General features: G+C 66.3%; 55 protein-coding genes and 2 pseudogenes (2 of these 57 only partly in view). 34 read left to right on the top strand and 23 right to left on the bottom strand.

Annotated features, from left to right (window positions below; all coding sequences use genetic code 11):
• Both ACQP2D_RS13920 and ACQP2D_RS13915 read left to right on the top strand, forming a co-directional pair.
• A protein-coding gene (locus ACQP2D_RS13920) for a hypothetical protein (protein WP_433684117.1) crosses the window boundary here: on the top strand, positions 1 to 1,157 show its 3' portion. The gene continues 43 nt to the left of window position 1, outside the view; only the last 1,157 of its 1,200 coding nucleotides appear in the window; its start codon lies off the left edge, out of view; it ends in the stop codon at positions 1,155 to 1,157.
• A 522-nt stretch (positions 1,158 to 1,679) separates the two neighbouring features.
• Positions 1,680 to 2,354, top strand: a complete 675-nt coding sequence (locus tag ACQP2D_RS13915) for a PhzF family phenazine biosynthesis protein (protein ID WP_433685642.1) — start codon at positions 1,680 to 1,682, stop codon at positions 2,352 to 2,354.
• Positions 2,355 to 2,434: 80 nt separating this feature from the next.
• On the opposite strand, the gene ACQP2D_RS13910 is transcribed toward ACQP2D_RS13915, so the two are convergent.
• The gene (locus ACQP2D_RS13910; RefSeq protein ID WP_433684116.1) at positions 2,435 to 3,178 is read right to left on the bottom strand and encodes a DUF5134 domain-containing protein; all 744 of its coding nucleotides are present in this window, start codon (positions 3,176 to 3,178) and stop codon (positions 2,435 to 2,437) included.
• A gap of 329 nt (positions 3,179 to 3,507) precedes the next feature.
• Positions 3,508 to 4,545 carry an AraC family transcriptional regulator ligand-binding domain-containing protein gene (locus tag ACQP2D_RS13905; RefSeq protein WP_433684115.1) on the bottom strand — a complete coding sequence of 346 codons (1,038 nt, stop codon included), beginning with the start codon at positions 4,543 to 4,545 and terminating at the stop codon, positions 3,508 to 3,510.
• Between the two features lie 188 nt (positions 4,546 to 4,733).
• Between ACQP2D_RS13905 and ACQP2D_RS13900 the strand changes: the two genes are divergently transcribed.
• Positions 4,734 to 5,462 (top strand): SDR family NAD(P)-dependent oxidoreductase, encoded by a 729-nt coding sequence (locus ACQP2D_RS13900; protein ID WP_433684114.1) that lies wholly within the window; start codon positions 4,734 to 4,736, stop codon positions 5,460 to 5,462.
• A gap of 10 nt (positions 5,463 to 5,472) precedes the next feature.
• On the opposite strand, the gene ACQP2D_RS13895 is transcribed toward ACQP2D_RS13900, so the two are convergent.
• On the bottom strand, positions 5,473 to 7,116 hold the full coding sequence (locus ACQP2D_RS13895) for an acyl-CoA synthetase (protein ID WP_433684113.1): 1,644 nt from the start codon (positions 7,114 to 7,116) through the stop codon (positions 5,473 to 5,475).
• Positions 7,113 to 8,129: an SDR family NAD(P)-dependent oxidoreductase gene (locus ACQP2D_RS13890; RefSeq protein WP_433684112.1), complete on the bottom strand. Its 1,017-nt coding sequence runs from the start codon at positions 8,127 to 8,129 to the stop codon at positions 7,113 to 7,115. The genes ACQP2D_RS13895 and ACQP2D_RS13890 overlap by 4 nt, the downstream gene beginning before the upstream one ends.
• 111 nt (positions 8,130 to 8,240) lie before the next feature.
• Between ACQP2D_RS13890 and ACQP2D_RS13885 the strand changes: the two genes are divergently transcribed.
• Entirely contained in the window at positions 8,241 to 8,741 is a 501-nt protein-coding gene (locus tag ACQP2D_RS13885; RefSeq protein ID WP_433684111.1) for a GNAT family N-acetyltransferase, read from the top strand.
• A 282-nt stretch (positions 8,742 to 9,023) separates the two neighbouring features.
• Here ACQP2D_RS13885 and ACQP2D_RS13880 read toward each other — a convergent pair whose 3' ends face one another.
• From ACQP2D_RS13880 to ACQP2D_RS13870, 3 genes are read right to left on the bottom strand one after another with little or no spacing between them, the layout of a single operon-like run.
• The gene (locus ACQP2D_RS13880; protein ID WP_433684110.1) at positions 9,024 to 10,010 is read right to left on the bottom strand and encodes a hypothetical protein; all 987 of its coding nucleotides are present in this window, start codon (positions 10,008 to 10,010) and stop codon (positions 9,024 to 9,026) included.
• Positions 9,997 to 11,283, bottom strand: a complete 1,287-nt coding sequence (locus ACQP2D_RS13875; protein ID WP_433684109.1) for a hypothetical protein — start codon at positions 11,281 to 11,283, stop codon at positions 9,997 to 9,999. The genes ACQP2D_RS13880 and ACQP2D_RS13875 overlap by 14 nt, the downstream gene beginning before the upstream one ends.
• Positions 11,280 to 11,603: a hypothetical protein gene (locus ACQP2D_RS13870; RefSeq protein ID WP_433684108.1), complete on the bottom strand. Its 324-nt coding sequence runs from the start codon at positions 11,601 to 11,603 to the stop codon at positions 11,280 to 11,282. The genes ACQP2D_RS13875 and ACQP2D_RS13870 overlap by 4 nt, the downstream gene beginning before the upstream one ends.
• A gap of 265 nt (positions 11,604 to 11,868) precedes the next feature.
• Here ACQP2D_RS13870 and ACQP2D_RS13865 point away from each other — a divergent pair, with 265 nt between their 5' ends.
• Positions 11,869 to 12,405 (top strand): L,D-transpeptidase, encoded by a 537-nt coding sequence (locus ACQP2D_RS13865; protein WP_433684107.1) that lies wholly within the window; start codon positions 11,869 to 11,871, stop codon positions 12,403 to 12,405.
• Positions 12,406 to 12,521: 116 nt separating this feature from the next.
• On the opposite strand, the gene ACQP2D_RS13860 is transcribed toward ACQP2D_RS13865, so the two are convergent.
• Complete coding sequence (locus ACQP2D_RS13860) at positions 12,522 to 13,883, bottom strand: PucR family transcriptional regulator (protein ID WP_433684106.1); 1,362 nt, start codon at positions 13,881 to 13,883, stop codon at positions 12,522 to 12,524.
• Between the two features lie 169 nt (positions 13,884 to 14,052).
• On the opposite strand from ACQP2D_RS13860, the gene ACQP2D_RS13855 reads away from it, so the two are divergent.
• The 7 genes and pseudogenes from ACQP2D_RS13855 (at position 14,053) to ACQP2D_RS13825 (ending at position 22,787) form a co-directional block, all read left to right on the top strand.
• The gene (locus ACQP2D_RS13855) at positions 14,053 to 15,513 is read left to right on the top strand and encodes a class I adenylate-forming enzyme family protein (RefSeq protein WP_433684105.1); all 1,461 of its coding nucleotides are present in this window, start codon (positions 14,053 to 14,055) and stop codon (positions 15,511 to 15,513) included.
• A gap of 27 nt (positions 15,514 to 15,540) precedes the next feature.
• Positions 15,541 to 17,355, top strand: a pseudogene (locus ACQP2D_RS13850) (DUF3556 domain-containing protein).
• Positions 17,352 to 18,773 (top strand): phytoene desaturase family protein, encoded by a 1,422-nt coding sequence (locus tag ACQP2D_RS13845; protein WP_433684104.1) that lies wholly within the window; start codon positions 17,352 to 17,354, stop codon positions 18,771 to 18,773. The pseudogene ACQP2D_RS13850 and the gene ACQP2D_RS13845 overlap by 4 nt, the downstream one beginning before the upstream one ends.
• A gap of 213 nt (positions 18,774 to 18,986) precedes the next feature.
• Entirely contained in the window at positions 18,987 to 19,820 is an 834-nt protein-coding gene (locus ACQP2D_RS13840) for a 3-oxoacyl-ACP reductase family protein (protein WP_433684103.1), read from the top strand.
• A 39-nt stretch (positions 19,821 to 19,859) separates the two neighbouring features.
• Positions 19,860 to 21,584 (top strand): PHA/PHB synthase family protein, encoded by a 1,725-nt coding sequence (locus tag ACQP2D_RS13835; RefSeq protein WP_433684102.1) that lies wholly within the window; start codon positions 19,860 to 19,862, stop codon positions 21,582 to 21,584.
• Between the two features lie 18 nt (positions 21,585 to 21,602).
• Complete coding sequence (phaZ, locus tag ACQP2D_RS13830; RefSeq protein ID WP_433684101.1) at positions 21,603 to 22,487, top strand: poly(3-hydroxyalkanoate) depolymerase; 885 nt, start codon at positions 21,603 to 21,605, stop codon at positions 22,485 to 22,487.
• 78 nt (positions 22,488 to 22,565) lie between these two features.
• Positions 22,566 to 22,787 (top strand): hypothetical protein, encoded by a 222-nt coding sequence (locus tag ACQP2D_RS13825; RefSeq protein ID WP_433684100.1) that lies wholly within the window; start codon positions 22,566 to 22,568, stop codon positions 22,785 to 22,787.
• A gap of 49 nt (positions 22,788 to 22,836) precedes the next feature.
• Here ACQP2D_RS13825 and ACQP2D_RS13820 read toward each other — a convergent pair whose 3' ends face one another.
• Together ACQP2D_RS13820 and ACQP2D_RS13815 are read right to left on the bottom strand one after the other, a co-directional pair.
• A complete protein-coding gene (locus ACQP2D_RS13820; protein WP_433685641.1) occupies positions 22,837 to 24,408 on the bottom strand; it encodes an MDR family MFS transporter in 1,572 nt (523 codons plus the stop codon).
• An 80-nt stretch (positions 24,409 to 24,488) separates the two neighbouring features.
• The gene (locus tag ACQP2D_RS13815; protein ID WP_433684099.1) at positions 24,489 to 25,130 is read right to left on the bottom strand and encodes a TetR/AcrR family transcriptional regulator; all 642 of its coding nucleotides are present in this window, start codon (positions 25,128 to 25,130) and stop codon (positions 24,489 to 24,491) included.
• Positions 25,131 to 25,539: 409 nt separating this feature from the next.
• On the opposite strand from ACQP2D_RS13815, the gene ACQP2D_RS13810 reads away from it, so the two are divergent.
• Complete coding sequence (locus tag ACQP2D_RS13810) at positions 25,540 to 26,373, top strand: AfsR/SARP family transcriptional regulator (RefSeq protein ID WP_433684098.1); 834 nt, start codon at positions 25,540 to 25,542, stop codon at positions 26,371 to 26,373.
• Here ACQP2D_RS13810 and accC read toward each other — a convergent pair.
• Both accC and accA read right to left on the bottom strand, forming a co-directional pair.
• On the bottom strand, positions 26,370 to 27,719 hold the full coding sequence (gene accC / locus ACQP2D_RS13805) for an acetyl-CoA carboxylase biotin carboxylase subunit (RefSeq protein ID WP_433684097.1): 1,350 nt from the start codon (positions 27,717 to 27,719) through the stop codon (positions 26,370 to 26,372). The two genes, ACQP2D_RS13810 and accC, sit on opposite strands and share 4 nt — an antisense overlap.
• Positions 27,720 to 27,735: 16 nt before the next feature.
• Entirely contained in the window at positions 27,736 to 29,427 is a 1,692-nt protein-coding gene (accA, locus tag ACQP2D_RS13800) for an acetyl-CoA carboxylase carboxyl transferase subunit alpha (protein ID WP_433684096.1), read from the bottom strand.
• A gap of 169 nt (positions 29,428 to 29,596) precedes the next feature.
• Between accA and ACQP2D_RS13795 the strand changes: the two genes are divergently transcribed.
• From ACQP2D_RS13795 to ACQP2D_RS13765, 7 genes are read left to right on the top strand one after another with little or no spacing between them, the layout of a single operon-like run.
• On the top strand, positions 29,597 to 30,865 hold the full coding sequence (locus ACQP2D_RS13795) for a beta-ketoacyl-[acyl-carrier-protein] synthase family protein (RefSeq protein WP_433684095.1): 1,269 nt from the start codon (positions 29,597 to 29,599) through the stop codon (positions 30,863 to 30,865).
• Positions 30,862 to 32,076, top strand: coding sequence for a ketosynthase chain-length factor (locus ACQP2D_RS13790; protein WP_433684094.1), 1,215 nt, complete (start codon positions 30,862 to 30,864; stop codon positions 32,074 to 32,076). The genes ACQP2D_RS13795 and ACQP2D_RS13790 overlap by 4 nt, the downstream gene beginning before the upstream one ends.
• 25 nt (positions 32,077 to 32,101) lie before the next feature.
• A complete protein-coding gene (locus ACQP2D_RS13785; RefSeq protein WP_433684093.1) occupies positions 32,102 to 32,356 on the top strand; it encodes an acyl carrier protein in 255 nt (84 codons plus the stop codon).
• An 11-nt stretch (positions 32,357 to 32,367) separates the two neighbouring features.
• Positions 32,368 to 33,291 carry an aromatase/cyclase gene (locus tag ACQP2D_RS13780; RefSeq protein ID WP_433684092.1) on the top strand — a complete coding sequence of 308 codons (924 nt, stop codon included), beginning with the start codon at positions 32,368 to 32,370 and terminating at the stop codon, positions 33,289 to 33,291.
• A complete protein-coding gene (locus tag ACQP2D_RS13775) occupies positions 33,288 to 34,223 on the top strand; it encodes an MBL fold metallo-hydrolase (RefSeq protein WP_433684091.1) in 936 nt (311 codons plus the stop codon). Before ACQP2D_RS13780 ends, ACQP2D_RS13775 begins: the two co-directional genes overlap by 4 nt.
• Positions 34,211 to 35,464 carry an FAD-dependent oxidoreductase gene (locus ACQP2D_RS13770; protein ID WP_433684090.1) on the top strand — a complete coding sequence of 418 codons (1,254 nt, stop codon included), beginning with the start codon at positions 34,211 to 34,213 and terminating at the stop codon, positions 35,462 to 35,464. Before ACQP2D_RS13775 ends, ACQP2D_RS13770 begins: the two co-directional genes overlap by 13 nt.
• Positions 35,465 to 35,466: 2 nt before the next feature.
• Complete coding sequence (locus tag ACQP2D_RS13765) at positions 35,467 to 36,234, top strand: alpha/beta fold hydrolase (RefSeq protein ID WP_433684089.1); 768 nt, start codon at positions 35,467 to 35,469, stop codon at positions 36,232 to 36,234.
• 33 nt (positions 36,235 to 36,267) lie between these two features.
• On the opposite strand, the gene ACQP2D_RS13760 is transcribed toward ACQP2D_RS13765, so the two are convergent.
• The gene (locus tag ACQP2D_RS13760; RefSeq protein ID WP_433684088.1) at positions 36,268 to 36,678 is read right to left on the bottom strand and encodes a winged helix-turn-helix transcriptional regulator; all 411 of its coding nucleotides are present in this window, start codon (positions 36,676 to 36,678) and stop codon (positions 36,268 to 36,270) included.
• 116 nt (positions 36,679 to 36,794) lie between these two features.
• Here ACQP2D_RS13760 and ACQP2D_RS13755 point away from each other — a divergent pair, with 116 nt between their 5' ends.
• Positions 36,795 to 37,289 (top strand): luciferase family protein, encoded by a 495-nt coding sequence (locus ACQP2D_RS13755; RefSeq protein WP_433684087.1) that lies wholly within the window; start codon positions 36,795 to 36,797, stop codon positions 37,287 to 37,289.
• A 29-nt stretch (positions 37,290 to 37,318) separates the two neighbouring features.
• Positions 37,319 to 37,708, top strand: a complete 390-nt coding sequence (locus ACQP2D_RS13750; protein WP_433684086.1) for a lipocalin-like domain-containing protein — start codon at positions 37,319 to 37,321, stop codon at positions 37,706 to 37,708.
• A 9-nt stretch (positions 37,709 to 37,717) separates the two neighbouring features.
• Here ACQP2D_RS13750 and ACQP2D_RS13745 read toward each other — a convergent pair whose 3' ends face one another.
• Together ACQP2D_RS13745 and ACQP2D_RS13740 are read right to left on the bottom strand one after the other, a co-directional pair.
• Positions 37,718 to 38,239, bottom strand: a complete 522-nt coding sequence (locus ACQP2D_RS13745) for an acetyl-CoA carboxylase biotin carboxyl carrier protein (protein WP_433684085.1) — start codon at positions 38,237 to 38,239, stop codon at positions 37,718 to 37,720.
• Between the two features lie 12 nt (positions 38,240 to 38,251).
• Positions 38,252 to 39,034, bottom strand: coding sequence for an SDR family NAD(P)-dependent oxidoreductase (locus tag ACQP2D_RS13740; protein WP_433684084.1), 783 nt, complete (start codon positions 39,032 to 39,034; stop codon positions 38,252 to 38,254).
• Positions 39,035 to 39,185: 151 nt separating this feature from the next.
• Here ACQP2D_RS13740 and ACQP2D_RS13735 point away from each other — a divergent pair, with 151 nt between their 5' ends.
• Together ACQP2D_RS13735 and ACQP2D_RS13730 are read left to right on the top strand one after the other, a co-directional pair.
• A complete protein-coding gene (locus tag ACQP2D_RS13735) occupies positions 39,186 to 39,605 on the top strand; it encodes a nuclear transport factor 2 family protein (protein WP_433684083.1) in 420 nt (139 codons plus the stop codon).
• Positions 39,606 to 39,642: 37 nt separating this feature from the next.
• On the top strand, positions 39,643 to 40,254 hold the full coding sequence (locus tag ACQP2D_RS13730; RefSeq protein WP_433684082.1) for a malonic semialdehyde reductase: 612 nt from the start codon (positions 39,643 to 39,645) through the stop codon (positions 40,252 to 40,254).
• 96 nt (positions 40,255 to 40,350) lie between these two features.
• On the opposite strand, the gene ACQP2D_RS13725 is transcribed toward ACQP2D_RS13730, so the two are convergent.
• The gene (locus ACQP2D_RS13725) at positions 40,351 to 40,668 is read right to left on the bottom strand and encodes a protealysin inhibitor emfourin (protein ID WP_433684081.1); all 318 of its coding nucleotides are present in this window, start codon (positions 40,666 to 40,668) and stop codon (positions 40,351 to 40,353) included.
• A gap of 29 nt (positions 40,669 to 40,697) precedes the next feature.
• The gene (locus ACQP2D_RS13720) at positions 40,698 to 41,744 is read right to left on the bottom strand and encodes a M4 family metallopeptidase (RefSeq protein ID WP_433684080.1); all 1,047 of its coding nucleotides are present in this window, start codon (positions 41,742 to 41,744) and stop codon (positions 40,698 to 40,700) included.
• Positions 41,745 to 42,433: 689 nt separating this feature from the next.
• On the opposite strand from ACQP2D_RS13720, the gene ACQP2D_RS13715 reads away from it, so the two are divergent.
• The gene (locus ACQP2D_RS13715) at positions 42,434 to 43,141 is read left to right on the top strand and encodes a 2'-5' RNA ligase family protein (protein ID WP_433684079.1); all 708 of its coding nucleotides are present in this window, start codon (positions 42,434 to 42,436) and stop codon (positions 43,139 to 43,141) included.
• On the opposite strand, the gene ACQP2D_RS13710 is transcribed toward ACQP2D_RS13715, so the two are convergent.
• Positions 43,138 to 44,379 (bottom strand): hypothetical protein, encoded by a 1,242-nt coding sequence (locus ACQP2D_RS13710; RefSeq protein WP_433684078.1) that lies wholly within the window; start codon positions 44,377 to 44,379, stop codon positions 43,138 to 43,140. The two genes, ACQP2D_RS13715 and ACQP2D_RS13710, sit on opposite strands and share 4 nt — an antisense overlap.
• 262 nt (positions 44,380 to 44,641) lie before the next feature.
• On the opposite strand from ACQP2D_RS13710, the gene ACQP2D_RS13705 reads away from it, so the two are divergent.
• From ACQP2D_RS13705 to ACQP2D_RS13690, 4 genes are all read left to right on the top strand, one after another.
• On the top strand, positions 44,642 to 44,839 hold the full coding sequence (locus ACQP2D_RS13705; protein WP_433684077.1) for a hypothetical protein: 198 nt from the start codon (positions 44,642 to 44,644) through the stop codon (positions 44,837 to 44,839).
• Positions 44,839 to 45,150 (top strand): hypothetical protein, encoded by a 312-nt coding sequence (locus ACQP2D_RS13700; protein WP_433684076.1) that lies wholly within the window; start codon positions 44,839 to 44,841, stop codon positions 45,148 to 45,150. The genes ACQP2D_RS13705 and ACQP2D_RS13700 overlap by 1 nt, the downstream gene beginning before the upstream one ends.
• Before the next feature lie 5 nt (positions 45,151 to 45,155).
• Entirely contained in the window at positions 45,156 to 45,407 is a 252-nt protein-coding gene (locus ACQP2D_RS13695) for a hypothetical protein (RefSeq protein ID WP_433684075.1), read from the top strand.
• Positions 45,408 to 45,685: 278 nt separating this feature from the next.
• Complete coding sequence (locus tag ACQP2D_RS13690) at positions 45,686 to 47,158, top strand: multicopper oxidase family protein (RefSeq protein WP_433684074.1); 1,473 nt, start codon at positions 45,686 to 45,688, stop codon at positions 47,156 to 47,158.
• 12 nt (positions 47,159 to 47,170) lie between these two features.
• Here ACQP2D_RS13690 and ACQP2D_RS13685 read toward each other — a convergent pair whose 3' ends face one another.
• The 3 genes and pseudogenes from ACQP2D_RS13685 to ACQP2D_RS13675 all read right to left on the bottom strand — a co-directional run.
• Positions 47,171 to 47,641 carry a VOC family protein gene (locus ACQP2D_RS13685; RefSeq protein ID WP_433684073.1) on the bottom strand — a complete coding sequence of 157 codons (471 nt, stop codon included), beginning with the start codon at positions 47,639 to 47,641 and terminating at the stop codon, positions 47,171 to 47,173.
• Positions 47,638 to 48,618 carry a DUF5996 family protein gene (locus ACQP2D_RS13680; RefSeq protein ID WP_433684072.1) on the bottom strand — a complete coding sequence of 327 codons (981 nt, stop codon included), beginning with the start codon at positions 48,616 to 48,618 and terminating at the stop codon, positions 47,638 to 47,640. Before ACQP2D_RS13680 ends, ACQP2D_RS13685 begins: the two co-directional genes overlap by 4 nt.
• A 90-nt stretch (positions 48,619 to 48,708) precedes the next feature.
• Positions 48,709 to 48,932, bottom strand: a pseudogene (locus tag ACQP2D_RS13675) (alpha/beta hydrolase); the annotation flags it as partial.
• Between the two features lie 279 nt (positions 48,933 to 49,211).
• Between ACQP2D_RS13675 and ACQP2D_RS13670 the strand changes: the two are divergent.
• Entirely contained in the window at positions 49,212 to 51,398 is a 2,187-nt protein-coding gene (locus ACQP2D_RS13670; RefSeq protein WP_433684071.1) for an acyltransferase family protein, read from the top strand.
• A 30-nt stretch (positions 51,399 to 51,428) separates the two neighbouring features.
• On the opposite strand, the gene ACQP2D_RS13665 is transcribed toward ACQP2D_RS13670, so the two are convergent.
• Positions 51,429 to 52,652 carry an aspartate aminotransferase family protein gene (locus ACQP2D_RS13665; protein WP_433684070.1) on the bottom strand — a complete coding sequence of 408 codons (1,224 nt, stop codon included), beginning with the start codon at positions 52,650 to 52,652 and terminating at the stop codon, positions 51,429 to 51,431.
• A gap of 11 nt (positions 52,653 to 52,663) precedes the next feature.
• Entirely contained in the window at positions 52,664 to 53,020 is a 357-nt protein-coding gene (locus ACQP2D_RS13660) for a Pr6Pr family membrane protein (protein ID WP_433684069.1), read from the bottom strand.
• Between the two features lie 65 nt (positions 53,021 to 53,085).
• On the opposite strand from ACQP2D_RS13660, the gene ACQP2D_RS13655 reads away from it, so the two are divergent.
• The 4 genes from ACQP2D_RS13655 to hrpA form a co-directional block, all read left to right on the top strand.
• Complete coding sequence (locus tag ACQP2D_RS13655) at positions 53,086 to 53,931, top strand: patatin-like phospholipase family protein (protein ID WP_433684068.1); 846 nt, start codon at positions 53,086 to 53,088, stop codon at positions 53,929 to 53,931.
• 41 nt (positions 53,932 to 53,972) lie between these two features.
• Entirely contained in the window at positions 53,973 to 55,022 is a 1,050-nt protein-coding gene (locus ACQP2D_RS13650; protein WP_433685640.1) for an MFS transporter, read from the top strand.
• Positions 55,019 to 55,210 (top strand): hypothetical protein, encoded by a 192-nt coding sequence (locus ACQP2D_RS13645; RefSeq protein WP_433684067.1) that lies wholly within the window; start codon positions 55,019 to 55,021, stop codon positions 55,208 to 55,210. The genes ACQP2D_RS13650 and ACQP2D_RS13645 overlap by 4 nt, the downstream gene beginning before the upstream one ends.
• Before the next feature lie 243 nt (positions 55,211 to 55,453).
• A protein-coding gene (gene hrpA, locus ACQP2D_RS13640; RefSeq protein ID WP_433684066.1) for an ATP-dependent RNA helicase HrpA crosses the window boundary here: on the top strand, positions 55,454 to 56,096 show its 5' end (the start). Its footprint extends 3,719 nt past the window's final position; only the first 643 of its 4,362 coding nucleotides appear in the window; the start codon lies at positions 55,454 to 55,456; the stop codon falls past the right edge of the window.

Here is a 56,096-nt window from a genome sequence, read left to right as displayed (position 1 = left end):
TACCCACCCCCTGGTGGCCGAAAACCGATCCATTTCGGGGACGCTGCCCCACGGCTGGTGTCGCCCTGAATATGACTGCGGCACAGTCGATCTCCGATAGTCTGGCGCGTTCCGTAGAGCGTATCCGCGCCATCCTGAGCCACTCGGGCTCACATCGGGTGCTCGCCCAGCGGGGCGCACAGTACTTGTCCCTGCCGGGCACTGATCCGCTCGGCGCGGCCGTCTGTGCCGCGATCGGCATGGACGCGAAGCTGTTTGATGCCGCCGACCTCGGCCGCTACTACGACAACCACGCGGATCTGGCCGACTATCTCGTCGCCACCCACGGCCTCGGATTCGCCGTCTCGACCGTGGCCGCGCTCACCGGCGTCTACGCGGAGTCGCAGTCGTCGAACATGTGGAGCGGACCCTCGGGTCCAGCCGCCTATCGGGTGACGGCTCGGCCCTGCGACCCGCCCGCCACCCTGGTCCGGCGGCTGCGCACGCTACTGGCCGCGTCCGGCGAGATGGACTATGCCGATGCCCTCGACCAGGCGCGGCAGTTGCGGCGCGGGACGCTATCGATCCGGCTGCTGACCTCCTACCTGTTCCCAACCGAACAGCACTGGGTAGCAACCGATCTCGCCGATCCGCAACTCACCGATAGTTTCGGCTCGACCTTCCTGCTCGCCTCGGTGACCGATCCGGCGCACGCGCACCGCATCATCGATCTGCTCAGCTGGCAATGGCACCAGCTGCGCGACAACAAGTCGCTGATCTACAGTCTCGCGGCCCATCTGGGCCCCGACGCGGTTCCCGTGCTCATCCGGCTCTATGAGCAAGGTCGAGGCAACAGCTCCGCGCCGGGCCTGGACGCCGTATCTCGCCTGCTCGCCCGTCTTCCCAGTGACACCGCGCTGGACTTCCTGGCCGAGCACGCGTGGCGCATCTCCACCGCGGCGACGCTGCTCGCGTCCACCAAACGGTTTCCGGTTCGTGCCATGCGCGTGCTCGCTGCACGGACCACACGTCACCAGAGCGTCGACGATTTCCGCCAGCACGTCCGACGCCATCCGGAACTCGCCGCCGCCATGCGCGAGGAACTGCCCGAATCCGCGCGACAGCTGGTCGTCGAATGCCTGCCCGGCGTGACGGTCGATACCACCCCGCTGAGGTGATACCGGCGATCGTGTGACCCGCCGTGGGATCGACCGCGCCGCAAGCAGACTCCCGCCATCACCCTCGAAACACCGACAGCCGCGCGGGTTTCGTGGCGCGATGGCCAGTGGGAGCACTGTCCGCATGGTGCGCTTGCGCGCATTCGCGAGCATTGCGACACTTCGACTCTCGCCGCCGCAACCGGTGCGATCTTCGAGCAGTGGACCACTGCGAGCGCCCGCCGGAAGGACACCTGGGTCTGGGAGGCATTGGCGGCCTTCGGAAATCACGACACCGTCGCCGAGTTGCTGCCGAAGAGCACCTGAGACACCGGTAAGGACAACGCGCTGGACGTCCTCGTCGCCATGGGCTCGGATATGCCCTGTCGGCACTGATCCAAGGGGACGATTGGAATATAACCGGCAAATCGGCACATCGAAGGCGTATTTGTCCCAGACGCACATCGGCCGATGAGGTCATGGGATCACTGGTGCAGAGCCGGTAGGCTCGCGATCATGGGCACACAAGGTGAACCGGAGGCCATGGGTACACGGGTCGAGGTCGTGCGCGTTTTCACGGACCCGGCCGGGCGGGGTGGTAACGAACTCGGCATCGCCCGGGCAAGCGATGTCGCCGAGGCGGACCACCAGGCGCTGGCGGCGAAGGCGGGCTTCAGCGAGACCGTCGTCGTCGAGGAGCCGGTCGATGAGATCGCCAAGGTACGGATCTACACCCCCGCGGTGGAGCTGCCCTTCGCCGGGCACCCGTCCGTGGGTACCGCGTGGTGGTTCGCCGAGCAGGGCCGCCCGGTGCGGATCCTGCAGGTGCCCGCGGGTCCGGTCGCCGTCGAAATCACCGACAGCCTCACCTGGATCAGGGCGCGCGGCGAATGGGCGCCGGAATTCACCTTCCACCAGCTCGACGACGTCGACACACTGACGCACCTGCGGCCCGACGACTTCGACGAGGGCAAGCACTACCTGTGGACCTGGACCGACGAGCACCGCGGCGCACTGCGCTCCCGGATGTTCGCCCCGTCCATGGGCATCTCCGAGGACGAAGCCACCGGCGCCGCCGCCGTAGCCCTCACCGCCCTACTCCGCCGCAGCCTCATCATCACCCAGGGCAAAGGCTCCCAACTCTTCACCGAATGGGACTCCGACGGCTGGGTCCGCCTAGGCGGCCGAGTCTCCCCCGACGCCACAATCACCCTATAACTCGAGAATGCGTTGGTGCAGGTGCGCTCTCGGCGTTGACTCTGCATGAGCGCATAGTGATCGCTTGTCCAACGCCGGGGTCAGGTGGAGATGGCGGCGATCAGCATGTAGGTGGTGCCCAGGTCCATGGCGAGGTGGGGGATCATCGCTGATGACAGTGTGCGGGTGATGAAGGAACCGGGCTGAGGCGAGTCGGTCGGCGGGCCGATCGGATGGCCGAGCCAGCGTTGGCGACGTCCGGTGCTCGCCGCGATGATCAGCGCGATCGCATCCGCGGCGAATAACGTGGCGAGCGCCAGGGCGGGAACCGGCACCGGCCCCCCGGCGTGACCGCGGGCACCGTGGCCGGACATCGCATACAGCATCGCGACCGCGACGACGAGGTGGTATCCCAGCGCGACCATTCGATCGCCGGGCACCAACCGAGTTGCACTGCGCCACTCCACGATTCGATCCACCAGCAGTGCCGCGAAGACGACGATCATGGCGATGAGCACCCCGCGCAACGCGACCGGATCCGCGCCCGCGGGGAAGACCAGCATCGCGAGCATGACCAGACACATGATCAGATGCGCGGCATCGGATTCGTGACATGCCGCCACACTCTGACCAGTCGAATGTGCTTGCGGCCGAAGAGAATCAGCCGCTCTTCCGACACCAACGAGCGGAACGGCGACCGTCCCGGGGTCACCACACTGCCCCGGCATCCGCCGCATCGCACGAGCCGGTGCCGTCAACCGGCCGAGCACCACCGCCGCCGCGAAGAGGAACGCCACAACCACCGACCACCGCAGGGCGGCATACTCGTGTGCGAACTCCACCACACCCATCACCTCCCGACACCGCGCTACTATCCATGCTCGCATCCGACACGCCCCTCGGCCGCCCTTTCCACAGCAACCCCTTCAGCCGCACCATTCGTCGGAGCCTGCATTCCCGCAGCGAGCACGTCATCGACCACGTTGCGTGCCACACCGAGTGCGGATCCCGACAAAAGGTGCGACTCATCGCCTCGCAACACTTCGCAGAGTTGGCCACCAGCGGGGCAGATCCCATCACCGAACACCGGTCCAGCTTCCCGGAATTGCATCGTATTCGAACGCTGTTGTCAGACCGGGATCGTCTGGCCCCCAAGCCATTCGGCTCGCGGCGGCTACTGCGCGACGCTCGGGCGGAGGCGGTCGGCGGCGGCTCGGGCGAAGCGGCCGGGTGAGATCCCGCGCCATTGTTTGAATGCGTTGGAGAAGCTGGGTGCGCCGGAATAGCCCATGCGGTAGGCGACATCCTCGACGGTGAGCCCGGTGGCCAGCAGTTCTTCGGCGAGCGTTCGGTAGGTCTCCACACATAGTCGCCGGTAGGAGGTGCCCTCATCGGCCAGGCGTCGCCGCATTGTGCGCAGGCTCATGTGCAGCTGCTCCGCCACGGCTTCCTGGGTGATGCGGCCGTTCATCCGATGTAGCAGCATCTCGCGCACCGATCCGGCAAGGCCCTGTTTCAAGCCGCGCCGTTGCAGCAGGTCGACGCATTGTTCCTCGAACAGCAGCGCGGTGAGCGGGCTGGCGTTGGGCATCGGCCGATCGATATCGGTGGCATCGAAGACCGCGAGCTGGAGCTCCGCGGATTCGATGCTGGGAATCTCGAACTGGTCCAATATCGGCCGCAGTCGAGGCAGGAGCCCACCGGCGACCTCGGCGCGCACCACCGGCGGCGGCACCCCGAACACCAGATACCAGTTGTACAGCAGCGCAGCCACATCCCGCTCGGCGAGGAACGCACGTACGTCCCCCGGCAGATCACGATCGTCGCCATAGAGCCAGATCTCGTCGTCGTGGTAGACGTGCCAGGCGCGCGCGAACGAGGTCAGCATGCTGAAGTAGCGCATCGCGACCTCGATGGCCGAACGCATCGTCGGACTGCTCAGCACCGCCATCCCGAGCACGCCGTGGGTGGTGACCCGCGTGCGCATGCCCGCCTCGAAGCCCACGCCCGGTTGGTCGTCGAGCAGGGTGACGATATTGCGGACGAGTTGGAGTTCTTGTGCCGCGGCGATCTCCGCGCCCGGCGTCTTCAACACCACCGGATCGATACCGGTACCGCACAGGATGTCCTCGCGTGTCAGATCGTGGTCATCGGCGACCTCGGCAAGGATCGCCGCATGTGCCACCGACCGCCGCCACTCCCATGAGGCCACCGATCCATCGTGATCGCATCTGGCCGATACTCGCAGGGTTTTGGCCGAACATCGGATATATCAATCGAATTCGACTCGAGCTGACCGGTATGCGCAATGTCATGACCCGATATCGCATGGCTACCGCGCCGCCGCGAATCTACCGTCGTGGCTATCGTCGAGCGAAGAGCAAGGTAGGCGAGCACAACATGCCCAGAAGAACCCTTGTCGGAACGCGCGTCGCGATTACGGGCGGCACCTACGGCATCGGCAAGGAGGCCGCGTTGGCCTTCCTCGCCGCGGGGGCCGATGTGGCGATCGGCGACGCGGATGCGGGCAAAGTGCGTGCTATCACCGCCCATTTCAACCGGATTCATGGCGCCGACACGGTCGGTCTGCCGCTGGAGGTCACCGACGACGTGCGGTTCGCCGAATTCCTGTCGACCGCCGAACGCAGACTGGGCGGTCTTGATGTGGTGGTGAATGCCGCCGATATCGAACCGACTGGTTCGTTTCTCATGGAGTCCTGGCAGGAATCCGACCGGCAGATCGACACCAACCTGCGCGCGGTGATCATCGGATCCCGGCTCGCCGGACTGCGTTTCGCCGAACAGGGGCACGGCCACATCGTCAATATCGGTTCGGCCATCGGCGTGACGGCCGCTCTGGGCGCCGCGGTGTACTGCGCGACCAAACACGCGGTGGTCGGGCTCGGTACCGCACTGCATCGCGGACTCGCCGAACAGGGCGTCCTGGTCAGCACCATCACGCCCGGTTACGCGCCCGATCCGGAGGCGGTCGCGGATGCCATCGTCGACTGTGTCGAGTATCGGCGCGGCGGACTGGTGGTGGTGCCGCCGACCGGGTGGTTCCGCACGGCGATGCCGGATCCGGCGCAGTTGCGGCATACGATGCGGCGCATGCTGGGCATCATGTGAGAGCGCTGGCTCAGGCCGACAGTTCCCGCAGTACACGCTTGAGCACCTTGCCGGTGGGGTTGCGCGGTAGTTCGTCGATGAACAACACATCACGCGGCACCTTGAACCGAGCCAGCCGCGTCTTGACGTGTTCGCGCACCTCATCGGCGGTGAGCGAATACCCCTCTCGCACAACGACTACCGCGCGCAGTCGCTGACCGTACCGGTCATCGGGCACGCCGAACGCGCTGACCTCCGCCACCGCCGGATGGGCCGCGAGGAGTTCCTCGACCTCGCCGGGAAAGACGTTCTCGCCACCGGAGACGATCATATCGTCATCCCGGCCGTCGATGAAAAGCCTTCCGGCACTGTCGAAATGGCCGACATCGCCGGTGGACATCAACCGCCCGATGCGGGGCTTGTCACCGCCGCCGGTATAGCCCTCGAACTGGTAGTTGTTGCCGACGAAGATCCGCCCGGTAGTGCCGGGCCCCACCTCGCGGTCATTGTCGTCGAAGATCTTCACGGTGGTGTTCGGCACCGGCGAGCCGACGCAGCCGGGCTCCACCGCCAGATCGGCGGGCGTGGCAATGGTCGCGTAGGCCACCTCGGTGGATCCGTACATGTTGTAGACCACGGGTCCGAAGGCTTCGGTCACTCGGCCGCACAGCTCGGCGCCCAACTGGGATCCGGCGACGAAGATGATCCGCAACCGCGAGAGATCGTGGCCGGCAAAGGCTTTCGGTCCCGCGTCGACGAGCCGCTGTAGCATGACCGGCACCACGATCATCGCTGTCGCGCCATGCCGGTCCAGACTGTCCAGCACCGCCTGCGCGTCGAAGCGGCGCCGGATGACCAGCGTCGATCCGAAGCCGACCGCGAGGATGGCATGCGCGAAACCGAGCGTATGGAACAGCGGTGCCGGGCATTCGGTGATTTCGCGCGCCCGGAACGGCACCTTGACGAGGATGGCACCCAGCGGCGACAGCGAGGTCGGCTCACTGCCGCGGGGCGCCCCCTTCGGGGTTCCGGTCGTCCCGCTGGTCAGCAGGACGACACGGGCGGCGGTACGTGGTTTGCGCGGCGGTGTGCGCGCGGCGCCCGCGATGAGATTGTCCAGGGTGTCCACGCCCGGCTTATCGGCCCAGGCGCGGTAGCGACCGCGCCGGGGCATGAAATCGCCCAGCATGCTGGCGTATTCGTCGTCGAAGACCAGCAGATCGGCGCCCTCGCGGGTCACCACCTCGCGCAGCTGCGGGCCCGCGAAGTCGGTGTTGAGCAGGATGATTCGGGCGCCGCACTTGGCCGCGGCGAAAACCGAATAGTGGAAGCCGCGATGGTTGCGCGCCAGGATCGCCACACCTTCGCCGTCGCGCAGACCTCGCGCGCGCCAGGCATTCGCGAGCGCGGTACTGCGCTCATCGAGTTCACGGAAGGTAACGCGGCCGAGTTCGTCGATAATGGCACTGCGATCGCGATAACGCAGGGCGGCAACGGTTGTCAGTCCACCGAGCAGTCCCGAGCGCAATACCGCCGCGCCCATTCTGGCGATCCGATCCGGTCGTTCGGGCGTCGCGAGTCCGGCACGCACAGTAAGTGCGGCGTAGTAGGTCTCATCGGCGGCCCGGCGCGCCGCGATGGTGGCCAGAGTCCCGAACTTGTTGGCAAACTTCATGATTCGATCCTTGCGTGGTCCGCGGCCGTCCGCACGTCGGCTGGCATCGATCCGCCGCGGCGGTCGGGCCGAACTTCGCTTGTGCTGTTGAGATTTCCGCCATCGGATGCAATCGACGGACAATCGGGTCGAAGCCCCTTAGCCGCAGCCGATTCGGGGACCATGCGATGGAAGTAGTGCAGCAGCAGTCGCGCGGTCCGTGGCATCAGCTGACCGCCGGTCGCGGCGAGGGCGCCCAAGGGCACGCCGACGTGGTCCGGTTGCCGCCGCAGCGCGTCGATCAGCAATGCCACCGCATCGTCCACAGCGAGCGGGGTGAACCCACCCCAGCCGGTCGGTCCGATCATGTCGGTATCGACCAGCGGCAGATGCACGGTGCCGAATCGGACTCCGTCACTGAGACATTCGACGGCGGCGACCCGCATGAACGCATCCAACGCCGCCTTGGACCCCACATACGCCGAGAACCGCGGCAGGTTGGCCTGCACCCCGATCGACGAACTCGCCAGCACGTAGCCGGAGCCGCGAGCTCGCATGCCCGGCAGCAGGCGCAGGGTGAGCCCGACCGCACCGAGGTAGTTCACCCGCATGGTGCGTTCGTAATCGTGGAGGCGGCGTTCGGAATTCGCCACCGACCGACGGATCGAGCGGCCCGCGTTATTGACCAGGATCTCCGGTGCGCCGAATTCGGCGAGCACCCGGTCGGCGACGGCATCAATGCCCTCCTCGGTGGACAGGTCCCCCGCGATCGCGTGCGCCACCCCGCCGCGCGCGCCGATCTCGCCCACCAGCACCCCGAGTTCGTCGGCGCGCCGTGCCACCACCAGGGTCGTCGCGCCCGCCGCGGCGACCGCCTCGGCCAGCGCCCGGCCGATCCCGCTGGACGCGCCGGTAATGAGCACAGGGCGTCCCGCGACCCGATCGGCCAGCGACGGCACCCAGGGCGCGGGCAGGCGGCGAGGTTTGATCAGCACGTTGTTCGCCTGCTGCGCGAACTTCTCGAACATCGACATCGTTGGCCACCTAAGGTGAGGGCGAGTGCCCTCACAGTAAAGCGTCCCGAAGGCCTTCGTCGAGTACCGACCCAGACAGCGGGGCCCCAGGGCGCGGTCCATGATGGACGAATGTCCAGCGATATCGACGAGCAGCTATCGAGCCGAACCGCCGACCTGCGGATCGTGGTCGACGATCTCTCCGGTCCGAAGGTGGCGGCGCTGCTCACCCAGCATCTGGCCGAGATGTACGACAACTCGCCCGCCGATAGCGTGCACGCCCTCGACCTGGATGCCCTGCGCGGCCCCGACATCACCTTCTGGAGTGCCTGGGAAGACAGCGAACTCGCGGGCTGTGGCGCGCTCAAACGGCTCGACGCCACTCATGGCGAGATCAAGTCGATGCGTACCGCCACCGATCGCACCGGTCGCGGCATCGCCGCCACCCTGCTGAACCACCTCATTGCCGAGGCCCGTGCACGCGGCTTCCACCGGCTCAGCCTGGAGACCGGAGCCTCCGACTACTTCGCCCCGGCGCAACGGCTCTACGCCAGGCACGGCTTCGAGGTCTGCCCACCATTCGCGGACTACATCGAGGACCCGCACAGCGTCTTCATGACGCGCACCCTCTGAGCACCGCGACAACGCTCGCCGCGTCGGCTGCTCGCAAAAGCACGACTCGATTCGGCCGCACACAACTCGAAGCGGCGCCACACGCTCAAAATCGCCCTACACGGCCCGATCCAGCCCCACACAACTCGAACCGCCACCACGCACTCGATACGACCCCACACGGCCCGATCCAGCCCCACACAACTCGAACGCCACCGCACGCTCAATGCGACCCCACACGACTCGATTCGGTCGCGCGCAGCCCGATTCGGCGCAGCCCGCGCCAGCGATCGCCGGTTCGCGTCAGGCGGCGTTGATGGCGGTGATCAGGGTTCGATTGCCTGCTGTTCGGGTCGTGATGATCTGGGTGAAGGTCTGCGGCTGCTCGCCCGGACGCTGTTGGGTGAGGCGGACCTCCCAGTGCGCCTCCCCCGCATCGCTGCCCGCGCGGGTGATCTGCACGCAGTACAGGGTGCCGATGGGGACCTGGTTGATGCCGCGCTGGATCTGGTCGGCGGCGGGCACATTCGCGTCATTGGCGACGACGCCGCGCGCCGCGAACCCGGAACGCTGCACGTAATAGGCCCGTTCGAAGGCGAGGATCGCCGAGGGGCCATCGCCGGTGCCACCCGGATCGGTACCGGAGATGACGTCGCCGGTGCGCCGCTGTTCACAGCCCGGGGTCGCCACCGCCGACGGTTGATCGCCGGGTGCGGTGGTCCCCGGCACGCGTCCGGCGGTCCCCGGCACGACGGCTGCCGAGGTGACCGCGGCGGGACGCTTCTGCTCACCAGAACCGCCGAAGACGAACATCAACACCGAAACCACCGCGAGCACCACACCGAGCACGATCAGCACCGCGACCACCCGATTGCCGCCACCTGCCGGTTGCGAATCGCGACGCCGCGGCGGATGCCGCAGCGCCGGACCGGGATTGCCGCCCGACCGATCGATGATCGTGGGCACGACTGCTTTGGTCTCCGCCGGCAGCGGCGATTCGGTCGCTACTGTGCGGGTCTGCCTCCGGCTCTGCTCCGCCTCCGGTGATGCTGCGGCGGGACGACGCGGTTCCAGCCATTCCTGCCAATCCCCGGCCGGCCGGGCCCGTAGCGGCCGCTCGGGTGGGTCGAGCGGATCGACCCGAGGGCCCCGTCGTTGGCCCGAACCGCGGCGTGCGCCCGGGCGCCGCCGTCGCTTCGAGGCGGGGTCGGCGGGCCGGATCATGGGCAGGCCGGTGTCGAACGGGTTGCCCTGGTTCTGGCTCGGGGAGCCGGAATCAGAGCTCGTCATCGTCGAATTCGCCGATCACCGCAGGCGGGACGGTCGCCATGACGGTCGGCACGGTGACGCCGAGTTGACCGTCGCGCGGGCGGCGGTCCTCATCCGATTGCGGGGACGGCGGCATCGCCAGACCACCGGTGGTGCCCGGCTGGTTCGCCGGTTCCGGCGCGGAGGGTCGCGATGGCGGCGCATCCCCGGCGGCCGGTGCCTGCGGCACCGGTGCCGGCGTCGGCGCGGGAGCCGGTTTCGTGGCGGTGGACCCATTGGGCGGGATCACCGAGCTGGTTCCGGCATTCGGCGCGGGCTTGGCCGACTGACCCGATCCGCCACCGAAGTCGATCACATTCGTGGGCTTGCTCGCGGAATCACCGGTGGCCGAGTTCGTGGTGCTGCCGGGATGGATGAGTTCCGGAATCGCCTTGTCGATCGCCTTATCCGCGGAGGTGGCCACGGTGTCCATGGCATGCGTACCGACTTCGGCGATCTTATCGATGAGGTGGGTGCCGATATTGACCCCGGCCTCGATGGCGGCGGTGCCGACCGAGACACCCGCGTTGATCAGGTACTGCTGCAGCTGGAGCTGGGCCGCCTGCACCGGGTCCAGTGGCGTTGTCGTCGTCACGCCCGCGGTCGTCGTGCCGTCGGTCGTACCGGGCACGACCGTCTGCTGCGTGGTGCCGACACCCTGCGGTGTGGTCACGGTGAGCGGTCCCATCGCGTCGAGCCGGGCGGTGTGGCCGTCCATTTCCGATCGCGCGGTGCTGACCGCGGTGACGGCGTCGCGCAGCGCCTGGGTCGCCCGCGCGATTACGGCATCGGTATCCGAGGACGCGCTCGCGGTGCTCATGATCTGCCGAGCGTCGCGGCGGAAGTCCGCGATGATCTGGTCCACCTTCTGCGCGGCACGGGCGCTGGTGGCATGGGCGTCACCGAGTACCGACAGGTATTCCGGTCCGCGGTCGGAGATATCGCCGATCTGGGTTTGGGTGGTGCGCAACGCCGGAACGGCATCGTCGGCGGCGCGCGAGGTCCAGGTCGACTCGAGGGCGTGCAGACCGTCGCGGTGCGGACCCTCGGTATCGGCGACCTGTGTGGAGGCGGCGGACAGCGCGTTGACCACGGAGTGGTCCGGTGTCGCGACGCCGCTGCCCAGCGAGGCGCGCAGCTGCAACAGCGGCTCCACCAGCGCGGCCACGATCGGCGGATCCACATTCGGGTCGACGGTGGTGACGGGGGTATCGGCGGCGTTGTTGGCGGGCCGCCGTCGGAGCAGTCGCCTCATGACAGCGTATCTCCTTGCCGGGCAAGGGCGCCCGCGGAATCCGCGTCGATGCCCTGCATATCCGCGCTGTAGTCGCGCAGCACATGCCCATAGGCGGCCACCAATTGTCCTGCGGTAGAGAGCGCTTGGACGTGTTCGTTCACCTTCTCGGTGAATCGGGCCACGAATGTGGCGCCGACCGGTCCGAGATCGGCGGCGAGCCGCTCCGGATTCACCGCGCCACCCGCCACAGCCGAGGCCGAGGCCAGCTGTTGCGACACCGTATTCGCGATCGCGGTGTAGGCGGCCATCGCCGCCGGGTCGAGCTTCAGCGCGTCCACTGTTCCCCCTTAATACGGAAACCAATCTGTCGCGTCACATTTCGACACTCCGAGCGTACTTGGGACCCGGACAATGCGCGCCCGATCCTGTGCTCGGATCGAGTCTATGCGGCTTCGGCTGGCGCTGATACGACACCAGTCCGTTATGACAGAGGCCGAGGTAGCGATCCGGAAACGATCACCTTCACCTCGCGGCGGTCATATGCTTGACGCTACGAAGTTGGTCCCATCATCACCCTGGCGATCCACGCCCAGGGTGCCCAAGGTGAGAGGGGTCAGTGGCGTGAAGAACAGCAAGCGTTTTCGCAACTGGTCGATCAGATCCGCAGTGCTCGTCGGTGCCGTGTCGGCCGGACTCCTGATGGCGGGCACCGCGCAAGCAGAACCATTGTGGCCGGGTGGCCCAGATATCGGCACACCGGCGATCATTCCGCCCATTCCGCCAGCTCCCGTTTACGCACCGTGTGCCGAGAACGCACGGATGTGTATGCGGCTGTCGACGAACGAAGCCTGGCTGATGGAAAACGGCAAGGTGACCTACGGTCCGACCCCGATCTCCCACGGTCGGCCCGGATACGAGACGCCGCCGGGGGTCTTCAAAGTCTCCTTCAAGAGGGAGGACTTCTGGAGCACCATGCACAACGCTCCGATGAAGTGGGCCGTCTTCTTCAACGGTGATATCGCCACCCATATCGGGCCCATCGAGGAACAGTCGCACGGCTGCATCCGGATGACCCCCGAGGGCGCCGAGGCGACCTACCACCACCTCAACCCCGGTGACATCGTCGAAGTCGTACCCTGACATCGTCACCGAGCAAGGCCCGAGCGCATTCCACCACCCGGGCTCTACACACCGGTCGGATCAGCGGCAAAGTCGTTGCGCGCCAACGCCAACCACCGCGTCGCATTGACGACACCTCATATCGCCGAACTCGGGCCCCGTTCCGGACCGGTCGCTGACCGGTTCGCGCGGCGCATGCCATCGGTCGTGGCATGGCCGTCATCGACGGGCCAGAGCACCGCTGGACCGAACCAGTGGCACAGCAGCAGGGCGAGCTCGACATCGAGGCGATCCTCGCCGATCGGGCGGCCGCGGCGGTCGACGGCGCGCTGGACACGATATTTCACCGAGTTGAAGTGCAGGTTCAGCTCGTCGGCGGCGGCCTTGTAGCTGGCGCCGTGATGTAGGAAGACGCGCAGGGTGTCGCGCAGTCGCGCATCGTTGTCGGAGTTGGTGGCCAGCGGCCCGAGCACATCGCGCACCCAGGCCCGAGCCTCGGGCAGATCGCCGCCCAGCAGCGCGGCCGCGGCCAGCCCGGGGTCGCCGGACGCCGTGAGGCGCTCGGTGCGTGGACCCGCGGCGATGGCGACGTTGTGGACGTTCTCGGCCTGCTGATGGGAGCGGCGGAAGCCCTCGACACCGGGCAGTGGCCTGCCGAGGGCGACACACGGAGCATCGTGGCGCCCGGCGACGAAGCGACGCACCAGGCCCTCGGCGGTCGGCGCGGTGTCGACGGTCAACGGAATCCAGCCCCAGCCGCTGACTCGATCGGCGGCGACGAACAACGCACTCCCCTGTGCCGGTAGCGATTCGGTGAGTTCGCGCAGGAAGCGCTCCAGCCGCACCAACTCGTTGCCCTTCACGTCGTCGGAGTACCACAGGATCAAGGCGAGGTGAATTCGCCTGAGCGGGTAGCGGATTGCCGCGGTAACCACGTCCAGATCCACGTCGCCGTTCTCGAGCAACTCGCGCACACGGACGGCGCGCACGCTGTTGCGGTGCTCCGACCACCGATCGCGCTCGACGTCGTACACCCCGACGACCTGCTGGGAAATCCAATCGATATAGTGGAAGGAGACCGTTGTCATCCGTTCGTAGACATCGAGGCTCAGTGCCGGTTCGAGGTCGGCGGCGCGGATCTCGTCCAGGATCACATCGAGCAGCGCCTGCTGACCGAGGCGGTATGCACGCACCAGCGCGTTGGAGGAGACATCGTGTTGGGCCAGGCGGCGCGCATACTCGAGCGCGGCGGTCGGCGGTTCGACGCGCTCGATCGGGATGTCGTAGCGCAACGCGTGGAAGACCGCATCGATATTTCCCTCGACACTGGCGCCCAGTAATTCGATGAGCTGCGAATTACCCCGAAGTTCGGAAATCTCGGCAGCCAGGGTCTCCTGAATCGACCGGGAAACCTCGCCCAGCCTGGCACGGAGCAGCCCTTCGATCCTCGCGGCGTTCTCTATGACGACTGCGTCGTCGAATCGGCGCCGGTCAGCCATAACCAACAGTAGATCGCTGCGCCGACCAGGGTGATCGATTTCCCGATGCGGTTGTCTTCCCGCGACAACACCGGCCGCGGACTTCGTATTTTCGCGACGGTGTCTTCCAGATGTCCGATTCCTACCGTTTGGTGTATCCCTTCGAACCCCCCAAGCCCAGGAATTGTCCATGAACCTTTCGGAACTCCCCGATCTACGCGCTACCCGCGAACCGCACGGACCGTGCATCGCCGACGATGAGGTCGAGTTGAACAACATCCAGTTTCGGCGGACCGTCCAGCGGGCCGCGGCGACCTTACGCAGCCAGGGCATCGGCGCCGGGGACGTGGTAGCCGTGATGCTGCCCAACACCGTGAGCCTGGTGGTGACCCTGTTCGCCGCGTGGCGTATCGGAGCGGCCGTCACCCCGCTCAGCCCGACGCTCGTCCCGTCCGAGGTCGCCTACCAGGTGGCGGACGCGGGGGCGAAGGTGCTGGTCACCGATCGGCAGATCGAACTGGCCACACCCGCGCTGTTACCGGTGCGTGAGCTGACCGCCGAACCACCGGCCATCGCCGATCCGGTCCAGCAGTCCGACGACGCGCTGGCTTTGCTCATTTACACCAGCGGCACCACCGGCCGCCCGAAGGGCGTCATGCTCGACCACGCCAACCTGAAGGCGATGTGCCGCATGGTGATCGACGCATTCGAGCTGACCGACGCCGACCGCAGCCTGCTCATCCTGCCGCTGTTCCACGTCAACGGCATTGTCGTCGGCACGCTGTCACCACTGCTGGCCGGTGGCCGGACCACCATCGCGGGCCGGTTCAGCCCGAAGACCTTCTTCGAGCGGATCGAACGCAGCGGCGCGACCTACTTCTCCGCCGTACCGACCATGTACACGATGCTGGCGGATCTGCCCGCGGATGTGCGACCGGATACCTCGGCCGTGCGATTCGCGGTATGCGGCGCGGCACCGGCCAGCATCGAGCTGCTGGACAAGTTCGAAAGCCGTTACGGCATACCGATTGTCGAGGGATACGGGCTGTCCGAGGGCTCGTGCGCGAGCACCGTCGATCCGATCGGCGGCCAGCGCAAGCCGGGCACCGTCGGGCTGCCGCTGCCCGGCCAGACCATCCGGATCGTCGACTCCAACGACCTCCCGGTGGCCGACGGTGAACCGGGCGAGGTGCAGGTGCACGGACCGAATGTCATGCGCGGCTATCTGAATCGCCCCGACGAAACCGCCAGGGCGCTCGCGGGCGGCTGGTTGCACACCGGCGATATCGGACGCATCGACGAGGACGGCTATCTCGTGCTGGTCGACCGCGCCAAGGACATGATCATTCGCGGCGGCGAGAACATCTATCCGAAAGAGATCGAGACGGTCATCTATCAACTGCCCGAAATCGCCGAGGCCGCGGTCGTCGGCCGGGCCGATGCGGTGTACGGCGAACAGCCGGTGCTGTTCGTCTCGCTGAATTCCGGCGCGCGGATCGATACCGAGAAGATCCATGAGCACGCGCGCGGCGCGCTGTCGAAATTCAAACTGCCCGTGGCGATCACGATTCTCGATGAGCTGCCGAAGAACGCCGTCGGCAAGATCGACAAATCCTCGTTGCGTAAATTGCCGCACCTCCAGGGTGCCTGAGAAACATTCGAAAATCAGGAGTTCACAATGAGTTTCACAAAGCCGGATCTCCCGGCCGTCGATCCGGAAACATTTCTACGCAAGCCGCTCATGGAGCGGATGCGCATTCTCGCCGTCAGCTGGGGCGAGCACGGATTCGGTTCGCCGCGAATGGTGCACACGATCTATATCCTGAAGCTGCTGCTGTGCTACGCGCTGGGCGGCATCGTCGTGGCGACCGTGACCTCGGATCTGCCCGCGTTCTGGCATGTTTCGCAGTGGTGGGACCAGCCGATCGTCTATCAGAAGGCGGTGCTGTGGACCGTGCTGCTCGAGGCGATCGGTGTCGCGGGCTCCTGAGGACCGCTCGCGGGCAAGGTGGAGCCGATGACCGGCGGCATCCTGTTCTGGGCCAGGCCGGGCACCATCCGGCTGCGGCCATGGCGCTGGGTGCCGTTCACCGGGGGTGATCGCCGCACCTGGTTCGACATCGTGCTCTATGTGGCGATGCTGGTGGCCGTGGCGGTTCCGTTGGTGCTGCCCGGCGTGCACAGTGACTCGCTGTCCGCTGCGGTCCCGGACAACACCTCGGGCCTGGTCGCCCCCGCGCTCATCGTGCCCGCGATCGTGCTGCTGGTGCTCAACGGCCTGCGTGACAAGACGGTATTCCTCGCCGCCCGCGGCGAGCAGTACCTGCCCGCGCTCGTCTTCTTCACCGTGCTGCCGTTCGTGAACATGATCATCGCGCTGAAGCTGCTGATCCTGGTCGTCTGGGTCGGTGCGGGCCTGTCGAAGTTCGGCAAGCATTTCTCCAACGTGGTCGGGCCGATGGTCAGCAACAGCCCCTCGGTGCCGTTCACCTGGGTCAAGCGGGCGCATTATCGCGACTTCCCGCGTGACCTGCGGCCGTCCCGGGTGGCGGATCTGATGGCGCACGTCGGCGGCACCTTCGTGGAGATCGTCGCACCGCTGGCATTGTTCTTCTCGACGAATATCTGGCTCACCGTGGCGGCGGCGGCCGCGATGGTGGTGTTCCACCTGTTCATCGTCTCGTCCTTCCCGCTGGCGGTGCCGCTGGAGTGGAATGTGCTGTTCGCCTACACCACGATCTTCCTGTTCCTCGGCTTCCCCAGCTGGGACGGTTACGGCATCACCGATATGTCCTCACCGTGGCTTACCGTGGTGATCGTGGCCGGGCTGGTGTTCTTCCCGATCCTGGGTAATTTCCGCCCCGACAAGGTGTCCTTCCTGCCCTCGATGCGGCAGTACGCGGGCAACTGGGCGTCGGCGGTGTGGGCGTTCGCGCCCGGCGCCGAGGCCAAACTGGATCGGGTGACCAGGACGGCGCGAAATCAGCTCGACCAGTTCATCGGGTTCGGCTACGAACCGCAATGGGCCGAGATCACCATGCAGAAGACCATCGCCTGGCGCACCATGCACAGTCAGGGCCGCGGCCTGTTCTCGGTGCTGCTGAAATCCCTGCCCGATATCGATACCCGGACGGTGCGCGAGGCGGAGTTCATCTGCAACTCGCTGATCGGGTTCAACTTCGGTGACGGCCACCTGCACAACGAGGATCTGATCCGGGCCGTGCAGACCGAGGCGCAATTCGACCCGGGTGAGCTGATCGTCGTCTGGGTCGAGTCGCAGGCGGTGGGCAGCAAGGTGCAGCACTACAAGGTGATCGACGCGGTGATCGGGGTGATCGAGCGCGGCACCTGGAAGGTCGCCGACGCGGTCGCCGAGCAGCCCTGGTTGCCCAACGGTCCGATCCAGACCGAGGTGAGCTGGTCACTGACCGAACCGAAACCCGCTGCCGCACCGGTCATCGTGGATGAGCACGGGCATGGAGCGCTGGCATGAGCACCGCGATCGTGGTCGGCGGCGGCCCTAACGGGCTCGCCGCCGCCGTCGCCCTCGCCGCGGCCGGAGTGCAGGTCACCGTGTTGGAGGCGGCGGAGGAGATCGGTGGCGGCACCCGCTCCAGCGAGGCGATCGTGCCCGGCCTGCTGCACGACCACTGCTCGGCCACCCATCCGATGGCCGTCGGCTCGCAATTCCTCAACAGTCTCGGCCTCGACCGGTACGGACTGCAGTGGCGCTTGCCCGAGATCGATTGCGTACATCCACTCGACGGCGGTTCGGCGGGGGTGCTGCATCGCTCGGTCGAGGAGACCGCGGCCGGGCTCGGCCGAGACGGCGCACGCTGGCGACTGGCATTCGATCGTCCGGTGGCCCGGTACGACGCGCTGGCGCAGGACATCATGGGTCCGCTGCTGCGGGTGCCACACCATCCTCTGACGCTGGCGCGGTTCGGCATTCCGACCGTGCTGCCCGCCTCGACGCTGGCACGGGCATTCCGGACCGCGGCGGCCAGGGCATTGTTCGGTGGCATTGCGGCACATACCTTTCGGCCGCTGCATCAGCCGCTGACCTCCGCGATCGGGCTCGGCATCATCACCGCCGGACACCGGCACGGGTGGGCCGTCGCGGCGGGTGGATCGCGATCGATCAGCCGCGCGCTCGCCGCGCTGCTGGCCGATCTAGGCGGCAAGATCGAGACCGGTACCCGCATCGACGCGATATCGCAGTTGCCGCATACGGACATCACGATGTTCGACCTCGCACCCGGCGCCGTCGCCGATATCCTCGGCGATCGGCTGCCGCGCCGAATCGCCAAGGCGTACCGCCGCTTTCGGCAGGGGCCCGGGGCCTTCAAGGTCGATTTCGCGGTCGAGGGCGGCGTGCCGTGGACCAATCCGGACGCGCGGCGCGCCGGAACGGTGCACCTCGGCGGCGACTTTGCCGAGATCGCCGCCGGTGAACGGGATATCCACGCGGGCCGGATGCCACAGCGACCGTTCGTCCTGGTCGGGCAGCAGTACCTGGCGGACCCGCAGCGCTCGGTCGGCAATGTCCATCCGCTGTGGACCTACGCCCATGTGCCGAACGGATATACCGGCGACGCGACCACGGCGATCATCGCCCAGATCGAGCGGTTCGCGCCCGGTTTCCGGGAGCGCATCGTCGGGCAGACCGTGCGTACGACAACGGAGATGGCGATCTACAACCCGAATTATGTCGGTGGCGACATCATGACCGGCGCCAAGGATATTCGTCAGTTGGTCTTCGGTCCGCGCACCACGCTGTCCCCGTACGACGTCGGCGTGCCGGGAATGTACATCTGCTCGGCGGCCACGCCACCCGGTCCCGGCGCACACGGCATGTGTGGCGCCAATGCCGTGCAATCGGCGCTGCGCTGGCTCACTGAACTCGGCTAGCAATCCCGTCGACAGAGAGCTGTATCACCTCGGGCCGACCGGCCACACAGCGATAGCTTCGCCACATATCCGCACGTCCTGTGTCCATATGCCAATGAATCCCCCGGTTCTCGTCTCCCCGAGACGATGATCCCGATCGAATTACAGACGACAGTAGTTGCAGCTAGCAACGGCGCGGCAGATAGAGATTCGACTACCCGGAAAGCATCGAGAATGACCACTTCCTACGTTCAAGAAATCCCCGGACTCGGCCGCGCTACCGGAAAACTCACCGGCCGCGTCGCCTTCGTGACCGGAGGCACCCGCGGTATCGGCGCCGCGATCGCCCGCAGCCTCGCTGGCCAAGGCGCCACAGTGGCCGTGGGCTACTGCAAGGACAGCGCCGACGATTTCGTGGCGAACCTCACCGAGCAGGCCCGGGCGCACGGCGCCACTGCTTCGGCCCATCAGGGCGATATCAGCTCCGCCGCCGACTGTCGCCGCACCATCGCCGAGGTGATCGAAACCCATGGACGACTCGACATTCTGGTCAATAACGCGGGTATCACCATGGACAAGACGGTGGCCGCGATGACCGAGGAGGATTGGCACACCGTGCTCGCGGTCAACCTGTCCGGTGCCTTCTTCCTCTCCCAGGCCGCGCTCGCGCACATGGTCGAACGGGGGACCGGACGCATTGTCAACGTATCCTCCGTGGTCGGTGAGACCGGCAATATCGGCCAGGCCAACTACGCCGCCGCCAAGTCGGGTCTGTTCGGGCTGACCAAGACCCTGGCCAAGGAGGCCGCCAGCCAGCTCGACACATCCGGCCTGCGCACCGACTACGGCATCGGCATCACGGTCAACGCCGTGACGCCCGGCCTGATCGCCACCGAGATGACCGACCGCATTCCGGAGCGGGTGATGAGCAAGCTCACCTCCCAGATCCCGGTGCGACGGGCCGGTCGCCCCGAGGAAGTCGCCAGGGTCGTGCACTTCCTGGCCGCCGACGCCTCCACCTACATCACCGGACAGGTATGGAGCGTCAACGGCGGCATGGATATGTGATCCCGGCACCGTCGAACTATCCACCCGAGAGGAGTCATCGTGACGAATACCGTTGATACCGAACGCAATTACCCGCCCACCACCGCCCGCGGCGCGGACGAGCTCGCCGCTCCGCTCGATCTGCTGCTGCTCGGCCCGGCCTTCGGCCTGCTCCGCCGCATGACGCCGAACACCTCCTGGGCGCATATGGCCGCCGATCTGGTCCGCAAGCCGGGCACCGTCGCCGAGCGCGGCCGATCACTGGTCAAGGAGCTCGGCCTTATCGCCCGCGGCAAGGCCGCCCGGGAGCCGGCCAAGTACGACAAGCGCTTCGCCGACCCGGCATGGCAACAGAATCCGCTGCTGCACCGCATCGTGCAGGCCTACCTGGCCGCATCCGAGACCGCCGAGGCGCTCTACCGAGACGCCGATCTGGACTGGCGCGACGCCGAGCGGATGAAATTCGTCTTCGACAATGTGATCGAGAGCGCTTCGCCGAGCAACAACCCGCTGCTCAGCCCACTGGGATGGAAGGCGCTCATCGATACCGGCGGACTGAGCGCGGTCCGCGGCCTGCGCCGATTCCTGCGCGATATCGCGACGCAGCCGCGAGTTCCCGCGATGGTCGAGCCGGATGCCTTCGCGGTCGGCGAGACGATCGCGACCACACCGGGCGCGGTCGTGCTGAAAACACGGATGTTCGAGTTGATCCAGTACACCCCGCAGACACCGACCGTGCGCACGGTTCCGCTGCTGATGGTGCCACCGGTGATCAACAAGTTCTATGTCATGGATATCGCACCCGGCCGCAGCATGATCGAGTATTTCCTGCGGCAGGGCCAGCGGGTCTTCGCGATCTCGTGGCGCAATCCGCATGCCCGGCACCGGGATTGGGGATTCGACAGCTACGGCGCCGCCATCGTCGAGGCACTCGACGCGGTGCGGCGGATCGCGGGCACCGAGCGCGCGCATCTGATGGCGAGCTGTTCCGGCGGCATTCTCGCAGCCATGGTCGCCGCGCATCTCACCGATATCGGCGAGGACGATCGGCTGGCGAGCCTGACGCTCGCGGTGACCGTACTCGATCAGTCCAAGGCCGGTTTCGCCTCGGCGGCGCTCGGGGAGAAGGAGGCGCATACGGCGATCAGGATGTCCGAGCGCAGGGGCTATCTCGACGGGCGCGCGTTGGCCGAGGTGTTCGCGTGGCTGCGGCCGACCGATCTGATCTGGCGGTATTGGGTCAACAATTACGTCCAGGGGCGCGCGCCCGCGGCGTTCGACGTGTTGTTCTGGAATGCGGATACCACGCGCATGACCGCGGCCCTGCATCGCGATATGGTGCTGCTCGGGCTGCACAACTCGCTGACCGAACCGGGTGCGGTGAGCATGCTGGACTCGCCGGTGGATCTGTCGAAGGTGACCGTCGATTCGTACGTGATCGGCGGCATCGCCGACCACATCAGCCCATGGCAGGCCACCTATCGCAGCGCACGTCTGCTGGGCAGCGCACAGCAGCGGTATGTGCTCTCGACCAGCGGGCATATTGCGGCGCTGGTCAATCCGCCCGGAAATCCCAAGGCGTCCTACCGATTCGGGCCCGCCGACACCGAGAGCCCCGACGAATGGCTGGAAACGGCAGAGCAGGCCGCCGATTCCTGGTGGCCCGACTACGTCGCCTGGCTCGCCGAGCGCGGCGGACCCGAAAGGCCCGCGCCGCAACAGCTCGGCGCCGAGGGCCTGCCACCCGTGGGGCCGGCGCCGGGCACCTATGTCCACGAACACTGAGGCCGCGCGGGTATGCCGATGATCGCCGCTGGGGACCACATCGTCACCGTATTCGGCCAACGGATTCGGGTGCGTATCCGGCCGGGACGGGGCGTCCCGCTGGTGCTGTGCAACGGCATCGGCGCCGGGCTCGAGGTGCTCGCGCCGATTGTCGACGAGCTCGACCGTGAGATCCCGATCGTGAGTTTCGATGTGCCCGGCACCGGCGAGTCACCGCATTCCCCACTCCCCTACGGGTTTCCGTATCTGGCCTGGCTGCTCGGCCGTGTCCTGGACAAGCTGGGCATCGACCGCGCCGATCTGCTCGGCCTGTCGTGGGGCGGTGCCGTGGCACAGCAATTCGCCTTTCAGAACCCGCGCCGATGTCGCAGGCTGGTGCTGGTGTCGACCGCGACCGGCATACTGATGGTGCCCGCCCACCCGCGGGTGCTGGTCACGATGGCCACACCGCGCCGGTTCCGAGATCCGGAGTACGCCGCCGATATCGCCGCGGCCATCTACGGCGGCACCGCACGCACCGATCCCGAGCGCGTCGCCGAACTGTTCCAGCGTCAGGTCCACGCGGGATCCTGGCGCGGCTACCTGTTCCAACTCCTCGCGGGTTCGGTGTGGACCAGTTTGCCCGCGCTGTGGGCCATCCGGCAGCCCACGCTCATCATCGCGGGCACCGACGACCCGATCATCCCGGTCGTCAACGCCCGCATCATGCACCGAATGCTGCCGCATTCGACCCTGCACCTACATCCGGGCGGACATGTCGACGTCGTCACCGACGCGGCCACATTCGGTCCGGTGATCAGCGGATTCCTCCGGTCCCACCCCGCGCGCCCGCGTCCGATTCGAGCGCCCACGGCTGGGGACCGGTACCGCATTGACGACGTGTGCCGGGCACCGCGAATATGAACTATGGGCAACGAAAACCTGCACAACAGGCGACACACCCGACGTCCTGGGATGCCGATCGCCTGATACGAGCAGCTGGTGCGCGACGAATCCGATGTAGAACAGGCACGTGTGTTCTACGACCTCCTCATCGCCGAGGCCGAATCACTCACCGCCGCAATCGAGGCCACACTGACCAGACGCGGCAGCCCGAGGGCGACAACCGAATCCCGACTACACATCCGGGAACTGCGCGAAGTGCGCCGATGCCTGGACCAGCTCAGGGCCCGCTTCCCCGAGGTCGCCCGATCGAAGCGTTGACCGGGCATCGATCGCCCGGTCAACGCTTCATCTTTCGGCTGGCACCGCCTCAGCGTTCGGAAACCAGCTCCGGCTCCGGATCGTGAGCCGCGTCCTGCGCCATCACGGCCTCGCCGCGGGCAACCATGCCGGCCTCATCGGAGAGTGTCATCTGCGGGATGAACAGTGCGAGCACGAAGGCGATCGCCGCGCCCGGAATCAGGTACCAGAAGCCGGGGACCAAGGCGTCCACGTACGCGCCGACGATGGCATCGTGCAGCACGTCGGGCAGGTGTTTGACGACCGACGGGACCAGGCCGCCCGGATCCAGCCTTGCCGCAGCGGCTTCGGGGCCGTGGGAGATGAAGACGTCGGTGAGACCTTCGGTCAATCGGTCGGTGAAGATCGAACCGAAGATGGCTACGCCGAGTGCACCGCCCATTTCGCGGAAGTAGTTATTGGCGCTGGTCGCGGTGCCGATCTGGTTGGGGGTTACCGCATTCTGCACGACCAGCACGATGATCTGCATGATCAGGCCGAGGCCAGCGCCCATGACGAACAGCATCGCGGAGACGACCCACATCGGGGTGTCGGCGTCCAGGCGGGTCAACCACAGCATGTCCACGATGATCAGCGCCGCGCCGAGGGGCGGATACGCCTTGTAGCGGCCGGTTTTGGTGACCATGGTCATCGAGGCCATCAGCGCGATCATCAGACCGACCATCATCGGGATCAGCAGCAGACCCGAGACCGAAGCCGAAGCGCCCGTTGCCATTTGCAGATACGTCGGGATGAACGCCAGGGCGGCGAACATCACCAGGCCGACCAGGAAGCCGATCGCGGAGGTCAGCACGAAGGTGCGGTTGCGGAACAACCACAGCGGCAGCATCGGCTCCTCGGCGCGCGCCTCCACGAGTACGAAGGCCGCGACCACGGCGATGAACGCGGCGATCATCGTGACCATAACCGTTGAGCCCCACGCGTATTGCTTGCCACCCCAGTCGGTGATCAGGATCAGCAGTGTGGTCGCAGCCGACATCAAGACGACACCGAGATAGTCGGGCCGGGTCTTGGGCCGGTGGCTGGGAATGCTCAGGTAGCGGAACGCGATGAACAGCGCGGCGATACCGATGGGCACATTGATCCAGAAGCACCAGCGCCAGCCGAGATGATCGGCGAAGAAGCCGCCCAGCAGCGGACCGGCGACCGATGTGATGCCGAAGACGGCGCCCATCGGGGCCATATATTTGCCACGGTCCTTGGCGGGCACCACATCGGCGATGATGGCCTGCGCCAGGATCATCAGACCACCACCGCCGACACCCTGCAGGCCACGGAAGGTGATGAACTCCCAGAAACTCGTCGACGCCGCGGCGCCGATGGAGGCGACCGTGAAGACGGTGATGGCGAACAGGAACGGCCAGCGACGGCCGAACAGGTCACCGAATTTGCCGTAGATCGGCATCATGATGGTCGTCGCGAGCAGGTAGGACGTCGCAGTCCATGCCATATGGGAGATGCCGCCGAGGTCGCCGACAATGGTCGGCATGGCGGTGCCGACGATCGTCTGGTCCAGGCTGGCCAGGAACATCCCCGCGATCAACGCTCCGAAGATGAGCCAGATACGCTTCTGCGTCAACACAATTGGCATGGGCGGCGATTCAGCCGACCCACCCGTCTCCCGGCCACCCCTCACGGAATCGCTGCGCGATGCCGCACCGTTCATTGCTTACCTCTCCTCTTCCTGCCGCCCGGCGCTTCGAACAGCCGCGCGGCCATCGCACCGTGTTCACATACCGCCGCTGCCAGCGATACGGTCGGATCGTTTGCCGAGGACATGGCCGCCCTCGTGGTGATGGTCGTCATGAATCCCGCTGCCAGACCGGCGAATTCGGGCGATACGTCGGTGCCGAGCCGTTCCGAGAGGAGTTCACCGATGACGCTCTCCAGTCGAGCACCCGACGCGACGAAGGCCGCGAGCACCCGCGGCTCGGTCTTGATGAGCGCGGTTACCAGCGAGATACCCTCGCGCACAACGGTTTCGGATTCGAATCCGTGGGCGAACAACCAGGTGAGATCGTCCATCAGCACACCGCTCGGTCCGCCGGCGATGAACTCCGCACGCAGCTCCGGTGTGCCGATCTCGTCGACCGGCCCGACGACCGCGTCCATTTTCGTCTCGTAGTAGTTGAAGAACGTGCGCGGGGAAACCCCGACCGCTCTGGCGATGTCCTCGACGGTCGTGGCGTCGAGTCCCTGTTCGACCGCCAGCCGACGCGCGGCCAGACAGAGGTCGAGCAGGGTCTGGCGCTTCTTCTGCTCCCGCAACCCGATCGGCCGCTCGTCGCGATTCGCCTTGGACATGTCCGCCAAAGTAGCACAAACTGCAATTTTTCAGAAACTGCAAGTTCAGGTGGTCTCACGCCGGAGACCGTCCGCGATGGCACCTGAGCTCGGACGATCGCCACGCGGGGCCGATCGCGCGCACTCGTGCCATCCGGAAACAACTGAAAGGACGATCGGTCACACAGAGGTCATCCCATGAATCAATTGACGCTCGAATCTCCTTGCGACGTAGGAGAATTGACGCACATCTCGAATCGAATTAACTCCGATATAACTCAACTTTCATCGACTCGAGATGCGATTTTCGCTACTGTTGACCTTGCCTACAGCGAGGTGGGATTTCGAGAACCTCACATCGGTCGGGGGGATTACGCCCGTAGGAGAACTCCAAGTGAAGTATCCAGTGTGCGCTCGTGTGTTAGGTCCATTGACGCTTGCTCTCAATAATCACAACGCGACGCCAACCGCACAAAAGCAACGCCAACTACTCGCATTACTTCTGGTCCGGCACGATACCGTCGTTCCGGTCACCACTTTGGTCGAAGAGCTGTGGAACGACGATCCGCCGCGCAGCGCCGTCACCGTCGTACAGACCTACGTGCTCGGAATTCGCAAGAAGATGGCCGAACAACTCGGCATCGGACAGGCCGAAGTGGCCGAACGCTTTCTGCGCACCCGCAGCAAGGGCTATTCGTTCGACGTCAAGGACTGCCTGTTCGATTTGCGCGACTACCAGACCATGTCCGAGGCCGCCCGCTGTGCCGCCAAGACCGGCGACGACTACCGCGCGGTCGACCTTTTCACCGCCGCGGAGGCGCTGTGGAGCGGTCCGGCGCTGGTCGATGTGGAGGGCGGTGTGCCACTCGCCGCGGAGATCTCGCATCTGGATCATCTGCGGCTGACCAACGTCGAGCTGCGCGTCGAGGCCGAGCTGCGGCTCGGCAGATATCGCGAGACCTGCCCCGACCTGGCCCGACTCACCATGCAGCACCCACTGCACGAGCGGCTGCAGGCGTATTACATGTTCGCGCTGTGCCGTTCGGGCCAGCGCGCCCGCGCGCTGGCCTCCTACCAGCAGTTCAGCAGGTCGATGCAGCGTGAGCTCGGCCTCGACCCGTGCCAGAAGCTGCAGAAATTGCATCAGGACATCCTCGCCGCCTCCGACGTGTCGGTGAGCGCCATGCTCAACAGCCGCCACGCCGGATATCTCATCGGCTGGTACTCCCCCGAATTCCGCTCGGCGCGAGCAAAACCCGCCTAACCCTCGCGTAACAACTCGTCCACCAGCGCGGTCGAATGCGTCGCCGACCGCATGGCCGGATGGTCGAGCACCGCGCACAGAAAATCCCGGGTCGTCTGCACCCGCGCGCCCGAAATCCGGAATTCGGCCAGCGCCCGCCGCATGCGCGCGAGCGCCCGGTCCCGGTCCGGCGCCCAGACGATGAGTTTCGCCAGCAGCGAGTCATAATGCGGCGGAATCGAATAGCCGGCGTGCACATGCGTGTCCACGCGCACGAACGGACCGCCCGGCGGTGTGAATTCCGCCACAATTCCGGGCGCCGGTGCGAATTCGGCCGACGGGTCCTCGGCATTGATCCGGCATTCAATTGCCGCGCCGCGCAGGGAAATATCCCGCTGGGCGATGCCGAGCGGTTGCCCGGCCGCGATACGGATCTGCTCGGCGATCAAATCGATACCGGTAACCATTTCGGTGACCGGATGTTCGACCTGAATTCGGCAGTTCACCTCCATAAAATAGTAATTCCCTTGGGGATCCACCAGAAATTCCACGGTTCCGGCACCGACATAGCCCGCTTCCAGCACCCCGTCCACCGCGGATTTGCCCATCCGCGCCGCGAGCCCGTCCGGCAGCCGGGGCGCGGGCGATTCCTCGATGAGCTTCTGATGTCTGCGCTGCACCGAGCAGTCGCGCTCGCCCAGGTGCACACCGTTGCCGTAGCCGTCGCACAGCACTTGGATCTCGACATGCCGGGCGCCCTCGAGGTACTTCTCCAGATAGACTCGACTGTCGCCGAACAGCATCCGCGCGGTCGCCCGGGTCTGCTGGTAAGCGTGCGGGAACGCCGCACTGTCGCGCACCACCTGCATACCGCGCCCGCCGCCACCGGCGGCCGCCTTGATGATCACCGGATAGCCGATCGAATCGGCGAGCGCGTGCGCCGCATCGGGTTCGAGCGGATCGAGACTGCCCGGCAGCAGCGGCAGTCCTGCCTTGGCCATCAGCGTGCGCGCCGACTGCTTATCACCGAGTTGGGCCATCACATCGGCGGGCGGACCGATCAAGGTGACCCCCGCCGCACGACAGGCATCGGCGAAATCCGGTGACTCCGAGAGGAATCCGTATCCCGGATGGATGGCATCGGCTCCGGTCAGCTCGGCGGCGGCCAATACGGCCGCGGCATTGAGGTAGCTCCGCTTGGCCGCCGCCGGCCCGATCTGCACCGATTCATCGGCGAAGCGAACCACCGCCGACTCGGCATCGGCGACCGAATGCACCGCGACGGTGCGCACACCGAGTTCCCGGCAGGTGCGCGCGACCCGCAGCGCGATCTCACCACGATTGGCGATCAGAATCTTGTCGAACATGATGTCCCGCACTCTCTTACGCCACCGACCGGACCGGAACCTGCCGCCGCGCACCGAATCGGCGGAACCGTGCGCGCCGCTCGGCTGCGAGGTCCGCACCGCTGCGCCCGGTGAGCTCTCGCAGACTCACGGTCAGGGCCCGGCGCAGCTGATTCGCCGCCGCCAGCGGTGCGGAGCCGACATCATCGCCCGGTTCGGGCAGCACCGCGTCGACCACGCCGAGCCGCAGCAGATCGCTGGCCGTAAGTGACAGCGCGGCAGCGGCTTTCGACGCGGCGGTGGGATCATTCCATACGATGGCCGCACAGCCTTCCGGGCTGATCACCGAGTACGTGCCGTTCGCGAACATCAGCACCCGGTTGGCGACGCCGAGTGCCAGCGCACCACCGCTACCGCCCTCACCGATCACCACACTGATCACGGGCACCCGCAGCGCCGACATCAGCCGGATATTCTCCGCGATCACCACCGCCTGCCCCTGCTCTTCGGCAGTCGCACCGGGATAGGCGCCGGGCGTGTCGATCAGGGCGATCACCGGCAGTCCGAGCTTTTCGGCAAAACGCATGAGCCGCGCTGACTTTCGATAACCCGCCGGTGTGGGCATGCCGAAGTTGCGGGCCATCATCTCCTTCGGCTCATGGCCCTTCTGGTGTCCGATCACCACGACCGGCTGCTCACCCAGCCACGCGGTGCCACCGACTATGGCGGGGCAGTCCCCGGAAATCCGATCCCCGCGCAACTCGTGGAAGCCGTCGAAGGCGAGGGCGAAGTAGTCGAGTGCGGTCGGCCTGCTCGGCGTCCGCGCGCGCCGGACCTGCGCCCAGGGATCGCTGTCGGGCATCCGTGCCGGATCGGTGATGGTCCCCGCGTCGAGTTCGGTGACCGCATCGCCGGTCGGGTCGACCGGACCGGCGACTCGCAGCAGGGAACCCAGCGCCTGCCGCAGCCCCGCGCGCGGCACGATCATATCGATAAGACCACGCTCCAAGAGGAATTCGGCGGTCTGGAACTTCGGCGGCAGCTCTTGGCGGATGGTCTGCTCGATCACTCGGCGGCCCGCGAAGCCCAGCCGTGCGCCCGGTTCGGCGATCAACACATCCGACAGTGTCGCGAACGAGGCCGCGACACCGCCGTAGGTCGGGTCGGTGATCAAGGTGATGGTGAGGATCCCGGCGCGGTCCAACTGTTCCAGCGCCGCACTTGTTTTCGCCATCTGCATCAGCGATAGCGGCCCCTCCTGCATCCGCGCACCACCGGAAGCGGTCACGATGAGCAGCGGAATCCGCTCGGCGAGTGCGGTTTCCGCCGCATCGGTGATCATCTCCCCGACCGCGGTGCCCAAACTGCCGCCGAGAAAGCGGAAGTCCATCGCCGCGATGATCACCGGATTGCCCTCGATCGCCGCGAGCGCGCACAACACCGCATCGTGCATGCCGGTGCGTGCCCGCGCGGCGGCGAGCCGGTCCGGATAGGGCTTGGTGTCGGTGAAGGTCAGCGGGTCGTCGTCGGTGGGGATGACGGCGAGCGGTTCGTAGCGGCCCTCGTCGGCGAGCTGGACGATGCGCTGCTCGGCGGTGATCGGAGTGTGTCTGCCGCATTCACCGCAGACACCGAGGTCGCGGGCGAACCGCTTGCCGTACAGCGGAATCAGACAGGCCGGGCAGAGCACCCAGTCCGCGGCGCCGTCCAAGCCGAGTGCTGACTTCATCACGCGTATCTCCTGTGCTCGCGAAAGGTATGCCCCACAGCCTGCGCGCGCCCGCTCGAGAACAACTCGACTCCGGCGCTCGAGTCAGGTTCGAGGACGGCCTTCGATGCTCGAGTACACGATCGAAGGGAGATAACGCCATGAACCCCAACGCATCCGGTGGTGCGGAATGAGCCGCCGCGTTGTCGTCACCGGACTCGGTGTCCGCGCGCCCGGCGGTTCCGGTAAGGACGAGTTCTGGAAACTGCTGTCCGAAGGGCGCACCGCCACCCGCCGGATTTCATTCTTCGACCCGACACCGTACCGATCCCAGGTGGCTGGCGAAGCCGATTTCGACCCGATTCAGGAAGGGCTTTCGCCCAGGGAAATTCGCCGCATGGACCGGGCGGTGCAATTCGCCGTGGTGTGCGGACGGGAAGCGGTGGCCGATAGCGGCATCGATATCGGGTCGCTCGACCCGCACCGGCTCGGCGTCAGCCTCGGCAGTGCGGTAGCCGCCGCAACCAGCCTCGAACAGGAGTACCTGGTGCTGTCGGACTCCGGTAAGAACTGGCTGGTCGACCAGACCTACCTGTCCCCGCACATGTTCGACTACATGGTGCCCAGCGTGATGCCCGCCGAGGTGGCCTGGAGTGTCGGCGCCGAGGGTCCGGTCGCCATGGTCTCCAACGGCTGCACATCCGGACTGGATTCGGTCGGCCACGCGGTGCAGTTGATTCGCGAGGGTTCGGCCGATGTCATGCTGGCCGGGGCCGCGGATACCCCGATCACGCCGATCGTGGTGGCCTGCTTCGACGCGATCAAGGCGACCACCTCGCGCAATGACGACGCCGAACACGCATCGCGCCCGTTCGACAATTCGCGCAACGGCTTCGTCCTCGCCGAGGGCGCCGCGATGTTCGTGCTCGAGGAGTACGAGAGCGCGCGCAAACGTGGCGCGCACATCTACGCAGAGATCACCGGTTATGCCACGCGCTGCAACGCCTACCACATGACCGGCCTCAAAGCCGACGGGCGGGAAATGGCCGAGGCGATCCGCGTCGCACTCGACGAATCACGCATCGACCCCACCGGCGTGGACTACATCAACGCGCACGGCTCGGGCACCCGCCAGAACGATCGACACGAAACCGCCGCGGTCAAGCGCAGTCTCGGCGAGCACGCCTACGCGACACCGATGAGCTCGATCAAGTCGATGGTCGGGCATTCGCTCGGTGCGATCGGCTCGGTCGAGATCGCCGCCTCGCTGCTGGCCCTGGAATACCAGGTGGTGCCGCCGACGGCCAATCTGCACGAGACCGATCCGGAGTGCGATCTGGACTATGTGCCGCTCACCGCGCGCGATCACCGGATGGACACCGTACTCACCGTCGGCAGCGGATTCGGCGGCTTCCAGAGCGCGATGGTCTTGCGCAAACCGCAGGAGGTGGCGGCATGATCCTGGTGACCGGAATGGGTGTGCTCGCGCCGAACGGCCTCGGCGTCGAACGCTTCTGGGATGCGGTACTGGACGGCCGCGGCGGTATCGCGCCGCTCACCCGGTTCGACGCGAGTCGCAGCACCGCGCGCTTGGCCGGGCAGGTCGCCGACTTCGACGCCGCCGAACATCTGCCGAGCCGATTGTTGCCACAGACCGATATTTCCACCCGCATGGCGCTGGTCGCCGCGCAGTGGGCGCTGGACGACGCCAAGGTCGATACCGCGGCGCTGACCGACTACGACATGGGCGTGGTCACCGGAAATGCCTCCGGCGGTTTCGAATTCACCCACCGCGAATTCAATAAGCTGTGGTCGCGCGGTTCCGAACATGTGAGCGTCTACGAATCCTTCGCCTGGTTCTACGCGGTGAACACCGGGCAGATCTCGATCCGACACGGTATGCGCGGACCGAGCAGCGCGCTGGTCGCCGAACAGGCGGGCGGATTGGACGCGGTCGGACACGCCAGGCGCACGGTGCGTCGCGGTACCCCGCTGGTGGTCACCGGCGGGGTCGATTCGGCGCTGGATCCCTGGGGCTGGGCGGCACATCTGGCCAGCGGTGCGGTCAGCACCTCGGACGCACCGGAGCGCGCCTACCTGCCCTTCGATGTCGAGGCGTCGGGATATGTGCCCGGTGAGGGCGGCGCGATGCTGGTGGTCGAGGATGCGGCGGCGGCCCGAGCCCGCGGGGTGCCGAAGGTGCACGGCGAAATCGCCGGATACGCCTCGACATTCGATCCGCCGCCGGACTCCGGCAGGCCATCGGGCCTGCGCCGAGCGGCCGAACTCGCACTCGCCGATGCCGGTGTGGGGCCGGAGGATATCGATGTCGTATTCGCGGACGCGGCGGGCGTGCCCGATCGCGATCGAGACGAGGCGGCGGCCATCGAAGCCGTCTTCGGGTCCGGCGCAGTCCCGGTCACGGCGACGAAACCGCTGACAGGACGATTGTTCTCGGGTGCGGGCCCGCTCGACATCGTGACCGCGCTGCTGGCCATTCGCGATTCGGTGATCCCGCCCACCACCCATACCACCACTCTCGCCGAGGACTACCGGATCGACCTGGTTCTCGGCGCACCACGGCCCGCCACCGTCGGTGCGGCCCTCGTCCTGGCCCGTGGCCGTTGGGGTTTCAACTCCGCGGTCGTCGTACGCGCTGTCAACGACTGATCCGAATACATCTAGGGAGCCGATCATGACCATGACCATCACCGAATTACGCCGGATCCTCGTGGAATGCGCGGGCGGCGAGGATATCGCCGAACTCGGCGGCGATATCGCCACCGTCGACTTCGAACAGCTCGGCTACGACTCCCTGGCGCTCATCGAGACGGCCTCCCGAATCCAGCGCGATTTCGGCGTGACGATTCCGGAGGAGCAGCTCATCGATGTCAAGACGCCGCAGGAGCTGGTCGATATCGTCAACAGTCAATTGCCGGGTGCGGCATGAACATCGAGGTGATGAGCCACAGCAGGGTGGTGCAGGCCCCACCCGAGGTCGTCTACGCCCTGGTGGCCGATGTGACCAAGTGGCCGGTGATCTTCGCGCCGAGCGTACTGGTGCGCCACCTGCACCGCGGACCCGATGAGGAACGGTTCCGGTTGTGGGCGACGGTCAATGGCGAGGTGAAGAACTGGACCTCCCGCCGGGTGCTCGATGCGGAGCAGCGGCGCATCGTCTTCGAGCAGGAACGCAGCCAGGCGCCGATCGCGTCCATGGGCGGCAGCTGGTCGATCCGCGAAACCGACTCCGGCACCACGAAGGTGACCCTCGACCATCGCTTCACGGTGGTGGACGGGGCCGACCGGACTGTGGTCGCGGGCGCGGTGGATCGCAATAGCGAAACCGAACTGGCCGCGCTGGCACGCATAGCGGAGCTCGGTCATCGGGTCGAGGAGGTCGTGCACACCTTCGAAGACACTGTCACGCTGGATATTTCGGCGGCCGAGGCGTACGACTTCGTCTACCACAGCGAGCGCTGGCCCGAACATGTCCCGCATGTCGGCCGGATCGAGCTCACCGAGGACGCCGAGGGCGTGCAGCTGATGGAGATGGATACCGTGACCGAGGGCGGTATCCCGCACACCACCAAATCGGTGCGCGTCTGCTCGTCCGATGAGCGCATCGACTACAAACAGCTGCTGCCACCGACCATGCTCTTCGGACACAGCGGTGCATGGGAATTCACCGACGGACCCGATGGCGCGGTGGTGACCGCTCGGCACACCGTCGCGATCAATCCGGTCGCCGCCCGCGAAATCCTCGGGGCCACCACCGATCTCGCCGACGCGCGCGCCTACCTCACCGACGCGCTATCGACCAACAGCCGCAATACCCTGCTGTGCGCCGTGCGGTATGCCGAGACCGTGAAGTCACCGACATGACGGCCACCGAACTACCGCAGGTGGCCGGTGACCCGGTGGTGCGCGAAATCGCCGACCGGGTCTACGCGTACACCCACCACCGAGGCGGCTGGTGCGTCAGCAATGCTGGCGTACTGGCCGGTCCGGACGGGGCCGTGGTGATCGATACGCTGGCAACCGAGGGGCGCACCCGCGCACTGGTCGAATTCGTCGACGGACTCGATATCGGCCCCGCCAGAACGATTGTCAACACCCACCACCACGGCGACCACAATTTCGGCAATCACCTCTTCGGCCCCACCGCGGTCGTCATCGGCCACGACCGGATCCGGCCCGAGATGATCGAAACCGGACTCGCTCTGACCCAACTGTGGCCGCGGGTGCAGTGGGGTGACGTGCGAGTCACGCTGCCGAGCATCACCTTCAGCAGCCGGATCACCCTGCATATCGGCGAACGCCGCGTCGAACTCATCCACCTCGGACCGGCCGCACACACCACCAATGATGTGGTGGCGTGGCTGCCCGAGGAGAAAGTCCTCTTCGCCGGTGATCTGGTGATGTCGGGTGCCGCGCCGTTCTGCCTCATGGGGTCGGTCAGCGGATCGATCACCGCGATCAGCAGACTCGCCGCACTGGGTGCGCGGACCGTGGTGTCCGGACACGGACCGGTCACCGGACCCGAAATCTTCGACCGGACACTGCGCTACCTGCGGTGGGTGCAGGAGCTGGCCGCCGAGGGACGCGCACTCGGCCTCACCCCGTTGGCGATCGCGCTCGAGGCCGATCACGGCGAATTCGCCGACCTGGTCGATGAGGAACGGATCGTCGGCAATCTGTACCGCGCCGACGCGGAACTGGCGGGCGGTCCGATCGGCGAACCACTCGATGTGCTGTCGATCTTCGACGAGATGATCGTCTACAACCACGGGCAGGTGCCGACATGTCTGGCGTGACGACCGAAACGGTGCGGGTCTGCGTGATCGGCGGCGGACCCGCGGGGCTGATGACCGGCCTGCTGCTGGCCCGGGCTGGGGTGGAAGTGCTTGTGCTGGAGAAGCATCCGGACTTCCTGCGGGATTTCCGCGGCGATACCGTGCATCCGTCCACGCTGCGGGCAATGGACGAACTGGGGCTCGCCACGGAATTTCTCGCGCTGCCGCACGTCGAACTGCCGCAGCTGCCGATGGCCACCGCGAGCGGTCCGGTGATCTTCGCCGATTTCCGTACGCTGCCGGGCGGTTTCCCGTTCGTGGCGTTCATGCCGCAGTGGGATGTGCTGAACTTCCTCGCCGACGCGGGCAGGCGTTATCCGGGCTTCCGACTCATCCAGCAGGCCGAGGTCACCGAGCTGATCCACGAGGACGATACGGTGGTCGGCGCACGGGCCAGCACACCGGATGGTCTCCTCGAGGTACGTGCCCAATTGGTGATCGCGGCGGACGGGCGCAATTCGATCGTGCGCGGCCTACTCGACGTCGCCGCCAGCGCCGCTCCCATGGACGTGCTGTGGTTCCGCGTCGGCAAACCCGACGGCAAACGGCTGCCCACCGTGCGCAGCGGCAAGGGGTTCTTCATCGTCTGCATCGACCGCGGCGACTACCTCCAGGTCGCGTACATGATCCCCAAGGGCGGGTTCGCGACCATCAAGGCCGCCGGACTCACCGAATTCCGGGCCGGACTCGCCGCGATCTATCCCGGTCTCACTACCCATCTGGCGGCGGAAATTCGCACCTGGGACGATGTGAAACCCCTTGACGTACGGGTGGATCGGCTGCGCCGCTGGTATCGGCCGGGTCTGCTGGCGATCGGCGATGCGGCCCATGCCATGTCGCCCGCGGGCGGGGTCGGCATCAATCTCGCCGTGCAGGATGCCATCGCGGCCGCCCGCCTGCTCGCACCCACGCTGAGCACAGGTGCCCGGCCGAGCCTCGTGCAGTTGCGCGCAGTGCAGCGCAGACGGGAATTCCCCATGCGCGTAGTCCAATTCGCACAGCTGCGGCTGCTCTCGGATCTGTATCCGAATGCCGGGCGGCCGGGCACCGATAAACCCCTGCTCGTGCGCCTGCTGCGCCGTTTTCCCCGTTTACCGCGGCTGGTGGCCCGGGTGATCGGACTCGGCATCCGGCCCGAGCCGGTGCCGCCGGCCGCGATCGCCGGAACCGTCACTGCCCTATCGAAATTCAGGGAGAACTGATCGTGTCGACATATCTGCTCGTCCACGGGGCGTTCCACGGCGGCTGGGTCTGGCAGCGGGTGACACCGCTGCTCGAGGACGGCGGGCACCGCGTATTCGCGCCGTCCCTGGTCGGCCTCGGCGACCGCGCCGACCAGTTGACCCCCGAGGTCGGCCTCGACACCCACGTCGAGGATCTGGTCGGCCTGCTCACCTTCGAGGATCTCACCGATGTCATCCTGGTCGGCCACAGCTATGCGGGCATCGTGGTGACCGCCGTCGCCGACGCCGTGCCCGACCGGATCGCCGAACTCGTCTACATCGACACCTTCGTCCCACGCGACGGTGAGGCGGTCGCCGACATCATGCCCGGTATGGTCGATGCCTTCACCGCCGCGGCCGACGCGCACGGCGACGGCTGGCGGGTGCCACCGCAGACCGAGCCGATGGGTGACGGCGGACTCTACGGTGTCACCGAGGAGCCGGATCTCAGCTGGGTGGCCTCGATGCAGACCGCGCAATCGCTGGCGACCTTTCAGCAGCGCATACTGCTGACGAATCCCGAAGCGCTGGCGGCGATTCCGGTGACGCACGTGCACTGCAGTGAGGGCGGCGCGGATTTCAAGGCCATGCGCGCCGCCATGCCGCGCACCCTGCCGCCCGCCGACCTGCCACCGGAGCGGCTGCATGTGCTGCCGACGGGGCACGACTGCATGATCACCATGCCGCGGGAATTGGCCGGACATCTGCTGGCTCTGGCGCCGCGACCGGCGCCGACCGGTCCGGCCTAGCGCAGGACACCGTAGGTCGCCGCTAGGGTCGGCTCAGGCCTCGGCGGAGTCGTAGGCGGCCCGAGCCGCGAGCACCTCGCTGAGATGTTCGCTCGACCAGTCCACGATGCTGGCGAAGACCGGCCGCAGCGTCACCGCGAGCGGGGTGGCCTCGTACTCGACACGCGGCGGCACCTCCGCATGGTAGGTGCGGGCCACCAGGCCATCCCGTTCCAGCTGACGCAAACGCTGAGTCAGAACCTTGGGCGTGAGGCCCGGAATGCGCTGCTGGAGTTCGGTGAAGCGCAGGCGGCCATCGTGGGTGAGCACCCAGAGCACCTGGGTGGACCAGCGGCCGAAGACGAGGTCGATCACCGGGGTGATCGGGCAGGGATCGACGCTCGCGGGCGCACTCGGCGCCCGGTCACCGCCCGTCATCGAATCGCTACGCGATACTGCCCGCATATTCTTCTCCTGGGGAGTCACTTTCCTCTTGGTAACTACTATACTTTGGAAAGTACTGTGAAACCAGGGGTCGCGAGCGAGCACCACCGCACGCGAAAACCGAAGGGAGCACAGTCATGACGACGATTTCCGTGGACGGGCGCATCGAACTGCCGCGCCGCGACGGCGAACGGCCACGCACCCGGGCACACAATCCGCACCAGCAGCTCAGTCAGCTGGCGCCGCCGGACCTCCAGGAGACCCTATGGTCGCGAATGACCACGCTGAACGGGGTACTGCTCGGTCGCAGCGGCGTATCACTGCCCGACACCCGCGCGCTGCATCTACGGCCGACCATGGCCAAGGGACCGGGCGAGGCGTATCTGGTGGGCACCGAATTCGCGCATCTGCACGGGCACGGCGACGGCAGCCTGCATATGTGCCTGCCGGAAGATATCGCGGCCGAGGCGATCGCGCAGGGCTGGGCGGAGCTGCATCCGATGGCCCGCCAGCGGTTCCTGCCGCAGACGCTGGTGATGGTCTACGGGCCACGGGATCTCGACGAGCTCGAGGTCGCCTGGCGGCTGGTGCGGATCAGCCACCGGTTCGCGCGCGGGTCGGCTACAGCGTGATTAGAGCGGCGGCCGCCATCGTGGGCGTCATGAACGCCACCGATCTCATCGGAACCTGGGAACTGATGTCCTACTTCGATATCGACGAAAACGATGCGACCAGCACCGGGCCATTGGGAGACGCACCGCGCGGCCTGCTGATCTACGGCGCGCACGGCTATATGTCGGTGAGCATGATGCGCACCGACGGGGCAACGGGCACACCGCCGTTCATGGGCTATGCGGGGACCTGGCGCCGCCGCGGCACGGAAATGGTGCACGCGATCACGGTGTGCTCCAATCCGGCCTGGGCCGATACCGAACAGGTGCGCCAGATGTCGCTGCACGGCGACATCCTGACGCTGATCGGTGCCGCACAGGTCGGCGGGCGGATGCAGCGCCGGGTGCTGACCTGGCGCCGCACCTGTCCGCCGTCCTGAATTCCCGTGTCATTCAGGAGAATACGAGAACAAGGGCTCATCGAATTGGACCGGTTCGTTGTCTTCCTTGAGTATTTCGGTGATCACGCCGCTGGCCTGCGCGGTCACCGGAATCATCAACTTCATCGCCTCCACGATGGCGATCTGCTGTCCGGCCGTGACCCGGTCGCCCACCTCGACGAAGGGGTCCGCGCCGGGTTCTTGGCTGCGATAGAACACCCCGACGCTCGGTGCGCGGAAGACCGCACCGGGTGTCGGATCATTCGGTGCGGCAAAGGTTTCGGCTGCTCCACCGGCCACATCGACCGTTTTACCGGCCACCGGGGCCGCGATGACCGGCGCGGCCGAGACCTGCCATTCGGCCTCGATCGTCACCTCCCCCACCTGGACTCGCAACGCGCTCGGCTGGTGCGGGAAACCCGCGAGCAGGTGCAGCGCGCCGGTCTGGATGGCATCGAGGATGCGCAGATACTCGTCGTGGCCCGCCGCTGCGGTCTCTTCGACTGCGGTGTTCTCTTCGACTGCGGTCATTGTCCCCACCTCTCAGTAATTGCCGAGTCCGCCACAGACATTCAGCGCCTGTGCGGTGACCGCACCCGCGCCGGGACCGATCAGATAGTCGACCATTGCCGCCACCTCGAACGGCTGCACATAGCGCCCGATCGGCACCCGGGCGCTCACCCTGGCGTGCACCTCATCGGTGTCGACTCCCCACAGACCGGAGTAGACCTCCCGAACCCGTTCGGCCATCGGGGTTTCCACGAAACCCGGGCATACCGCGTTCACCGTGATCCCGGTCTTGGCCAGTTCCAGTCCGAGCGCCTTGGTGAACCCGACAACGCCGTGTTTGGAGGCCGAATACGGCGCACCGTGCACGACCCCCTGTTTGCCGCCGGTGGAGGCGATGTTCACGATGCGCCCGCTGCCGCGCTCGAGCATGCCGCCCGCGGTCAGCACCGCCTTGGTCATCAGGAAGACGCTGTTGAGGTTGGTATTGATCACGTCGAACCACAGCTCGTCGGTGACCTGCGCGGTGACGCCGCCGCCGCTGCGGCCCGCATTGTTGACCAGGATGTCGATCGGGCCGTACCGCCGCACCCCCGCGTCGACGTACTCGCGGATCTGGGCGGCATCGACGACATCGCAGACCGTGCCGTCGACCTCGTGCCCGTCATCCTGCAGGCTCTTGACCGTATCGGTCAGCTTTTGCTGGTCACGAGCGCAGATGAACACCGCGATGCCCTGGGCCGCAAGGCTTTTGGTGATCTCCAGGCCCATACCGCTGGTCGCTCCGGTGACCAGCGCGACGCGCTTGCTTTCCGCCATGACTCCTCCATCGGTCTTTCCGGGCTTTTCGACCTCAAGACTCGTCGCGGGACCTATAGCCCGGGTCAACCCGCGCGCGGCTCGAGCCAGCCTCGAGCGGCATCGGCGACCGTTGCGTGCAGCCGCGCCCCGCCGCAAGCAAGGAGCCACCATGACCACCGTCGCCAGCCGCACCGAGTTGTACGCCGAGGTCCAGCAGTTCTACGCCGATCAGATGCAGCGGCTGGACAACCGCGATATCCCGGGCTACGCCGAAACCTTCACCGAGAATGCCGAATTCGAGCACACGCCGGGTCGGCCGCCGGCTCGGACCAGGGCGGGCATCATCTCGGACCTGGTCGAATTCCACAAGCGTTTCGAGGCCGACCCGATGCAGCGCAGGCACTGGTTCAACATGATCAACCTGCAGCCGCAGGACGACGGAACCATCGTCTCCACCGCCTACTGCCTGGTGGTCAAGATCCGGCCGAACAGCAAGCCCGAAATCGCGCCGAGCTGTGTCGTGCACGACGTGCTCGTCCGCGTCGACGGCAATCTGCTGACACTGTCCCGGCGCGTCGCCCACGACTGAAATCCGCTGTCCCCGACTATTTTTCGAGGAGAACCACGTGAACACCGCGCAGCCACAGACCCTGCTCACCCTTGCCGCCGAAGCCCAGGACCTGTTGTTCCGGGAGGCGCGCACCGCGAATACCTTCACCGACGCACCGGTCACCGACGACCAGATCCGCGATATCTACGAACTGGTCAAATACGGCCCGACATCGATGAATCAGCAGCCGCTGCGCATCGTTCTGGTCCGCAGCCCCGAGGCGCGCGCCCGCCTGGTCACCCACATGATCGAGGGCAATAAGCCGAAGACCGCCGCCGCACCCCTCACCGCAATCCTGGCCGCCGACTTGAACTTCCACGAAAACCTGCCGAAGGTCTTCCCGCACGCGCCAGCGGCCAAGGACTACTTCGAAGACCCCGGCTACCGCGCCGAATCCGCCCGCTTCAACGCCCTGATCCAGATCGGCTACTTCATCCTCGGCATCCGAGCCGCGGGCCTGGCCGCGGGCCCCATGAACGGTTTCGACGCCGCCGCCCTGGACCAGGACTTCTTTCCCGACGGCACGCACAACTCACTGGTCGTGGTCAATATCGGCATCCCCGGCGTGGACGCCTGGTTCCCCCGCTCCCCCCGCCTGACCTACGACGAGGTCGTCACCACGGCATAACTGCAATGCCGACGAGTGGCACGACGTGCGTCGCATCGCGTTCGCCACTCGTCGGCGACCACCAACAGCCCTCGCGGAAGATCGACGGAAATCTGTTCAGGTAGTCGGATCCGGTCGGGAGCGTTCGGCGAGTTCGGCGACCAGCGGTTGTGCCGCGTCGGGGATCTGCGGGTCGGTCCAGTGATAGGTGCTGGTCCGATGGCCGTCGGTGACGGTGAGTTCGTAGTCGAACTGATCCGGCATCGCCGGAGGGTATGTCGTCGTGTCCTGCTCGAGCAATGTGTCGTTGAGCAGGTCGGTGATGACCGGCGCCTGCTCGGCGGGCAGGTCGCGCGCGTCGACCGAGGTTGTCATCTCTATTCCGGCGAGGCCGCCGCTTCGCCGGAATTCGAGATGTACGTTCGGTGTGGCCATAGACACGATGGTATTCGCGGCCGTCAGATTCAGCGCAGCGGAACCTTCACGGCATCCCATGCGGCTTGCACCGCGCGCGCTTCGTTGCTTGCCCTTCCGAAACGGTAGCGGGCCTGTTTCAACGTCAACGCGGCGAAGTTGCTGAAGGTGGCGTTGGGTTTGAGCCCTGGGTCGATGAGTGCGTCGTACCAGACTGTTCCCGGCGTCTTCCACGCTTCCCCGCCCAGCGTGGTGGCGAGCACGTAGAAGGCGTGGTTCGGGATGCCCGAGTTGATATGGACGCCGCCGTTGTCCCTCGTGGTCTGCACGTATTTGGACATATCGGCGGGTTGGTTGTCGTGGGCGTTGGCCGTGCCGGGGGCCTTCAGCGATCGCAGTGCGGGTGACAACAGCGGTCCCACGATGTCCGCACCGATCAACCAGTCGGCTTGATCGGCGGTCTGGCCCAGGTGGTACTGCTTCACCAACGATCCGAACACGTCGGAAATGGATTCGTTGAGTGCGCCGGACTGATTGGAGTAGGTGAGATTCGCCTCGAACTGGGTGACCCCGTGGGTCAACTCGTGTGCGACCACGTCGAGGCTGCGGGTGGTGTCGGTGAACAGCGGGCCGCTGCCGTCACCGAAGAACATATGCCCCTGTCCATCCCAGAACGCGTTGTCGTATTTGGTGCCGAAATGGACCATTGCGGCGATCGGCATGCCCTGATCGTCGATGGAGTCGCGTTGGAAGACATTCCAGTAGAAGTCATACGTGGCGCCGAAGTTGTCATAGGCGGAGTTGATCGACGGGTCGGCAACCGGCGGCTGACCTTCGGCTCGGGCAAGCATGCCCGGCACCATCGCGGTGGAATGCTGCTGGTCGAAGATCGACCGCTGCGGTACACCGTTCGATACCGCGCCGACGGTCTGCTGTGGTTGTGGTCCCTGTCGGCCGGCGGCCTCGGCGCGCAGCATTCGGATGCTGTTGTCGAGATCCATGGACGCGAGCAGTGCTGCTCGCTGTTCCGGCGGAAGTTCACGCGCAACCGACTGCAGTAAATCGGGTGGGAGGATGCACGCTCTTGGGTATGGCATTTTCTGCTCCGTTCGGATGCTGTGCGGCGGCTGATTCTGGATGCGGGCAGCCGGTCGGGGCGCGGCAATGACTCGCGTTGCGAGGACCGTTCGGCCGCTCGACGTGATCCGGGCGTCCATAGCCGTCGAAAACGCTTGTGGCGCTATCGCTTCGGTGTTATTGCCGCAGTGGTTGAGCGGAACAGATGAGTGGCTTGTGGCTTACCCCCGGACCAGCTTCTACCTGCGCATTCATTCTCAGGCGGCGCATAGCCGCGGACACGGGTATGCGACTACTCCTTATTGCTGTAGGGACGATCTACCCGGGGCAGGTAGTGCCCGAAAGGGCATATTCCTTTCGGACACATGCTGCGGCCGTTGATCTGGGAAGCGCGGGTCGGTGGGGTTCAGCGGGTCGACGACGTGGTGGGTGGAGGCGTGGCGTCTCGCCTACTCCAACCGGTCGAGTCCCCGGTAGGCGGGCCGCCAGATGTTCTGGTAGGCCGGGCGGGCTCGGGCAGGGGTGCGAACATGGTGGCGACCTCGGTGTCGGTGGCACCGTCGAGCAGCCACGTTAGCGCGTGGGATTGTCGCGCGCTGAGGCAGCCAGGACTGCCATCCAGGTATTTCATCGTGGACAGAGCCTCGACCGCGGCCCGTACACTCGCGATCGGAAGATCGCGACAGCTGACGGAGGGAGTCACCGGCTCATGACCGCCAGTTCGAAACGCCCATTCCCGCTGTCGGGTCCAACGTCGACATCCGAGCCGAGCATCATCCGAAGCAACGACTGGTCGGCCTTCCGCGGACTGACCGCACTCCATGACCACTGGACGTTGAAAGGGTGGGCGCCCGGCCGGTCCGTCTACTACTGGTATCTGACGTTCAGCGATCCCGCGCTGGCCGAACTCGCCTCGGAGTGCCAGGGTCGGCTCGAGGCCGACAGCCTCGACCACGTGTCCCTCGACGGCCTACACCTCACTGTACTCAGCATCGGCGACACCGATCAGGTATCCGACAGCACGCTCACACGGTTGATCGATCTCGCTCGTCGACGGCTGGCCGGGGTCAAGTCATTCGATCTGAGCATCGGTCCCCTCTCTGGGTCTCGCAGTGCGATAAGGTTTTCCGTTACGCCTTGGGATCCGTTGCTCAACCTGCACCGGTTGCTCAGGGAATGCACCGTCGCTGTTCGACCGAACAGACAACTCACTGAAACATCAGAATTCCGACCACATCTCGGGATCGCCTACATCAACAAGCGGCAAATGGCGAACAGCCTGGTTGATGCAGTCCAACAGCTTCGGGATCTCGCACCAGTGCAGGTTCGAGTCGATAACGTGCGCCTCGTCGAACTGCGACGCGACGGCAGACGGTATGTGTGGCACGATCACGCGGTCATTTCGCTCGCCATTTAGCGATTCTCGGGCGCAGCGAAATGCCGCGCCGATGAAGACCAATCGCGCAGAGTTTCGATGTAGTCCTTGGACGTTGCGGTCGGTATCGCCCCGATCACTTCGCCGAGTTCGTGCGCGCGCTGCCACACCGACCGAATCGGCCGGTCATGCGAAGTAGCCAGCGCCTCGATCCCTAGCTGGGCAGCATGCTCGACCTCCGCGGAGCGCTGCTGAACAAGTGCGGTCGCAACATCAAGACGGACCAGGGAGCGACTCCAGACGGAGTCGGACTCGTTCACTCGATCTTCGACGTATCGACTGAACTGCAATGCCTGTTTGTGCTCGCCAGCGGATAGAAATGCGGTCGCCGCGTTGGCCATAAGGCGCGCCTCACCGTACGGAGCGAAGGTCAGCGCGGGGGTCAGCCCGGAGCCGGGATTGTGCTCCGAGGCGATCAATATTGCGCGGTCGATAGCCTGCGCGACTCCAGTTGCATTGCCCAACTTGCCAAGTGCGCGGGCAAGGCCGTTCGAGTACAGGCGGATTGATTGAGGGCCGGGACCCGACACGCGGATCCCTTCGAGCGCGAGGGCGACCGACTCCGTGAAATGCCCTTGGTAGTAGGCACAGAAACTCTCCGTCCCCAGCACCCATGCTTGCAGGTCGCGGTCTTGCAGCCGCGCAGCGATGGCGAATGCTTCCCGGCAATACATCTTGGCGCGGCCGAACATACCTCGGTTGACCGCCATGTAGCCCAAGACGCCGGAAAGCTGGCCGGCAATCCGATATAGGTGCTGCATCTGGGCCGGATGGCACCGGTGCTCCAGCAGCTGTTCAACTTGTCGACGCGCGGCGACCGTCTCCGGCGCAAGAACTTGCGGACCTTCCAGCTCGTAACGGTCGACCAGGTCCGCGATGGTGAGTGCCAGGACCGTGGCCGCGCCGTCGTCGGCGTCGAGGTCACTGAGCCGCTGCATCCGATCGGCAATCTCTAACCCCGTCTCGAAGCCCTCATCGCCGATTGATCGAAGTGAGGTTGCAGCGCCTACGGACGTGCTCGCGATATTCGTGACGCTCGCCTCGAACCGCTCACGTTGTTCTGCATCGAGGCGACGCAAGAGTGTATCCATCGATGCTGCGTATTGCCCGGCAAGAGTGATGGTCGCGCCCCGACGTTCCCATTTGCGCACGACCGCTTCGGTGTAGCCGATGATCTCGGCGAACTCCTTTTGTGTCACACGCAGCGCCGCCACGCGCATGACTTGTACCTCAACCCCTGTCCAACTCGTAACGATCATCGCGATCCGCCCACCCGCAATCGTTGGTCCGTAGTCGCAGCGTAGAGGTTCCGTAGCGGTCGTGTGGCTTCAATCAGTCGGGAACCGGAGAGATGGTTGGTGTGCATCCCGACGCCCAGGAATTTGCTCGTAACCCCAGCGTATGCAGGTCGTCTGATCCACCGCCGGTCTAGCAGCGCGCTCATCGGCGCGGGTGCCTCAACCGCAGCCATGGGGAGGAAATGTGGCGAATTCGAAACTGCCGCAACGTGGTCCGTTCATCGGTCCGCCAGCCAATCGCGTCGGCGCCACAGCCGATGTGGTGGAGCGGTTCGCGGAGGCCGTCCGCGAATGGGCGGATCAGCCTGTGCCCACCGAGTTGTCCCGGTGCCGGGGTGCCGCATCTCCCGGTGTCGGGGACCCGGCCTCGGAGGACGTGTGATGCGCCGAGATATGTTGCGGACCACGCAAACCCGGGACAGCCGCAAGATCGCGGTATGGCGATTGGCGGGGTGTTCCACACGGATCCTGCGCGTCCGATTCACCACCGAGTCGTTCACCGCGTATCGTCTGCCCGCCCGCACACCGCTGATGGGAGTACAACCTGGAACGGTCATGTTCGACCCGTATCCCGATCTGGCAGACGCACGGGAGTTGCTTCCCGAGCACGGCGACTTATGGGATGCGCTTCGAGGCGACTACTGGGCCGCGCTGCTCAACCGGACGGACGTTCCGAATCCTGTGGGGGCGTGAGCCCGATGGCAGAGGTAGTTCGGGCGCGTCCGATCGAGATCGCTCCATCCGTGCGCGCATTGCTCGCGGCCTTCCACGAGGACACCCACCGCAAGCTCGCCCTGGCCCCGATCGATAGTTCTCCGATCTTCCATGCGGCAGACGGCAGACTCGGTCGAGTGGACGACGACGGTTGGATCTCCGACTTGGATACCGACCTGGATAGCGACGACGAAATCAGTGCGCCGACCAGCGTTCACGACGAACAAACGCCGTGACCGACCGAGAACCGCGAGCACCGACCCGCCCCATGCCAATGGCACCACTCCCACCCGGGCGGCTGGAACCGTTGACATCATCGCGGCCCAGCGACCGATCGTGTCTCAGGATCCGGTCGGCAACCTGGTCGGACTGTTCCAGCGCCACGAGGTAATGCCCATCGATCAGCGTGGGCCGATGTATCGGCACCCGATATCGTGGTTCTTCTCCGGGATTCCGGAGGGGTTCGCATCCGCATCTTCGATTTGTCGGGATACCTGAAGGATGTGCATCGACCATGCCTGTGGATCGACGTGATTTCCTCATTTGGAGCAGTCTGGCCGTACTGACGGGCGCGGGAGTGGGCGGCGGCGCGACGGCCGGGTGTTCCCGCACGCGGCCCGATCCCGGCAAGGCCGACTACACGCTGCGTATCGACCGCGGCCAGATCGAGGTGGCGTCGGACCGGACGGTGTCGACCACCACCTACAACGACCAATTCCCCGGCCCGCTGCTGAGATTCACCGAAGGACAGCAGGTCACGGTGGAGGTCCACAACAACAGCGACACCCCCGAACAGCTGCACTGGCACGGGCAGCGCCTGCCCGTCGACAGCGACGGCGCCGCCGAAGAAGGCACCCCGTTCATCCCCGCGCACGGCATGCGCCGCATCACCTTCACCCCCGGCCCGGCCGGGTTCCGGTTCTACCACACCCACCTCACCCCCGGCCCTGACCTCACCGGCGGCCAGTACACCGGTCAGATCGGGCTGGTCTACATCGAACCGAAGCAGCATCCCGGCGCCTTCGATCAGGAGATCTTCCTGACGCTGAAGGAATTCGAGCCCAGCCTCAACCAGAACGAGGAGATGCCGGCGGACTTCCTGGTCGGCGAGGAAGTACCGGAACTCAAAGACCGTGGCGAGGCCGCGATGACCGCGTCACTGACGCGCGGCGAACCACATGGCTACGAGGTCGGCTACCGCACCTTCACGATCAACGGCCGGGCCCTCGGCCACGGCGACCCGATCCGCGTGAGATTCGGTGAGCGGGTCCTGCTGCATGTACTCAACGGCAGCGCCACCGAAACCCGCAGCCTCGCACTGCCCGGTCACACCTTCACCGTTGTCGCCCTCGACGGCAACCCCGTCCCGAATCCGGTCGCGGTGCCGGTGCTGTGGCTCGGCACCGCCGAACGCGTCTGCGCGATCGTCGAGATGACCAACCCCGGCGTGTGGGTGCTCGGCGACACCTCCGACGACGACCGCGAACACGGTATGGGCATCGTGGTCGAGTACGCCGGTCGAACCGGTGACCCGCAGTGGGGCGCCCCACCACCGTTCCGATGGGACTACCGGCTGTTCACCACAGCGGATCGGACCGCACCGGCACCAGATCAGGTCATCGACATGCTGATCGACAAACGCAACGCCGCCCAGAACGGGTTCAACGTGTGGACCATCAATGACACCCCGTTCTCGATGGCCGACAAGCGGCCGATCCAGGACGTCACCCTCGGCAAGCGGTACCGGCTGCACCTGCGCAATGCCACCGACGACGTGCACCCCATGCACCTGCACCGACACACCTTCGAAATAACCAACGTCGCGGGCACACCGACCGCGGGGGTGCGCAAGGACGTCGCGATGGTCGGCAGCTACCAGAGCATGGACATCGACTTTCTCGCCGACCAACCCGGCCTGTCCCTGCTGCACTGCCACAGCCAACTGCACATGGACTTCGGGTTCATGGTCCTGCTGCGCGCCACCTGAACCCGGTAACCGCTAGCTTTCTCCCTTGTCAGCGCTCCCTGCCTGCCGGTCGGCGTATTCGCCGTGGAGCATGCCGGTGGCCTGGCCGATCTCGATGAGGTAGCCGTCCGGGTCGCGGAGATAGCACCGGATCTCGGCTTTGCGGTCGAGTGGTTCGGTGAGGAATTGTGCCCCTTTGGATTTGGCGTCGGAGTAGAACGCGGCGATGTCGGCGACCCGCACGTTCAAGAATGTCGAGATCGGATCACCTGGTTCATGGGCGGTCAGAATGATATCGGGCTTATCCGGGGTAGGGCCGCCGCCCGGGTTCATGATGATCCAGCTGTTGGCGACCTTGACGATGGCCGGGTTTTCCGCCAGCACGACCTGGCCACCGAAAATTTCGGCGTAGAAATCTCGGGACCGAGCCACGTCGCGCACGGTCAGGAAATGCGTCAGGAGCAGTCCCTGTTCGGGAGCAGGTAGGTCATTCCGATTGGTCACGATTCCCTCCGTTCGTTCGGTGTTCGCTGTTTCGGGTCCCACCGGTGCGGATCGCATTCGAGTGCTGCTCGGTCCCACTTGCCGCATTCGGCGGCCGCTCGATAAGTGGTGTGCAGGAATTCCAGCAGGCTTCGTTCCGGATCTGCGGCGGTGCGTACCGCCTCGTAGGGCAGCAGAAACTGGCCGTTCTCGGCGCTGTAGAAGGCGTGCCGAGGACCGACCGGATAGTCGGCGAAGCCGTCGGGTTCGGGATAGGCGTAGGCGTAGAAGGCGCCTTCTTCGCCGCCACCCGGCCAGAAACCGCAGCTGCTCAACTCGTGGGAGTAGCCCTCTACCATCACCCAATTACCGCAGTTGGGTGCGCCGCCCGGATGCTTCGGTGCGGTGCGGCCGGAAAACCTGGTGCAGGCCAGATCCATGGCGCCCCAGAAGAAGTGCACCGGGCTCACCTTTCCGATGAAATACGAGCGAAACTCGCTCATTACTCGATGGGCCGCGACGAGTTGACGCCAGAACAGATGGACGGCGTCGCGATCATAGGAAGCATGTTCGTAGTCATCGGCGAACGGGATCGCAGTATCGACCTCGTTGGGCTTCGCCTGAATCTGTACCGCAATGCCGAGCTCGTCGAGCGCGCCCATCGTTTCGGCATAGAAATCTGCCACCGGCTTGGGTTCGAGCGCGACCTGACGGGCGTTGCCATCACCGGCTCGAATGTGCAACCGATGCTCGGTGAAGTCGAACTCGATGTCGAACACACCGGCCTCGTAGGGCATCGCGGAGGTGGTCAATCCCCGCGGGCTGACGTAGAGGGTCACCTGCCACCAGTGGTTGATCATCGGCGCATGAGCGAGTCGAATCTTGCCGATGATCTGGGTCCACATGTGCACCGTGTCGCGGGTAGCGGTCCACTCCTCGACCCGCAAGCGCGGCCAGCGTAACGACGACGTGATCTCTGTGCGAGCGGTCTCGGCCATCAGCTTCCTCGGTCCGTCCGTCGGTTTCGGTGCCGGTCGCGGCGCGGATTCTGCGGCCTTGCCGTGACGTCGCTGGAGTCGGCCCCGGTGTCAGGCATTCAGGAAGGCGAGCAGGTCCGCGTTGACGGTCTCCGCCTGGATGCTCGGCATGCCGTGCGGGGAGCCCTCACAGGTCTTCAGCGCGCCGTTCTCGAGAAGCTGCGCGGACAACGGGCCGGAGGCCCTATACGGAATTTGATCTGATCGTCCTCGCTGTGCATCACCAGCACCGGCACGGTGATCATCTTCAGGTCTTCAGTGTAGAAGGTCTCTGTGCCGTCAATGGTGGTGATCGTGACCAGATACGACCCTCCTTGACGAGGAGGCGATGACGCTGCCCTCCCGCGCTACCAAGGTACGCCGGATGCCCAGCCCGGGCCTGGTTGTTCCTGGTTCCACGGCTGACATCGCTTCGTCCTGCCGGCTCGGTTAGAGCCAGAAATACCGACTCGGGGGTCGGTTTTCAGATTTCACGCGGCGCCGATACGGGCTGTCGACAAATACCACATGTCGCTGCGCCGATAGCCGAAAAATAGCTGATAAGAATGCGTCCTATGACAGGGACCGCCTCCACCGAATTGCTGGTCCGGCAGGCCGACTCGGACGACCGGACGTACAACGCGCGGCCTGCGCGCGCGGAATTTCGGGCCGACGTCGAGGGACTGCGTGCGGTCGCGGTGCTGGCCGTCGTTGTCTTTCATGCGGGTGTGCCCGGCGTCAGTGGTGGATTTGTCGGTGTCGATGTCTTCTTCGTCATCTCCGGATTCCTTATCACCGGGATGCTGTGGCGTGAGGTGGCGGCTACCGGAACGATCGGGCTTGCGCGGTTCTATGGCGCCCGGGCGCGCAGGTTGCTGCCTGCCGCGGGCATCGTGTTGGTGGCGACCGCGGTCGGTGCGGCGACGCTGTTGCCTCCGCTGCAGGCCCGCGAGGTGCTCGGCGACGGGATTGCCAGTGCGCTGTACGCGGGAAATTATCGGCTTGCCGTGCACGGCACCGACTATCTCGCCGCCGATGCGCCGCCTTCGCCGTTTCAGCACTACTGGTCGCTCGGGGTGGAGGAGCAGTTCTACTTGTTGTGGCCTGCGCTGATCATCGGCATCGCCTGGTCTGTGCGGCGCCGACGCAGGCCAGCAGCGGACGCCTCGCCGGTTCCGTATCTGCTCGTCCTCGCGGTAGTTGCCGCGCTGTCGTTCGCGGTTTCGCTGGCCTGGACCAGCACGCTGCCGTCGTGGGCGTTCTTCGCGCTACCCGCGCGGGCGTGGGAGCTGGCTGTCGGCGGCATCGTGGCGCTTTCGGTCCCCGGATGGCACCGATTTCCGGCACCGCTGGCCACCGTCGCCGGGTGGCTGGGGCTGGGATTGATCGTCCTGAGTTGCATCCACTTGGACGGGCGGACACCGTATCCCGGCACTGCGGCGCTGCTACCCGTGCTGGGCGCCGCGTTGATCGTCGCCGCGGGCTGTGCCGCACCCCGGCTGGGCGTCGGTCGCGTACTGTCGGCAGCTCCGCTGCGGGCGCTCGGTCGTCTTTCGTACTCCTGGTATCTCTGGCACTGGCCGGTGCTGCTGCTCGCGCCACGGCTGGTCGGTCACCCGCTCGATGCGCCCGGCTCGGTGGGCGCGGTCGTCACGGCCGGTGGCCTCGCCATGCTCACGCTGTGGTTCGTCGAGGATCGGGCCCGTTTTGCGGCGCCGCTGCGGCATTCGGCCGCGCTGAGCCTCGCCGGCGGCGGTGCGGTCACCGCGGTCGGCGTCATCGTTGGGGTGGTGCTGCTCATGCTCGTGCCCGTCCCGGTGGGCCGTGGCGCGCCGGCCGAGGCCCTGACCGTGGTGACGTCGCCGGACGCGCCGCAACCGGAAGCCGGTGATCCGCACGACGCGGTGGTTCAACAGCTGACCGCGCAGGTGCAGGCCGCCGTCGCGGCATCGGCCGAATCGCAGTCGCTGCCGTCGAATCTCTCCCCGGCACTCGCCGACGCGCCGGCAGACAAGGCGACGGTGTTCGGAAACGGTTGCGTGCGTTCCTGGCTCGATGTCGGACAGCCCGAATGCGCGTCGGGCGATACCGGCTCGGAGAGCACGGTGGCACTGGTCGGCGATTCGCACGCCGCGATGTGGAGCCCCGCGTTCGAGCAGATCGCCGAGCAGCGCCATTGGCGCCTGGAAACGCTGAGCAAGGTCACCTGCCCGCTGATGGAACTGCCCATCACCAGCCCCTACCTGGGCCGGGAATACACCGAATGTGTGCAGTGGCGGCACCAGATCCTGTCCCGGCTGCAGGCCGAGCATCCGCGGCTGATCGTGCTGAGCATGTCCCGGCGATACGGCGGCGACTTCGGGTTCACCACCTACGACCAAGCCTGGATCGATAGCCTGACCCGGCTGACCACACAGCTGCGGGCGACCGGCGCGAATGTCCTTGTCCTCGGGCCGATTCCGGATCCGCACAGCACCGTGCCGACCTGCCTATCCGACCATCTGGACGACGCGCTGGCCTGCGCCCCGCCGCGGCCGGTCGCCGTGAACGACGCGGGCATCGCCGCCGAACGGGCCGCGACGACGGCGGGCAACGGGCAGTACGCGGACCTCACGGCGCTGTTCTGCACCACCGACCGCTGCCCGCTCATCAACCGCAACAACCTGATCTACCGGGACGACAACCACCTGACGGTCAGCTACGCCAAGTCGCTCGCGCCGATCGTTGCCGCGCTGGCCGACCGCGCGCTCGCCCGCAACTGAACCCGGGCCAACTTCGCTGCGATCGGCCGACTAGCCCAGAGCGCGGGTGAAGCCCTCGACGAGTTCGTCGACCTGGTCGTCGGTCATCACGAACGACGGCGAGATCTGCATGGCGCCCTGACCGGCGGCACGTCCCGAAATGCCATGTTCCCGTAGGGTTTTCACCAGCGGCAGGCCCTCGGAGGGATCGGCGAGCTGGATCGCGGCGACCGCGCCGAGACCGCTGCGGACCTCGGCGACGCGCGGGTGATCCGCGAGCGGAGCGAGCTTCTCGTGCAGGGTGGTTTCCAGGCGCTTCGCCTCGTCGAGCAAGCCCTCGCGTTCGACGATGGCCAGGTTGGCCAATGCCGCGGCGGCGGCTCCGGCGTGGCCGCCGTAGGTGTAGCCGTGGCGCCACCAGACACCGCCACTGTAGAAGGGGGCGGCGATATGGGGGGCGATGAAGACCGCGCCCATCGGGACGTAGCCGGAGGTGAGGCCCTTGGCGGTGGTCATGAGATCGGGTTCGAGATCGAAACGGGTTGCGGCGAACCAGGATCCGCCGATGCGGCCGAAGCCGGTGACGACCTCGTCGATTACGAAGAGGATGTCGTGGTCGCGGCAGATGCGGCGGACCTCGGCGAGGTAGCCCTCTGGCGGCAGGTACACCCCGCCCGCGCCGATAATGGGTTCGCAGAAGAAGGCGGCGATGCGCTCCGCGCCGATCTCCTCGATGAGCGCGAGCAGCGCCTTCGCATCGTCCCATGCGACGGTGCGGGCATCGGGCATCAGCTCGCCATAGCCCTCCCGATTGACCGGGATACCCGCCAAGGCCGTTCCCGCGACGTGCATTCCGTGATACGCGCGCTGACGTCCGACCACGATCGTCTTATCCGGGCGACCCAGCTCGTGCCAGTAGCGGCGGGCGAGTTTCGCGGCGGTGTCCACCGAATCCGAGCCGCCGGAGGTGAAGAAGATCTTGCTGCCGGGCACCGGTGCGATGCTCGCCAGCTTCTCCGCCAATTCCTGGGTGGCGGGTTCGGTGAAATCACCGAAGTTCGAGTAGTGCGCGACCGTGCGCAGTTGCTCGGCGACCGCGTCGGCTATCTCCGCGCGACCATGCCCGACATTGGTGAACCACAGCCCGGCCGTCGCGTCCAGATACCTGGTACCCGCCTGGTCGTAGACGTAGGCACCCGCACCGCGTGCGACGACGAACGCACCGTCGCGTTCGACGGCGCCCATATCGGCGAACCCGTGCCATAGCGCACCCATATCAACCACCTCTACCTCGACAACCACATCACTACGTCCGCACTGCACCGGCCGAAGCCCGATTCACCGAGCGCGACCACCGCGAGTGCGAGCAGCGCGAACCCGATGACCGGGACCACCAGGCCGCCACCTATCTGTCGGCACCGGTCGTTGAACCGGTACGGATACCAGTCGACGATCGGCCCACGGATCAGGGTGCACGCGCCGCAGCCGAGCGGGCGGACCGACCCGCCCGCGATCAGCCGCCCGGAAACCCAGCACGACCGGCGCCAGCCCCGGTCCACGACCATCACGATAGGCATGAACCAGTGCGCCACCTCATCCACCCACCTCTGTTCGCCCCAGCGGGCGATATCCGCGAGCAGCACCGCGAACGCGGGCCGCAGCCGCCGCTATGGCAGCCGCTACTCGATCGGGCCGTAAGGTCGGTGCGGTGGAACAGTTTCCGAGTCGGGCGCTGGTATTGGGCGCCGGTGGTGTCGTCGGCACCGCCTGGATGGCCGGTCTGGCCGCCGGATTGCGCCAGCACGGCATCGCTCTCGCCGCCGCCGACCTGATCGTCGGCACCTCCGCGGGCGCGATCGTCGGCGCGGTCCTCGCTTCCGGCCGAGATCCGGGCGAACTCGCCGCACCCCGGCACCCCGCGCCGTCCGACCCGCAATTACCTCCGCCCGACCCGCGCGCGCTGGGCCGCGTGTTCGCGGTCCTCGGCGATAGCGAAACGGCACCGGAGCTCAGGCGGCGACGAGTCGGCGAGATCGCGCGCGAAATGAGCGCCGAACACGATGCCGTCCACGTCGAGCGCATGCGAACCCTGATCGGCACCGCACAGTGGCCGGACCGATTGCTGGTCGTCGCCGTCGACGCCAGCGCGGGCCAGCGCCGAGTCTTCGATCAACGCGATGCGGTCGCCCTGCCGGACGCGGTGGTCGCCAGTCGCGCGATGCCCGGCGTCTACCCGCCCATGACCATCGGCGACCGTCGCTTCATGGACGGCGGCATGTACTCCGCCACCAATGCGGATCTGGCCGCCGGGGCCGAACTTCTCGTCACCATTCATCCACTGGCACACCTGTTTTCGACCACCGCCCTCGACGCGGAACTGCGATCCGCGCGGCCCGGAGAGTCATTGGCGATCACCCCGGACCAACGATCGATCGATGCCTTCGGCAGCGACCTGCACGACCGCGCACACTGGATACCGTCCTTCCGAGCCGGATTCGCCCAAGCGGAGGCGGAAGCCACCCGCCTCCAACGGATCTGGCCGACCGCGAGGTAGCCTGAGGCCGACCGTCGGGGGGAACGTGACAACCAGCGAACCTGTTCGCCCGGTATCCGCTGCTGTCATCCACCGGCTTCCTGTGGTTCTGTTCCGCCGACAGCCTGTCGCTGGTCGGTACCTCCATCACCGCGCTGGCGCTGCAGGTGCTCGCGGTCGAGACAATGCGGGCATCGCCCATCGAGCTCGGTGTGCTGGGCGCCGCGCGCTGGCTGCCGTATCTGCTGTTCGGTCTGATCGCCGGCGTGCTCGTCGATCGGTATCGGCGGCGGCCGGTCCTGGTGGCCGCCGATCTGGTGCGGGCGGGTTTGCTCGCGCTCATCCCGCTGTCGGCGGCGACCGGCGCCCTGAGCATGCCGGTCTTGATCGCGGTCGTGTTGGTATTCGGCACGGTGTCACTGGCCTACGACGCCGCACATCAGTCGTTTCTGCTGACGCTGGTGCCACCGGAGCTGCTCACCCCCGCCAATGCCCGGCTGGAACAGTCCTCGGCGGCGGCGCAGACCTGCGGGCCGGTCATCGGGGGCTGGCTGGTCCGGATCGTCGGCGCGCCGCTGGCGATCATGGTGGACGCGGCGTCGTATCTGATCTCCGGACTGATCGTGGCGCGGCTGCGCGTGGTCGAGCGATCCGATCCGCCGCAGGACCGGAATCTGCGCAGGGAACTGCGCGAAGGGCTGACCTGGGTGTACGGGCATCGGATGCTCGCCCCGCTCGCCATCGCCTCGCACGGCTGGTTCTTTTTCAGTGCGATGGTGTCGACGGTGTACGTGCTCTTCGTGATCGACGAACTCGGCTTCGACGCTTCCGCGCTCGGATTGAGCTTCGCCTGCGGCGGCGTCGGTGCCGTGGCCGGGGCATCGGTCCCCGAACGCGCCGGTCGGCGATTCGGCATCGGGCCGATGATCATCGGCTGCCGGTGGCTGTCGCCCATGGGATATGCGCTGATCCCCTTGGCGCACAACGAGTTGCCGGTCTGGCGTTGCTGTGCTCCGCTCAGTTCCTTTTCGGTGTCTCCATCGGCATCGACAGTCCGCTGGAAATGGGCTACCGCCAGGCCGTCACACCCGACCGTCTGCTCGGCCGGATGAATGCGACCATGCGGTCATTGAACCGGGCCGCGATCGTGATCGGCGCACCGGTGGGTGGCGTGCTGGCCGCCTGGCTCGGCATTCGGTGGACGCTGTGGATCGCGGTCGTCGGGCTGCTGATCTCGGCACTCGTGTTCACCGGATCCGGATTCCGGCACGCCCGCTCGGGAGCGGACCTGCCCGGCTGATCACGGTCGCGCTGGCGGTCGACCAGTGCCCCGAGCGCGGCGACGGCGACCGCGAACAGGGCGAAGACGCCGGTGCGAATAACCAGGCCGGTGATCAGGGAAACGGCGCATATCAGGACCGCTGTGATCGGTGAACCGGGCCGGTCGACGAACGGCGTCGCCACCCTGTTCGCGGGTGTGGGCACCGGATGCTCACGCCCGCCTCGGATTCGACGCACCGGTTTCGCTACCCTGGTGAACGCAATGACCAGGACAGCCGATGCGAATCTCCGCGAGCTCCGGACCCGCCTGGCCGCCGTAACGCTCCGCGATGAACACCGGTTGCGCCGAAGCCTGGACCGGGCCCGCGGCGGCGATCTCACCGATATCGCGGCAGAGATCGCGGCGGCCGAGCAGCGCGTCGAGGCTCGCCGCGCCGCGGTACCCGAAATTCGCTATCCCGAGCAGCTACCCGTCTCCGCGCGCCGCGAAGATATCGCCAAGGCGATCATGGAGAACCAGGTGGTGATCGTCGCGGGTGAGACCGGATCGGGTAAGACCACCCAGATTCCGAAGATCTGCCTGGAACTCGGCCGGGGCATTCGCGGCACCATCGGGCATACCCAGCCACGGCGGCTGGCCGCGCGCACCGTCGCCGAGCGCATCGCCGAAGAGTTGGGCACCGAACTCGGCGACGTTGTCGGCTATACGGTGCGCTTCACCGATCAAGCCTCCGATCGCACGCTCATCAAGCTGATGACCGACGGCATCCTGCTCGCCGAGATCCAGCGCGACCGGCTGCTGCGCCGCTATGACACGATCATCATCGACGAGGCGCACGAGCGCAGCCTCAATATCGACTTCCTGCTCGGCTATCTGAAGCAATTGCTCCCGCGCCGACCGGATC

This window comes from Nocardia sp. CA-119907 (genome assembly GCF_050955995.1).
GTDB lineage: Bacteria > Actinomycetota > Actinomycetes > Mycobacteriales > Mycobacteriaceae > Nocardia.
This window is presented reverse-complemented; position numbering and strand designations above follow the sequence as displayed.

Coding starts and splice junctions, on each gene's coding strand:
- ACQP2D_RS13645 (WP_433684067.1), top strand. CDS start 55,019: ATGAATGCGACCATGCGGTCATTGAACCGGGCCGCGATCGTGATCGGC.
- ACQP2D_RS13695 (WP_433684075.1), top strand. CDS start 45,156: ATGGCAGAGGTAGTTCGGGCGCGTCCGATCGAGATCGCTCCATCCGTG.
- ACQP2D_RS13740 (WP_433684084.1), bottom strand. CDS start 39,034: ATGGCGGAAAGCAAGCGCGTCGCGCTGGTCACCGGAGCGACCAGCGGT.
- ACQP2D_RS13775 (WP_433684091.1), top strand. CDS start 33,288: ATGACGGCCACCGAACTACCGCAGGTGGCCGGTGACCCGGTGGTGCGC.
- ACQP2D_RS13665 (WP_433684070.1), bottom strand. CDS start 52,652: ATGGGTGCGCTATGGCACGGGTTCGCCGATATGGGCGCCGTCGAACGC.
- ACQP2D_RS13855 (WP_433684105.1), top strand. CDS start 14,053: ATGAACCTTTCGGAACTCCCCGATCTACGCGCTACCCGCGAACCGCAC.
- ACQP2D_RS13895 (WP_433684113.1), bottom strand. CDS start 7,116: ATGAAGTTTGCCAACAAGTTCGGGACTCTGGCCACCATCGCGGCGCGC.
- ACQP2D_RS13715 (WP_433684079.1), top strand. CDS start 42,434: ATGACCGCCAGTTCGAAACGCCCATTCCCGCTGTCGGGTCCAACGTCG.
- ACQP2D_RS13880 (WP_433684110.1), bottom strand. CDS start 10,010: ATGACGAGCTCTGATTCCGGCTCCCCGAGCCAGAACCAGGGCAACCCG.
- ACQP2D_RS13890 (WP_433684112.1), bottom strand. CDS start 8,129: ATGTCGATGTTCGAGAAGTTCGCGCAGCAGGCGAACAACGTGCTGATC.
- ACQP2D_RS13710 (WP_433684078.1), bottom strand. CDS start 44,379: ATGCGCGTGGCGGCGCTGCGTGTGACACAAAAGGAGTTCGCCGAGATC.
- ACQP2D_RS13680 (WP_433684072.1), bottom strand. CDS start 48,618: ATGGCCGAGACCGCTCGCACAGAGATCACGTCGTCGTTACGCTGGCCG.
- ACQP2D_RS13900 (WP_433684114.1), top strand. CDS start 4,734: ATGCCCAGAAGAACCCTTGTCGGAACGCGCGTCGCGATTACGGGCGGC.
- ACQP2D_RS13770 (WP_433684090.1), top strand. CDS start 34,211: ATGTCTGGCGTGACGACCGAAACGGTGCGGGTCTGCGTGATCGGCGGC.
- ACQP2D_RS13840 (WP_433684103.1), top strand. CDS start 18,987: ATGACCACTTCCTACGTTCAAGAAATCCCCGGACTCGGCCGCGCTACC.
- ACQP2D_RS13725 (WP_433684081.1), bottom strand. CDS start 40,668: ATGGCCACACCGAACGTACATCTCGAATTCCGGCGAAGCGGCGGCCTC.
- ACQP2D_RS13860 (WP_433684106.1), bottom strand. CDS start 13,883: ATGGCTGACCGGCGCCGATTCGACGACGCAGTCGTCATAGAGAACGCC.
- ACQP2D_RS13690 (WP_433684074.1), top strand. CDS start 45,686: ATGCCTGTGGATCGACGTGATTTCCTCATTTGGAGCAGTCTGGCCGTA.
- phaZ (WP_433684101.1), top strand. CDS start 21,603: ATGATCGCCGCTGGGGACCACATCGTCACCGTATTCGGCCAACGGATT.
- ACQP2D_RS13845 (WP_433684104.1), top strand. CDS start 17,352: ATGAGCACCGCGATCGTGGTCGGCGGCGGCCCTAACGGGCTCGCCGCC.
- ACQP2D_RS13745 (WP_433684085.1), bottom strand. CDS start 38,239: ATGACCGCAGTCGAAGAGAACACCGCAGTCGAAGAGACCGCAGCGGCG.
- accC (WP_433684097.1), bottom strand. CDS start 27,719: ATGTTCGACAAGATTCTGATCGCCAATCGTGGTGAGATCGCGCTGCGG.
- ACQP2D_RS13760 (WP_433684088.1), bottom strand. CDS start 36,678: ATGCGGGCAGTATCGCGTAGCGATTCGATGACGGGCGGTGACCGGGCG.
- ACQP2D_RS13755 (WP_433684087.1), top strand. CDS start 36,795: ATGACGACGATTTCCGTGGACGGGCGCATCGAACTGCCGCGCCGCGAC.
- ACQP2D_RS13875 (WP_433684109.1), bottom strand. CDS start 11,283: ATGAGGCGACTGCTCCGACGGCGGCCCGCCAACAACGCCGCCGATACC.
- ACQP2D_RS13815 (WP_433684099.1), bottom strand. CDS start 25,130: ATGTCCAAGGCGAATCGCGACGAGCGGCCGATCGGGTTGCGGGAGCAG.
- ACQP2D_RS13780 (WP_433684092.1), top strand. CDS start 32,368: ATGAGCCACAGCAGGGTGGTGCAGGCCCCACCCGAGGTCGTCTACGCC.
- ACQP2D_RS13670 (WP_433684071.1), top strand. CDS start 49,212: ATGACAGGGACCGCCTCCACCGAATTGCTGGTCCGGCAGGCCGACTCG.
- ACQP2D_RS13790 (WP_433684094.1), top strand. CDS start 30,862: ATGATCCTGGTGACCGGAATGGGTGTGCTCGCGCCGAACGGCCTCGGC.
- ACQP2D_RS13720 (WP_433684080.1), bottom strand. CDS start 41,744: ATGCCATACCCAAGAGCGTGCATCCTCCCACCCGATTTACTGCAGTCG.
- accA (WP_433684096.1), bottom strand. CDS start 29,427: ATGAAGTCAGCACTCGGCTTGGACGGCGCCGCGGACTGGGTGCTCTGC.
- ACQP2D_RS13700 (WP_433684076.1), top strand. CDS start 44,839: ATGCGCCGAGATATGTTGCGGACCACGCAAACCCGGGACAGCCGCAAG.
- ACQP2D_RS13795 (WP_433684095.1), top strand. CDS start 29,597: ATGAGCCGCCGCGTTGTCGTCACCGGACTCGGTGTCCGCGCGCCCGGC.
- ACQP2D_RS13885 (WP_433684111.1), top strand. CDS start 8,241: ATGTCCAGCGATATCGACGAGCAGCTATCGAGCCGAACCGCCGACCTG.
- ACQP2D_RS13750 (WP_433684086.1), top strand. CDS start 37,319: ATGAACGCCACCGATCTCATCGGAACCTGGGAACTGATGTCCTACTTC.
- ACQP2D_RS13735 (WP_433684083.1), top strand. CDS start 39,186: ATGACCACCGTCGCCAGCCGCACCGAGTTGTACGCCGAGGTCCAGCAG.
- ACQP2D_RS13785 (WP_433684093.1), top strand. CDS start 32,102: ATGACCATGACCATCACCGAATTACGCCGGATCCTCGTGGAATGCGCG.
- ACQP2D_RS13915 (WP_433685642.1), top strand. CDS start 1,680: ATGGGTACACGGGTCGAGGTCGTGCGCGTTTTCACGGACCCGGCCGGG.